This window comes from Streptomyces sp. NPDC047000 (genome assembly GCF_040644295.1).
Classification (GTDB): Bacteria; Actinomycetota; Actinomycetes; order Streptomycetales; family Streptomycetaceae; genus Streptomyces.
The window spans coordinates 1-57,408 of sequence record NZ_JBEYWE010000038.1; the positions used below are offsets into that span (position 1 = coordinate 1).

Below are 57,408 nucleotides of genomic sequence, written 5' to 3' on the forward strand. Positions count from 1 at the left end.
TCGCTCCGGTAGGGATGAGACACGTCCCCGACCCCGACCAGCCAACAGCCGGTCATCGCGGCCGACCAGCGGCCGATCCAGCGGCAAAACCGCCGAAAGCCTCCACCCGGCACCGCCTGTACCGAGGGAGGCGTAGAGGGAGGCATCGCCCACGCATGCGTCAGCGTCATCCAGCGCGGTGCGCTGGATGATCCAAGGCTGACGCTCCGATGCGTACATGTGGGATCAGGTCCGTTTCATGTTGGCTGATGCCTGTCTACGGCGAACAGTACTCCCACTTGGCGGGAAGACAACACTTCTGACTGTGTTGATTTCCCCTTCCGTATGTGTTGACATCGCGGCCCTGGTCCACGTACAACCCTGGAAAACACCCCGCTTGGGTGAGAAACACAGATGTCCGGACACGCTCCCCGGCCGTGTCCGGACAGGGGGCAGTCTGAGCCGCCTACGGACTGCCCCGCCAAGCACACACAAACGCAGCCCCTGGCACAAGGGGGTTGCCGCACGTCGTCCCCGTCGAAGGACTCGCCATGCCGCACCTCCTGGTCACCGTCGGCTCACGTCAGGGGCTCCACGCCCGCCCCGCCGCGCTGTTCGTGCAGGCGGCGGCCCGTCAGCCGGTCAAGGTCAGCGTCGGCCGGCCCGAACAGGCCCTGGTCGACGCCAGGAGCCTGCTGTCCGTGCTCGCCCTCGGGGCCGGACAGGGCGACACCCTGCAGCTCAGCGCGGACGGCGAGCACGCCCAGGCCGCTCTCGAGGAGCTCGCGCTCCTGCTCTCCCAGGACCACGACGACTGACGACGCCGGTCCGCGACGCCGGTCCGCGACGCCGGTCCGCGACGCCTGGCGGCGTCGGCCGTACCGCATGCCGGAGGCCCCGGCTCCCGCCCTCGTGAGGGCTGGGGGCCGGGGCCTCCGGTTCGGGTCTTCCGCTGTGATGCGGTGGATCCGCGCCCGCGTGGCGAACGCAGGCCGCGCGCGGATCCGGGGTGCCGGTCGGGAGCGGAGGAGAGAGGGCCCGCTCTGGGTCCTTCCGGCGGTCAGATCAGGGAAGCGGTTCAGCCCTGGACGGACGCGACCTTCGAAGCAAGCGCCGACTTCTTGTTGGCGGCCTGGTTCTTGTGGATGACGCCCTTGGAGACGGCCTTGTCGAGCTGACGCGCGGCGGCGCGCTGGTACTCGGTGGCCTTCTCGGTGTCACCCGCGGCAGCGGCCTCGCGGGCCTTGCGGATCGCGGTCTTCAGAGAGGACTTGACGGCCTTGTTGCGCAGCCGGGCCTTCTCGTTGGTCTTGTTCCGCTTGATCTGGGACTTGATGTTCGCCACGAAGGAGCCTTTTCAGGTTCTGGTACGGGGCCGCGCGGGTCCCGTGCCGGTGATTTCTTGGGGTGTGCCTCGCGCTGAGAGGGCATGAGACACGATCCACCAATCTACCAGGGGCCCGTCACCCGCCCAAAACCGCCCGCCGGGGCCGACGGACCTCACGCCCTCCGGGCCCTTCGCCTCGCCCCGGTCACCCCCCGGGTCACCCCCGGCCGCTCCTGGCGCCCCCGTCACCCGTTACACCGCCGTCACCGCCCGAACCGGTACCGGCCCGCCGCCCGTGGGACGATGGAGGCTGCGTACAGACCCGACAGATCCGAACCGAGCCGCCGACCCCTGCGGATACCTCAAGAATCAGGACCCTGCGTGCCCGCGACCCCTAACAATGTGCCCGCGCCGAGCCGTACCGACCCGGCTCTGATCCGCAACTTCTGCATCATCGCGCACATCGACCACGGCAAGTCCACGCTCGCCGACCGGATGCTCCAGCTCACCGGTGTGGTCGAGCAGCGGCAGATGCGTGCTCAGTACCTCGACCGCATGGACATCGAGCGCGAGCGCGGCATCACCATCAAGTCCCAGGCCGTGCGGCTGCCCTGGGCCCCGAGCCAGGATCCGGGCAACACGCACATCCTCAACATGATCGACACCCCGGGGCACGTCGACTTCACGTACGAGGTCTCGCGGTCGCTCGCCGCCTGCGAGGGAACCGTCCTGCTGGTGGACGCGGCCCAGGGCATCGAGGCGCAGACCCTCGCCAACCTCTACCTGGCGATGGAGAACGACCTCACGATCATCCCCGTACTGAACAAGATCGACCTGCCGGCCGCGCAGCCCGAGAAGTTCGCGGAGGAGCTCGCCAACCTCGTCGGCTGCGAGCCCGAGGACGTGCTGCGGGTGTCCGCCAAGACCGGTGTCGGGGTCGACGGGCTTCTCGACAAGGTCGTACGGGAGATCCCCGCGCCCGTCGGGGTCGCCGACGCGCCCGCCCGCGCGATGATCTTCGACTCGGTCTACGACTCGTACCGCGGTGTGGTCACCTACGTCAGGGTGATCGACGGCCAGCTCAACCGGCGTGAGCGCATCCGGATGATGTCGACCGGCGCCACCCACGAGCTGCTGGAGATCGGCACCAACTCGCCCGAGATGCTGCCCGCCGACGGCCTCGGCGTGGGCGAGGTGGGGTATCTGATCACCGGTGTGAAGGACGTCCGCCAGTCCAAGGTCGGCGACACCGTCACCAGCCAGCACAAGGGCGCCACGGACGCGCTCGGCGGGTACAAGGACCCCAAGCCGATGGTGTTCTCCGGCCTGTACCCGCTGGACGGCTCCGACTATCCCGAGCTGCGCGAGGCGCTGGACAAGCTCCAGCTCAACGACGCGGCCCTGGTCTACGAGCCGGAGACCTCCGCGGCCCTCGGCTTCGGCTTCCGCGTCGGCTTCCTCGGCCTGCTGCACCTCGACGTCGTCCGGGAGCGGCTGGAGCGCGAGTTCGGCCTCGACCTGATCGCGACCGCGCCCAACGTGGTCTACCGGGTGATCATGGAGGACGGCGCCGAGCACGTCGTCACCAACCCGAGCGAGTTCCCCGAGGGCAAGCTCGACGAGGTGTTCGAGCCGGTGGTGCGGGCGACGATCCTGGCGCCCACCGAGTTCATCGGCGCGATCATGGAGCTCTGCCAGACCCGGCGCGGCACCCTGCTCGGCATGGACTACCTCTCCGAGGACCGGGTCGAGATCCGCTACACCCTGCCGCTCGCCGAGATCGTCTTCGACTTCTTCGACCAGCTGAAGTCCAAGACGCGCGGATACGCGTCGCTCGACTACGAGCCCACGGGCGAGCAGTCCTCCAGCCTCGTCAAGGTGGACATCCTGCTGCACGGCGACAAGGTGGACGCGTTCTCCGCGATCACCCACAAGGACCAGGCCTACGCGTACGGCGTACGGCTGGTCGCCAAGCTGAAGGAGCTCATCCCGCGGCAGAACTTCGAGGTGCCGGTGCAGGCCGCCGTCGGCTCCCGGGTGATCGCCCGCGAGACCATCCGCGCCATCCGCAAGGACGTCCTCGCCAAGTGCTACGGCGGTGACATCTCCCGCAAGCGGAAGCTGCTGGAGAAGCAGAAGGAGGGCAAGAAGCGGATGAAGATGGTGGGTGCGGTGGAGGTTCCGCAGGAGGCGTTCATCGCCGTCCTGTCCAGCGACGACAGCGCGGGGTCGGCCAAGGGCAAGAAGTGATCATCCGTTACCCGGAGTAAGCGGATGCCGCCCCGGCGGAACGGGCGCAACGGGGGCCCGCCGTGCGAAAGCGCAGCGGGCCCCCGGGTGTGTGAGCCGTCGCCCTGTGTGGGAAGTGACAGGCCACAGCCTCTTACGCAAGGGCCGGTCGCCCCTTACCCTGTCCCTGCTCGATAGTTACTCGCGAGTTAAACAACGGTCCGGGTCCGGCCCCGGCCCGCGACCCGCGGGTGAAAACCAGCCGCACGAGCCAGCCGCAACGCCGCGGGCCCCGGAGGATGTCGTGAGCGACACACAGACCCTGATCGAGAACCGTCCGCCCTCCGTGGCGGGCCTCTTCCTGGAACGGGTGACGGCCACGCCGGACGCCGAGGCGTACCGCTACCCGGTGCCCGCCGCCTCCGGTGAGGGCCCCGAGGAATGGGCGTCGCTGAGCTGGGCGCAGGCCGCCGAACGGGTGTACGCCATCGCGGCCGGGCTCATCGAGCTGGGCGTGGAGCCGGAGCAGCGTGTTGCGCTCGCCTCCTCGACCCGGGTCGAGTGGATCCTCGCGGACCTCGGCATCCTGTGCGCCGGAGCGGCCACCACCACGATCTACCCGCAGACCAACGCCGACGAGTCGGCGTTCATCCTGTCCGACTCCGGCAGCCGGGTGCTCGTCGCGGAGAACGCCGCGCAGCTGGCCAAGGCCGAGGAGCGGCGGGCCGAGCTGCCCGACCTCACCCATGTCGTGGTCGTGGACGCGGCCGGGGTCGAGTCCTCCGACCGGGTGCTGACGCTCGCCGAGCTGGAGCGGCGCGGGGCGGCGTACCTTCAGACGCATCCCGAGCTGATCAAGGAGCGGGTCGGCGCGATCACCGCCGACCAGCTCGCCACGCTGATCTACACCTCCGGCACCACCGGCCGCCCCAAGGGTGTGCGCCTGCCGCACGACAACTGGTCGTACATGGCCAAGGCGATCTCCGCGACCGGGCTGCTCGGCGCCGACGACGTGCAGTACCTGTGGCTGCCGCTGGCGCACGTCTTCGGCAAGGTGCTCACCTCGGGGCAGATCGAGGTCGGGCACGTCACCGCCGTCGACGGCCGCGTCGACAAGATCATCGAGAATCTGCCGGTGGTGCGGCCGACGTACATGGCGGCCGTGCCCCGGATCTTCGAGAAGGTCTACAACGGCGTCGCCGCCAGGGCCCGCGCGGGCGGTGCGGCCAAGTACAGGATCTTCCAGTGGGCGGCCGAGACGGCCCGCGAGTACGCCAAGGTCACCCAGGACAACTTCCAGCGCACCGGCAGCCGCAGCGCGCCTTTCGGGCTCGCCGCGCGGCACAAGGCCGCCGACGCGCTCGTCTACGCCAAGATCCGTGAGGCGTTCGGCGGCCGGCTGCGCGCCTGCATCTCCGGCAGCGCCGCCCTGGCCCCGGAGATCGGCTACTTCTTCGCCGGCGCCGGCATCCACGTCCTGGAGGGCTACGGCCTCACCGAGTCCTCCGCCGCGTCCTTCGTGAACCCCGGCGAGGCCTACCGCACCGGCACCGTCGGCAAGCCGCTGCCCGGCACCGAGGTGCGCATCGCGGAGGACGGCGAGATCCTGCTGCGCGGCCCCGGCATCATGCAGGGCTACCACCGGCTGCCCGAGAAGACCGCCGAGGTGCTGGAGACGGACGGCTGGCTCCACACCGGTGACATCGGTGAGCTGTCCGTGGACGGCTATCTGCGCATCACCGACCGCAAGAAGGACCTCATCAAGACCTCCGGCGGCAAGTACATCGCGCCCGCCGAGGTGGAGGGCCAGTTCAAGGCCGTGTGCCCGTACGTCTCCAACATCCTGGTGCACGGCGCCGACCGGAACTACTGCACCGCGCTCATCGCCCTCGACGAGATCGCCGTCCTGGAGTGGGCGAAGGACAACGGTCTCGAGGGCAGACCGTACGCCGAGGTGGTCGCCGCCCCGGCCACGGTCGAGATGGTCGACGGCTACGTCAAGGAGCTCAACCAGGGTCTGCAGCGCTGGCAGACCATCAAGAAGTTCCGCCTCCTGCCGCGTGACCTCGACGTCGAGCACGGCGAGATCACCCCGAGCCTGAAGCTGAAGCGGCCGGTGGTGGAGCGGGAGTACAAGCACCTCATCGACGACATGTACGCGGGCACGCGGGAGGCCTGACCCCGCCGCCCCGACGGCGTGACCGCTCGCCGGACCGTGCGCCGAGGCACACGGTCCGGCGGCCGTTGCGGCACCGCGTCCAGGAACGACATGTTCCGGACGATTCCGCGCCTCTTCGAACACCGGCATAGCACAGTCATCACCCATCACGGTCTACTTCGGTAACCCGGCGCAGCTGGGTGACGCCCTTCTGTCAGCATGCCCCCATCGGCTGTGGCGCATGGCGCCACCTCCTCGGGGAGCTGTCCATGCGGGCCATTCCGACCCAACGGGAGACCTTGTCCCTCGACGCGGGCGCTCCCGCGTACACCGGCGCGGACGGGAGCGCGCAACTGCGGACGACGCTGACCGGCAGTCCGCTCGCGCCGGGCGCGGCGCGCGGGCTGGTGCGGGAGGCACTGGCGGAGTGGAGCGCGCGCGGCCCGGTGGCCGCCGCCCGGCTCGGCGGGCGGGTGACGGACGACGCGATGATCGTCGTCAGTGAACTCGTCACCAACGCCGTCGTCCACGCGGGCACCGACGTGGAGCTGCTGTGCCGGCCGGACGAGGCCGGCGGGCTCGTGGTGGAGGTCGGCGACCACCATCCCTCGCGGGCGCCGCGCGAGACCGGGTCCGAAGTGGCGTACGAGACGCCGGAGTACGGCCGCGGGCTCCGGCTCGTCGCCACGCTCGCCGAGTCCTGGGGCATCACCTACCGCAGGGGCGCCAAGACGGTGTGGGCCCGCCTCACCCCCGAGGGCGCCGGCTGCGACGGGGACGGCTGCGACGGCGACTGCGGCGAGCCGTACCCGGGCGAGGACGCCGTCGACCGCGCCCTGGAACGCGGCCTCGGTGTCGCCGGGATCCTCGCCCCCGAACCGCGCCGCGCCGAACGTGACCGGGACTGGCTCGGCCGCGGCGCCCTGTCCTTCCTCGCCGAGGCCTCCGACCTGCTGGCCGGGCAGCTCGACGAGGACCTCGTCGCCGCGCTCGCCGGCCAGCTGATCGTGCCGAGGCTCGCCGACTGGTGCGCGGTGTGGCTGGAGGACGAGTCGCTGGCGCGCTGGGGCACCCGCACCCCCTACCCCGGTGCCGACGGCGGCGGCACGACGGCCGGGCCGCGGCTGGCCCGGGTCTGGCACAGCAGCGAGAACCGCATCGACGACCTGCGCGGCGCCCTGGCGAAGGAGCCGCCGCACCCGGCCGGCGGACCGCGCCCCGCTCCCGTCCCGTACCCCTGGCCCGGTGAGGTCCTCGGCCCGCACGACGCCCACGGCGCGGCCCTGGCGTACCGGCTGATCGCGGGCGGCCGTCCGCTCGGCACGCTCGTCATCGGCCGGTCCGGGGTGCCGTGCTTCCCCGACGAGATCACCGGGCTCGTCGAGGACCTCAGCCGCCGGGTCGGCCTCGCCATCGGCGCGGCCCGGCAGTACGGCCGCCAGGCCACCATCAGCGCCATCCTCCAGCGCGGGCTGCTGCCGGGCGCCGTCGCGGAGATCCCGGGGGTGAGCAGCGCGCTCGTCTACGAGCCGTGCGACAAGGGCGGCCCGAGCGGCGACTTCTACGACCTCTTCCCCGCCGGGAACGGCCGCTGGTGCTTCGCCGTCGGCGACGTCCAGGGCAAGGGACCCGAGGCGGCGGTGGTCATCGGGCTCGCCCGGCCCTGGCTGCGGCTGCTCGCCCGCGACGGGCATCCCGTCGGCGACGTCCTCGACCGCCTCAACCAGCTCCTCCTCGACGACGCCACCGAGGCCGCCGACGCGGCCGCCCGCGCCCTGGTCGCCGCCGGGGGCCGTGCCGTCGCCCCCGGGGACGGTCCGCAGACCCGCTTCCTGTCCCTCCTGTACGGCGAGCTCTCCCCGCTGCCCGGCGGCGGTGTCCGCTGCACCCTCGCCGCGGCCGGGCACCCGCTGCCGCTGCTGCTGGGCCCGGACGGCACGGTGTGCGCCGTCGCGCAGCCGCAGACCATCCTCGGCGTGGTCGAGGACGCCACGTACACCGCCGACACGTTCGTCCTCCGGCCGGGGGACACGCTGCTCTGCGTCACCGACGGGGTCACCGAACGCCGGGACGGTTCACGGCAGTTCGACGACGAGGACGGGCTGGCCTCGGCCCTGGCGGGCTGTGCCGGCCTGCCCGCGGCGGGGGTCGCCGACCGGATCCGCCGGCTCGTCCACGACTTCGCCCCCCACCCCCCGGACGACGACCTGGCCCTCCTGACCCTCCAGGTGGACCGGCTCCCTCCGGGCGACTGACCGACCGGCCTCCGCGGGCCCCCTGCGGGGCGGGGGCGGGAATCCCGTCCCCTTCGCGTGCCCGTCCCGGGCGCGTACCTGCCCCCGTCACGGAACCCGCGGGGTACGGGACAATGGGGCCATGCCCTCCGCACTTCCCGACGGCGAGCCCGTCCCCGCCGACGGTGCGCTGCCCGCCGCCGCGCTCGCCGGGGCCGCCGCCCGGCCCCTCGGCGTCTATCTGCACGTCCCGTACTGCGCGACCCGCTGCGGTTACTGCGACTTCAACACCTACACCGCCACCGAGCTGCGCGGCACCGGCGGCGTGCTCGCCTCCCGCGACAACTACGCCGACACCCTGATCGACGAGCTCCGCCTGGCCCGCAAGGTGCTCGGCGACGACCCGCGCGAGGTGCGCACGGTCTTCGTCGGCGGCGGCACCCCCACCCTGCTGGCCGCCGCCGACCTGGTGCGGATGCTGGCCGCGATCCGCGACGAGTTCGGGCTCGCGGCGGACGCCGAGGTGACGACGGAGGCGAACCCGGAGTCCGTCGACCCCGCCTACCTGGCCGCGCTGCGCGAGGGAGGCTTCAACCGGATCTCCTTCGGGATGCAGAGCGCCCGGCAGCACGTGCTGCGGGTCCTGGACCGCACCCACACCCCCGGCCGGCCCGAGGCATGCGTCGCCGAGGCCCGCGCGGCCGGCTTCGACCACGTCAACCTGGACCTGATCTACGGCACCCCCGGCGAGTCCGACGACGACTGGCGGGCCTCCCTCGACGCCGCGCTCGGCGCCGGACCCGACCACGTCAGCGCCTACGCCCTCATCGTCGAGGAGGGCACGCGGCTCGCCCGCCGCATCCGCCGCGGCGAGGTCCCGCCGACCGACGACGACGTGCACGCCGACCGGTACCTGATCGCCGAGGAGATGCTGTCGGCGGCGGGCCACGCGTGGTACGAGGTCTCCAACTGGGCCACCTCCGAAGCCGCCCGCTGTCTGCACAACGAGCTGTACTGGCGCGGCGCGGACTGGTGGGGCGCGGGCCCCGGGGCGCATTCGCACGTCGGCGGGGTGCGCTGGTGGAACGTGAAGCACCCCGGGGCGTACGCGGCGGCCCTGGCGGCGGGCCGCTCCCCGGGTGCGGGCCGCGAGATCCTCACCGACGAGGACCGCCGGGTGGAGCGGATCCTGCTGGAGCTGCGGCTGAGCGAGGGCGTACCGCTGTCCCTCCTCCGCGAGGAGGGCCTCGCGGCCTCCCGCCGCGCCCTGGCGGACGGCCTGCTGGAGGCCCGCCCCTACGACGACGGCCGCGCCGTCCTCACCCTGCGAGGCCGCCTGCTGGCGGACGCGGTGGTCAGAGACCTGGTCGACTGACCACCCACCGGCCGTGCCCAACCCGGCGTGCCCAACCCGCCGCGCCGTGCCCGGCGACGGGCTGCCCGTCCGGGAACCGACCGTGCGCCCCAGGGGGCTGATCACGGTGTGGCTTGCCGTGTCTGCCCGCGGTGGGTTGTCGCGCGGGGGGCGGATCGTCCGCCGTGGGGAGCCGGTCGCGGTGGGGGTTTGCCCGGCGCGCCTGTCCGGCGCACTCGTCCGGCGTCGGCCGGCCGGCCGGGGGCGGTCACGGCGAGGCCGGCTCCGTCCCGTCCAGTGTCACCAGGCCGAGCTCCCGCATGCTGTCGACGGTGTCCATGACCGTCGTCCCGACCGGCCGGGGACGCCAGCCCAGTACCTCGCGGGCGCGGTCGTTGCGGATGACCAGCCGCGCCGGTTCGTCGCCCGGCGCCTCCTTCACGGGTACGCGCGCCGCGAGCGGGCCGAGCAGCTCGCGCAGCAGGTCGGCCAGCTCCAGGAAACTGAGCGTGCCGCCGTCCCCGACCGCGAGGAAACGCCCGCCCGCCGCCTCCGGCACGGCCATCGCCCGCAGATGCGCGTCGGCCACGTCACGGACGTCGACCAGGCCGAAGCGCTGCCGCGGCACCGCCTCCATCGTGCCCTCCAGCATCATCCTGAGGAGCGTCACCGAGGAGCGCAGTTCGCTCGTCAGGGTGGGCCCCAGGATGAACGTCGGGTTGACCACGACCAGTTCGGTGTCACCGCCGTCGCGCTCCATGAGGTCCCAGGCGGCCCGCTCGGCGATCGTCTTCGAGCGCGGGTAGGGCGCGAGCCCGGGAGTGTCGGGGTCGGTCCAGTCGTCCTCGGTGAAGCCGGAGCCGGCGTCGGTGTCCGGCTTCGGCGTGTAGCCGATCGCGGCGAACGACGAGGTGAGCACCACCCGCCGGGCCCCCGCGTCACGCGCCGCCCGCAGCACCCGCAGGGTGCCCTCGCGGGCCGGGACGATCAGCTCGTCCGGGTCCGCGGGCTGGGCGACCGGGAACGGCGTGGCGACGTGATGGACCTCCGCGCAGTCGGCCACGGCCGTGGCCCAGCCGTCGTCGGACATCAGGTCCGCGGCGACGACCTCCAGCCCGGCGTCGTCGGCCCCGCCGCGCCGCACAGCGGCACGCAGGAACGCCTCCCGGGCCGTCGAGCGCACCGTGGTCCGCACCCGCCGTCCGTCCCGCAGCAGGGCGGCGATCAGATGCGTGGCCAGATATCCGGACCCGCCGGTCACCAGTACGCCGCTCATGCCGCCACTCCCTCACGTCCGAACGTCAGGCCCCCGACCGCGGCCTCGACCCGCCGTATCGCCGCCGCCTCCGCCTCGGTGTCACCGCGGTCGCGGGCGTCCCACAGCGCCGCCTTCTCCCGCAGATAGCCGAGCCGTGCCCGCTGGGCGGTGATCTCCTCCGCCACGCGCTCGGCGTGCCGCAGCAGCAGATCCCGCTGCTCGGCGGCCGCCGCCCGGCCCTGCGCCCGGTTGGCCAGGTAGGCGCGCATGTCCTCGATGCCCACCCCCACCGCGCGCAGACAGGCCAGTACCCCGGCGGTGTCGAGATCGTCCTGGTCGTACCGGCGGTGCCCGCTGCGCTCGTCCCGGGCGACCGGCCCGAGGAGCCCGACGTCTTCGTAGTAGCGCAGCGTCGGCTCACTGAGCCCGGTACGCCGCGACACGTCCTGGATGGCGAAAGTTTCCATACGACGAGCGGACCATACTTCAAGCGCTTGAGGTCAAGCGCACGCGAACTGATGACCCCTGCGAGTGAATGAGGACCAAACGCCGGTCCGGTCCCTACCCTGATTCGTAGGCTGCCGCCGACAGGACGCGGCGGATGTGGAGGCCACGGAGATGACCGCTGTGGACGAGCGCAGGATCACCCAGTTCTTCGAGGAGTTCGAACCTCCCGAGGGCTTCACCGTCGAGCTTCTCCGGGGGGATATCGTGATGATGGCCGGCCCTGATCTGGTCCACAACCTCATCGTCGCCGAGGTACAGGATCAGATTCCCCGCAGGCGGTGGACCCGGCTCCAGACCCAGGACCTCGACATCGTCAACGAAGCCAGCGAACCCGTTCCCGACCTCGTGGTGGCGGCACCTGGGGCGCTTCCCGCCTCAGGGCGTCTGCTGCCGTCCCGACTGGTCACGATGGTCGTCGAGGTCGTCTCCAAGACCAGCGTCGACCGCGACTACGGCGTCAAGCGGTCCATCTACGCCGCGGGCGGGGTGCCCGTCTATCTCATCGTCGACCCGATCATGGCCCAGTGCGTCCTGCTGACGAACCCCGTCGGCGAGGGCGAGCGGGCCGACTACAAGGGGCAGGAGAAGACGAAGTTCGGCGACCCGCTGCCCCTGGACGCTCTCGGTGTCGTCCTCGACACCAGCGGCTTCGGGACGTTGCCCGATGTCAAGCCGCACCGCTGGCCGTTGCCGTGACGAAGTCGATCAGTTCCTCCACCCGGCCCAGGAGTTCCGGTTCCAGGTCCTTGTAGGAGCGCACCCGGGACAGGATGTGCTGCCAGGCGGCGCCGGTGTTCTCCGGCCAGCCGAGGGCGCGGCACACGCCGGTCTTCCAGTCCTGGCCGTGCGGGATCCGGGGCCAGGCGGCGATGCCCACGGCGGACGGCTTCACGGCCTCCCACACGTCGATGTACGGGTGGCCCACCACCAGCGCGTGCTCGCCCGTCACCGACTCGGCGACACGCCACTCCTTGGTGCCCGGCACCAGGTGGTCCACCAGGACGCCGAGACGGGCGTCGGGGCCCGGCGCGAACCCGGCCACGACGGCGGGCAGGTCGTCCACACCCTCCAGGTACTCCACGACCACCCCCTCGACGCGCAGGTCGTCGCCCCACACCCGCTCGACCAGCTCCGCGTCGTGCCGCCCCTCGACGTAGATGCGTCCGGCGCGGGCCACCCGGGCGCGGGCGCCGGGGACGGCCACCGAACCGGAGGCGGTACGGGCGGGGCGCGCGGGAGCCCCCCGCGGAGGCCGTACGAGGGTCACCGGCTTCCCCTCCAGGAGGAAACCGCCCGGCCGCAGCGGGAACACCCGGTGCTTGCCGAAGCGGTCCTCCAGCGTCACCGTGCCCGCCTCGCAGCCGGTCACCGCGCCGCAGAAGCCGGTGCCGGGCTCCTCCACGACCAGTCCGGGCTCCGCCGGAACCTCCGGCACGGGCCGCTGCTTCTTCCACGGCGGGGTCAGGTCCGGTGAGTACGGGCGCATTCGGATGACGATAGGAGAAGTCGCGGGGCAGGTCTCACGACACGCCGAAACGGGCCGCCAGGGCGTCCCGCTGCGCCCGGACGAACGCCGCGTCCACCGCCGCGCCGTGCCCCGGCACGTAACGGGCGTCCGGGCCGCCGAGGGCGAGCAGCCGGTCCAGGGCGTCCGGCCAGCGGGACGGTACGGCGTCCGGGCCCGCCTGCGGTTCGCCGGACTCCTCGACGAGGTCGCCGCAGAACACCACCTCCGGATCGCCGGGCGACCGGCCGGGCACCAGGACGGCGAGATCGTGGGCGGTGTGACCGGGGCCCACGTTCGCCAGCAGCACCTGACGGCCGCCGCCCAGGTCCAGGGTCCACTCGCCGGAGACATGGTGGCGGGGCACGGTCAGCACGTCGGCCGCCTCGTCCGCCCCGGCGGGGTCCAGCCCGTTGCGCACGGCGTCCGCGCGCAGTTCCTCCCGCGCCCGCCGGGGCGTGAGCGCCGCGTCGATGCCGACCGCCCCGAACACCTCCGCCCCGGCGAACGCCGCCGCCCCGAAGACATGGTCGAAGTGGGGGTGGGTGAGAGCGAGATGGGTCACACGGCACCCCGCGAGCGCCTCCGCCCCCGTCCGCAGCCGCGCGCCCTCCCCGAGGTCCGCCCCCGCGTCGATCACCAGGGCCGCGTCACGGCCGACGACGAGGCCCGCGGTGCAGTCCCACCGGGGCAGACGGCACCGCCCCACCCCGGACGCCAGCCGCTGCCACCCGAGCTCTTCCCAAGTCACGGTCATGCGGGGACGCTAACTGTGACAGTGCTCTCGTGGGGCGTCCGGCGGCCCGTGCCTTGCCGGGGTGGTACCCCACCGCCGTACACTGGCCGGGGAGCGCTGGCACTCGCGCGCGCAGAGTGCCAGGCCGGATACCGGGGTACCACCCGGGCACCGTTGTGACGAGAGGCCGGAGGAGGGCGCGATGCTGAGTGAACGCAGGCTCCAGGTACTGCGCGCCATCGTCCAGGACTACGTCGGCACCGAGGAACCGGTCGGTTCCAAGGCGCTCACCGAGCGGCACAACCTCGGTGTCTCCCCGGCCACCGTCCGCAACGACATGGCCGCTCTCGAGGACGAGGGGTACATCGCCCAGCCGCACACCAGTGCCGGGCGCATCCCCACCGACAAGGGCTACCGGCTGTTCGTCGACAAACTCGCCGGCGTCAAGCCGATGACGCCCCCGGAGCGGCGCGCGATCCAGAACTTCCTCGACGGCGCCGTCGACCTCGACGACGTGGTGGCCCGCACGGTACGGCTGCTCGCGCAGCTGACCCGGCAGGTCGCCGTCGTGCAGTACCCGTCCCTGGTCCGCTCCACCGTGCGGCACGTCGAACTGCTGGCGCTCGCGCCCGCGCGCGTGATGCTGGTGCTGATCACGGACACCGGCCGGGTCGAGCAGCGGATGGTCGACTGCCCGGCGCCGTTCGGCGAGACCTCGCTGGCGGATCTGCGCGCCCGGCTCAACAGCCGGGTCGCCGGACGGCGCTTCACCGACGTGCCGCTGCTCGTCGAGGACCTGCCGGACGCGTTCGACGCCGAGGATCGCGGTACCGTTTCGACGGTGCTCTCCACTCTCCTGGAGACACTCGTCGAGGAGAACGAGGAGCGGCTCATGATCGGCGGCACCGCCAATCTGATGACCCGCTTCGGACATGACTTCCCCCTCACCATCCGGCCCGTCCTGGAGGCCCTGGAGGAACAGGTCGTCCTCCTCAAACTCCTGGGCGAGACGGGGGATTCGGGCATGACCGTACGCATCGGTCATGAGAACGCCTACGAGGGACTCAACTCCACGTCCGTGGTCTCGGTCGGCTACGGTTCGGGCGGCGAGGCAGTCGCCAAGCTCGGCGTGGTCGGACCGACCCGCATGGATTACCCGGGAACGATGGGAGCGGTACGCGCAGTGGCACGGTACGTCGGACAGATCCTGGCGGAGTCGTAAGTGGCCACGGACTACTACGCCGTACTCGGCGTACGCCGCGACGCGTCTCAGGACGAGATCAAGAAGGCCTTCAGGCGGCTCGCACGCGAGCTGCACCCGGACGTCAATCCGGACCCGAAGACCCAGGAGCGGTTCAAGGAGATCAACGCCGCCTACGAGGTGCTCTCCGACCCACAGAAGAAGCAGGTCTACGACCTCGGCGGCGACCCGCTCTCGCAGTCGGGCGGCGCCGGCGCGGCCGGCGGCTTCGGCGCGGGCGGCTTCGGCAACTTCTCCGACATCATGGACGCGTTCTTCGGCACGGCGTCGCAGCGCGGCCCGCGCTCGCGCACCCGGCGCGGCCAGGACGCGATGATCCGGCTCGAGGTCGAGCTGGACGAGGCCGCCTTCGGCACCACCAAGGACATCCAGGTCGACACGGCCGTCGTCTGCGGGACCTGCAACGGCGAGGGCGCCGCGCCCGGCACCGCCGCGCAGACCTGCGACATGTGCCGCGGCCGCGGCGAGGTGTCCCAGGTGACCCGGTCCTTCCTCGGCCAGGTCATGACCTCCCGCCCCTGCCCCCAGTGCCAGGGCTTCGGCACCGTCGTCCCGACGCCGTGCCCGGAGTGCGCGGGCGACGGCAGGGTCCGCTCCCGGCGCACCCTGACCGTCAAGATCCCGGCCGGTGTCGACAACGGCACCCGCATCCAGCTGGCCGGTGAGGGCGAGGTCGGTCCCGGCGGCGGCCCCGCGGGCGACCTGTACGTGGAGATCCACGAACTCCCGCACCCCACCTTCCAGCGGCGCGGCGACGACCTGCACTGCACGGTGACCATCCCGATGACCGCCGCGTCCCTCGGCACCAAGGTCCCGCTGGAGACCCTGGACGGCCTCGAAGAGGTGGACATCCGTCCGGGCACCCAGTCCGGCCAGTCCATCCCGCTGCACGGCCGGGGCATCACGCATCTGCGCGGCGGCGGCCGGGGCGACCTGATCGTGCACGTCGAGGTCCAGACCCCGACCAAGCTCGACCCCGAGCAGGAACACCTCCTGAGGGAACTGGCCAAGCTGCGCGGCGAGGAACGCCCGATAGGACAGTTCCAGCCGGGGCAGCAGGGACTGTTCTCCCGGCTGAAGGACGCCTTCAACGGCCGGTGACGGTCACGGTCGACGGCCGGTGGCGGTCACGGTCGACGGCCGGTCACGGTCGACCGAGCCGAGGGGCCTGGTGCGGCGCCGTTCGGGTGCCCGCCGGAGCCCTTTGCCGGTGGCCTATGACAACGTACGGGCCGATTCGGACTTGTTCGGTGGACGTGACAACATGCCGTCATGCCCACCGCGCTGACCGATCTCTGCCCGCTTCCGATCGTGCAGGCCCCCATGGCGGGCGGCGTCTCCGTGCCGCAGCTCGCGGCGGCGGTGTCCGAGGCGGGCGGGCTCGGGTTCCTGGCGGCCGGGTACAAGACGGCCGACGGCATGTACCAGGACATCAAGCAGATACGGGGGCTCACCGCGCAGCCCTTCGGCGTCAACGTCTTCCTGCCGCACCGGGCCTACGGGGAGTCCGGCGCCGTGGAGATCTACGCCAACCAGCTGGCCGGTGAGGCCGCCTGGTACGACACGGAACTGGGCGACCCCGACAGCGGCCGCGACGACGGCTACGACGCCAAACTCGCCGTGCTGCTCGACAACCCGGTGCCGGTCGTGTCGTTCCACTTCGGCGTGCCGCACCCGGACGTCCTGGAGTCGCTGCGCCGTGCCCGGACCTTCACGCTGGTCACCGCCACCACCCCCGAGGAGGCCCGCGCGGTGGAGCAGGCCGGGGCCGACGCGGTGATCGCGCAGGGCATGGAGGCCGGCGGCCACCAGGGCACCCACCGGGACAACCCGGAGACCGACTGCGCGGGCATCGCGCTGCTGCCGCTCGTCGCACAGATCCGCGAGATCGTGGACATCCCGGTCGTCGCCGCCGGAGGCATCATGCGCGGCAGCCAGATAGCCGCCGTCCTCGCGGCGGGCGCGAGCGCGGCCCAGCTGGGCACCGCGTTCCTCGCCACCCCCGAGTCCGGCGCGCACGCCCTGCACAAGCAGGCGCTGACCAACCCCCTCTACACCCGTACCGAGCTGACCCGCGCGTTCTCCGGACGCCCGGCGCGCGGCCTGGTCAACCGCTTCGTCCGCGAGCACGGCCGCTACGCCCCCGCCGCCTACCCGGACGTCCACCATCTGACCGCCCCGCTGCGCAAGGCCGCCGCCAAGGCCGGTGACCCGCAGGGCATGGCGCTGTGGGCGGGCCAGGGCCACCGCATGGCGCGCGAGATGCCGGCGGGCCGCCTGGTGGAGGTGCTGGCGACCGAACTCGCCGACGCCCTCACCGCGTTGACGGGTCCGCCGCAGTCCCGAGGAGAATTCTGATGACAGCACCGGTCTTCGTGGTCGAGCACCTCGCCACGGGCGGCGCCGACGCCCCGGGCGGGACGGACGGTCCCGGCGGCACCGGCCGTTACGTCCTCGACGGCCCCGAGGGGCGGCACGCCGTCTCCGTGAAGCGGCTCCAGCCCGGCGAGGAGGTCGTCCTCACCGACGGCGCCGGACGCTACGCGGTGTGCGAGGTCACCGGCACCGAGGGCAAGGACCGGCTGATCCTCCGGATGACCTCCGTCGAGGAGGAACCGGCGCAGGCGCCGCGCATCACGGTCGTCCAGGCCCTCCCCAAGGGCGACCGGGGCGAGCTGGCGGTGGAGACGATGACCGAGGTCGGCGTCGACGCGATCGTGCCGTGGCAGGCGGCCCGCTGCATCACCCAGTGGCGCGGGGAGCGCGGTCTGAAGGCGCTCGGCAAGTGGCGGGCCACCGCCAGGGAGGCCGGCAAGCAGTCCCGCCGGGTCCGCTTCCCGGAGGTCGCGGACGCGGCGACGACCAAGCAGGTCGCGGCACTTCTCGCCGGGGCGGACTTCGCCGCCGTGCTCCACGAGAGCGGCGAGATCCCGCTCGCCACCGCCGAACTCCCCGCCGAGGGCGAGATCGTGCTGGTCGTGGGGCCCGAAGGAGGCGTGTCACCCGAGGAGTTGGCGGCGTTCACCGAAGCGGGCGCGAAGCCGTACGTCCTCGGGCGCACCGTGCTGCGCACCTCGACGGCCGGTACGGCGGCCGCCGCGCTGCTGCTGGGCCGCACCGGCCGCTGGTCCTGACCGAACACCTGACCCTGCGTCAACTCACCACAAGGCGTGGGTCACCCGAGTGGCCGCATGTGCTCTACCGCGGGCGCCGGGACGGTGGCACGCTGTCCTCCATGGGTGCATTCAGCCGTATTTGGCCAGGGCGACGCGGACGGCGCGCCGCCGCCGTCGCCGGGCTCGCCGTGATCGCCGTGGGCGGAGTCGCCGCCTGCCAGCCGGGCGGCGTGAGTTCGGCGACCGTGGCGTACACGACCGACCGGACCGCGACGGCGGAACTCACCCGCCGGCACGTGAACGTCCGGTGGCTCACCTGCACGGCGGACTACGGCGACAGGTCGTCGAGGACCACGTCCCCTTCGGCGGCGGCACAGACGATCGCGTCGGTCGACTGCCGGGGGCAGACCGCCGACAACCGGGCCGTCACCGTCACCGGCAAGGTCACCGGGGGTGTCGACGGAGCCTGTGTGCGGGGCGACCTGACGGCCGAGGTCGGCGGCAGGCAGTGGTTCCACGTGAACGGACTGGGCAACTGCGACGCGACCACGGGACCCGCGTACACCCCGCCGGTGACGTACGCGCCGACCCGAGGCGGCCGACAGCCGGGCCCCACGGTGACGGTGACCCGCACCATCTGGTGCAAGGGCGACCCCACCTGCTGGCCGGTCCAGGGCAAGTGACCGCGGACGGCGGCCTGTCCGGAAGCGCAGCTGATCCGCCCCCTGCCGCCGGAAGCCCGGCCTGCATAGGGTGACGGGGTGACTCACCCCGTATCGCCCGCCCAGGCGGCGTATCCAAGGTTTCCGCACCTGCACGCCGGCCACGTCACCTTCACCGCCGAGGACGATGTCTGGCTCGCCCCGCTCGACGGCGGCCGGGCCTGGCGCGTCAGCGCCGACAACGTACCGGTGAACCACCCCCGCATCTCGCCCGACGGCACCACCGTCGCCTGGACCTCCACCCGGGACGGCGCCCCCGAGGTGCATGTCGCCCCCGTCGACGGCGGACCGTCGAAACGCCTGACGTACTGGGGGAGCCTGCGCACCCAGGTGCGCGGCTGGACCCCCTCCGGCGAGGTCCTCGCCCTCAGCACCCAGGGCCAGGCGAGCCTGCGCCGCAGCTGGGCCCGCGCCGTCCCGCTGGACGGCGGACCGGCGGCCGTCCTGCCGTACGGCCCGGTCGGCGACGTGGCGTACGGCCCGCGCACCGTGCTGCTGTCCGCGCCCATGGGCCGTGAGGCCGCCTGGTGGAAGCGCTACCGGGGCGGCACGGCCGGCAAACTGTGGATCGCCGAGGAGCGCGAGGGAACCGGAGACACCGGGCAGGCCGGACAGGCCGGTGGGGCAACGGAGTTCACCCGCCTCCACCAGGACCTCGACGGCAACATCGAGTACCCGTTCTGGGTGGGGGACCGGATCGCCTTCCTCTGTGACCACGAAGGCACCGGCGCCCTCTACTCCTCCCTCGCCGACGGCTCCGACCTGCGCCGCCACACCCCGCTCGACGGGTTCTACGCCCGCCACGCCGCCACCGACGGCACCCGCGTCGTCTGGTCCGCCGCGGGCGAACTCTGGCTGCTCGACGACCTCGACGGCGCCGAACCCCGCCGCCTGGACCTCCGTCTCGGCGGCTCCCGCACCGACCAGCAGCCCGCCCCGGTGGACGCCGCCCACTGGTTCGGCTCCGCGTCCCCCGACCACACCGCCCGCGGCAGCGCCGTGGCCGTACGCGGCGGGATCCACTGGGTCACCCACCGCTCCGGCCCCGCCCGCGCCCTCGCCGCCGCCCCCGGCGTACGCGCCCGCCTGCCCCGCGCGTTCCGCGCCGACGGCGAGGAATGGGTGGTGTGGGTGACCGACGCCGAGGGCGACGACGCCCTGGAGTTCGCCCCCGCCACCGGCCTCACCCCCGGCGCCACCCCGCGCCGCCTCGCCGCGGGCCGCCTCGGCCGGGTACTGGACCTCGCCATGGCCCCCGACGGCAGCCGCGCCGCCGTCGCCGCGCACGACGGACGGCTGCTCCTCGTCGAACGGGAGACCGGCGAGGTCCGCGAGGTCGACCGCAGCGAGGACGGCGACGTCTCCGGCCTCGTCTTCTCACCCGACTCCGCATGGCTCGCCTGGTCGCACCCCGGCCCCCGCCCGCTGTGCCAGATCAGGCTCGCCAGCACCACCGACCTGTCGGTCACCGAGGCCACCCCGCTGCGCTTCCAGGACTACGCGCCCGCCTTCACCCTCGACGGCAAGCACCTCGCCTTCCTCTCCACCCGCTCCTTCGACCCCGTCTACGACGAGCACGTCTTCGACCTGTCCTTCGTCGTCGCCGACCGCCCCCACCTCATCACCCTCGCCGCGACCACGCCCTCCCCGTTCGGCCCGCAGCGCCACGGCCGGCCCTTCGAGACGCCGGACAAGGACGAGACCCCCGACAGCGAGGGCACCCCCGCCACCCGCATCGACCTGGACGGCCTCGCCGACCGCATCGTGCCGTTCCCCGTCGAGGCCGCCCGCTACTCCGGGCTGCGCGCCGCGAAGGACGGCGTGCTGTGGCTGTGCCACCCGGTGCAGGGCGTCCTCGGCACCTCCCGCGCCACCCCCGACGACCCCGGCCCCAAGACCCTGCTGGAACGCTACGACCTCGCCCAGCAGCGCCTCGAACACCTCGCGGGCGACGCCGACCACTTCCAGGTCAGCGGCGACGGCAAACGCGTCCTGCTGTGGTCCGACGGCAAGCTGCGCGTCGTCCCCAGCGACCGCCGCGCCCCGTCCGACGACGACGGCGACGCCGCCGTCACCGTCGACCTCGGCCGCATCCGCCAGACCGTCGACCCGGCGGCCGAGTGGCGGCAGATGTACGAGGAGAACGGCCGCATCATGCGGGACAACTTCTGGCGCGCCGACATGAGCGGCGTCGACTGGGACGGCGTCCTGGACCGCTACCGCCCCGTCCTCGACCGGATCGCCACCCATGACGACCTGGTCGACCTGCTGTGGGAGGTGCACGGCGAACTCGGCACCTCGCACGCCTACGTCACCGCGCGCGACACCTTCGGCCACGGCCCCCGGCAGGGCCTGCTCGGCGCCGACCTCTCCCGGCACGACGACGGGCAGTGGCGCGTCGACCGTGTCCTGCCCTCCGAGACCTCCGACCCCGACGCCCGCTCCCCGCTCGCCGCGCCCGGCGTCGCGGTGCGCGCCGGCGACGCGATCGTCGCGGTCGCCGGGCAGAGCGTCGACCCGGTGACCGGCCCCGGCCCGCTGCTCGTCGGCACGGCGGGCAAGGCCGTCGAGCTGACCGTCTCCCCGGCCGGCGGCGGCGACCTGCGGCACGCCGTCGTCGTCCCCCTCGACGACGAGGAGCCGCTGCGCTACCACGCCTGGGTCGCCGACCGGCGCGCCCACGTCCACGAACGTTCCGGCGGCCGGCTCGGCTACCTCCACGTGCCGGACATGATGGGCGCCGGCTGGGCCCAGATCCACCGCGACCTGCGTGTCGAGGTGGCCCGCGAGGGCCTGGTCGTCGACGTCCGGGAGAACCGCGGCGGCCACACCTCCCAGCTCGTCGTGGAGAAACTGGCCCGCCGGATCGTCGGCTGGAACCGGCCGCGCGGGATGCGCCCCTACAGCTACCCGCAGGACGCGCCCCGCGGCCCCGTGGTCGTCGTCGCCAACGAGTTCTCCGGCTCCGACGGCGACATCGTCAACGCGGCGATCAAGGCGCTCGGCATAGGGCCGGTGGTCGGCACCCGCACCTGGGGCGGCGTCATCGGCATCGACAGCCGCTACCGCCTGGTCGACGGCACCCTCGTCACCCAGCCCAAGTACGCCTTCTGGCTGGAGGGCCAGGACTGGGGCGTGGAGAACCACGGTGTCGACCCGGACGTGGAGGTGGTCCGGACCCCCCAGGACTGGGCGGCGGGCAGAGACCCGCAGCTCGACGAGGCGATCCGCCTGGCCCTGGAATCCCTGGAGACCACCCCGGCGAAGACCCCACCCGCAGAGCCCGCCTGAGGCACCGGCGGGCCGGGGCGCGGGGCCGCGGCCACCGGCCCGGCCCCGGCCGCCACGGCCGGGGCCGGCATGCGGCTTTGCCGCGTGGGCACGGCCGGCCCCCGCCGGTCCGCACCCGCCCACGGCGATACGATGCCCCCACCCGCATCTCGTCGACCCCCGGAGGGAACATGGCAGGGGAACCGCAGGACGACTGTCTCTTCTGCAAGATCGTCGGCGGCCACCTCCCGGCGACGATCGTCCGCGAGACGGAGACGACCGTGGCGTTCCGGGACATAAACCCCCAGGCCCCCACCCACGTCCTGGTGATCCCCAAGGCGCACTACCCGGACGCGGCCACGCTCGCCGCCCGGGCACCGCAGCTCGCGGCCGACGTGCTGCGCGAGAGCCAGGCCATCGCCGACGAGGACAAGCTGGACAGCTACCGCATCGTCTTCAACACCGGCAGCGGCGCGGGCCAGACCGTCTTCCACGCCCACGCCCACGTCCTCGGCGGGCGCGGCCTCGAGTGGCCCCCCGGATAGGCCCGTCACCCGATGTCCGTACGTGAACTCGTCGTCCTCGGCACCGCGAGCCAGGTACCCACCCGGCACCGCAACCACAACGGCTACCTGCTGCGCTGGGACGGCGAGGGCATCCTCTTCGACCCCGGTGAGGGCACCCAGCGGCAGATGCTGCGCGCCGGGGTCGCCGCGCACGACATCGACCGCATCTGCGTCACCCACTTCCACGGCGACCACTCCCTCGGGCTCGCCGGGGTGATCCAGCGCATCAACCTCGACCGGGTCCCGCACCCGGTCACCGCGCACTTCCCGCGCTCCGGGCAGCGCTTCTTCGACCGGCTGCGGTACGCGACCGCCTACCGTGAGACCGTCGGCCTGACCGAGGCCCCGGTGGACGCCGACGGCGTCCTCGCGCACACCGCGTCGTACACCCTCGAGGCCCGCCGCCTCTCCCACCCCGTCGAGTCCTACGGCTACCGGCTCACCGAACCCGACGGCCGCCGTATCCTGCCCGACCGGCTCGCCGCGTACGGCATCCAGGGCCCCGACGTGGGCCGTATCCAGCGCGAGGGCGCGCTCGGCGGCGTCACCCTCGGCGACGTCAGCGAGCCGCGCCCCGGGCAGCGGTTCGCGTTCGTCATGGACACCCGTCTGTGCGACGGAGTCCCCGCGCTCGCCGAGGGCTGCGACCTGCTCGTCATCGAGTCCACCTTCCTCGACGAGGACGCCGGACTCGCCGAGGAGCACGGACATCTGACCGCCGGTCAGGCCGCCCGCGTCGCGCGGGACGCGGGCGTACGGCATCTCGTGCTCACCCACTTCAGCCAGCGCTACTCCGGGCCGGAGGAGTTCGAGCGGCAGGCGCGGGCCGCGGGCTACGCCGGCGAGCTGACCGTCGCCCACGATCTGCTGCGTGTCCCGGTTCCGAAGCGCAGCCAAAACACCCGTACGATGCTCTGATGCCCCTGCCCAAAGCTGAACTGCACCTCCATATCGAAGGCACACTCGAACCCGAGCTGGCCTTCGCACTCGCCGCGCGGGGCGGTGTGACGCTGCCCTACGCCGACACCGGCGCCCTGCGCGAGGCCTACCGGTTCGAGGACCTCCAGTCGTTCCTCGACCTGTACTACGAACTGATGGCCGTGCTGCGGACCGAGCGGGACTTCGCCGATCTCGCCGACGCCTACCTCACCCGCGCCGCCGCCCAGGGCGTACGGCACGCGGAGATCTTCTTCGACCCGCAGGCCCATCTGGCGCGCGGTGTCGCCATGGAGACCGTCGTCGAGGGGCTGTGGCGGGTCCTGGGCGACAGCGAGCGCACCCACGGCGTCTCCACCCGGCTCATCATGTGCTTCCTGCGCGACGAGTCCGCCGAGTCGGCCCTGCGGACCCTGGACGCCGCCAAGCCCTTCCTCGACCGGATCACCGGTGTCGGCCTCGACTCCGCCGAGGTCGGGCATCCGCCCGTGAAGTTCCGCGAGGTCTACGAGGCCGCCGCCGCGCTCGGGCTGCGCCGCGTCGCCCATGCCGGGGAGGAGGGGCCGCCGGAGTACATCACCGAGGCCCTCGACGTGCTCGGGGTGGAGCGCGTCGACCACGGGCTGCGGTGCCTGGAGGACCCGGCGCTGGTGGCGCGGCTGGTGCGGGAGCGCGTGCCGCTGACCCTGTGCCCGCTCTCCAACGTACGGCTGCGGGCCGTCGACACCATCGAGCGGCATCCGCTGCGGACGATGCTCGAGGCGGGGCTGCTGTGCACCGTCAACTCGGACGACCCCGCCTACTTCGGGGGGTACGCCGGGGACAACTTCGACGCGGTGCGCTCGGCGCTCGGCCTCGGCGAGGAGCGCCTGCGGGAACTGGCCCGGAACTCGTTCCTGGCGGCCTTCCTGGACGACGACGAGGCGCTGCGCGAGCGGTACCTGGCCGAGGTGGCGGCGTACTCGTTCGGCTGAGTCCAGCTGAGTCGGTCCAGCCGAGTTCGGCCGAGTTCGGCCGAGGAGCACGCGCCCGGCCGTGTGGCTTGTCCGTCCGGTGCGCCGTTGACGGCGACTGTTCGCGTATCTAGCCTCTGTTCCTGTATGTGGATGCTGGATGCCGTAGGGATTCCGTCAGCGCGCCCTGGAAGACGACCGCCGAGACCCTGGAGCCGCCCCGTGACCGCCGACCTCACGATTGCCGAGGCCCGGCTGACGCCGATCCTGGTCGCCGACCCGCCCCTGCTGAACACCCAGGGCGTCCACCAGCCGTACACGCCCCGGCTGATCGTGGAGATCGTCACCGCGGACGGCGTGACGGGTGTGGGGGAGACCTACGGCGACACCAAGTACCTCGAGCTGGCACGGCCGTTCGCCCGGTCACTGACAGGGCGGCGGGTCAGCGACCTGAACGGCCTCCACCAGCTTGCCGACCAGGTGGCCGTCGACCGGTCACGGGTGTCGGAGCGGGTCGACGTGGGCGGGCTGCGCGGCGTGCAGACCGCCGACAAGCTGCGGCTGTCCGTCCTCTCCGCCTTCGAGGTCGCCTGCCTCGACGCCCTCGGCAAGACGCTCGGCCTGCCCGTGCACACCCTGCTCGGCGGCAAGCTCCGCGACAGCGTCGAGTACAGCGCCTACCTCTTCTACCGCTGGGGCGCCCACCCCGCGGGCGTCACCGCCGAGAGCGACGACTGGGGACCCGCCCTCGACCCCGACGGGATCGTGGCGCAGGCGCGGCGGTTCACCGAGCGGTACGGGTTCACCTCCTTCAAGCTCAAGGGCGGTGTCTTCCCGCCCGACGAGGAGACCGCCGCCGTCCGCGCCCTCGCCGGGGCGTTCCCGGGGCGGCCGCTGCGGCTCGACCCCAACGGGGCCTGGTCCGTGGACACGTCCGTGAAGGTCGCGGACGCGCTGCGGGACGTCCTCGAGTACCTGGAGGACCCGGCGCTCGGCACCCCGGCGATGGCCGAGGTCGCGCTGCGCACCGACGTGCCGCTCGCGACCAACATGTGCGTGACGACGTTCCCGGAGATCGAGGAGGCCTTCGCGCGCCGTGCCGTCCAGGTGGTGCTCTCCGACCACCACTACTGGGGCGGACTGCGCAACACGCAGCAACTCGCCGCCGTCTGCCGCACGTTCGGGGTCGAGGTGTCCATGCACTCCAACACCCACCTCGGGATATCCCTCGCCGCGATGACCCATGTCGCCTCGACCGTGCCCGGCCTCAGGCACGCCTGCGACACCCACTACCCCTGGCAGCAGGAGGACGTCCTCACCGAGCGCGTCACCTTCGACGGCGGCCGCGTCACCGTCCCGGACGCACCCGGCCTCGGCGTCGAACTCGACCGCGACCGGCTGGAGTTCCTGCACCGCCGGTGGGCCGCCGACGACGGCTCGCTGCGCGACCGCGACGACGCGGCGGCCATGCGGGCCGCCGACCCGGAATGGGCCGCACCGTCCGTGCCCCGCTGGTAACCTCCTGTTCTCCCCGGGGCAGGCCCAGCTCCCCGGGACAGGTCCCGGTGCACTCCCTGCCGCTCCCGGCGACCGTCCGGCGCGGTCCGGGCGGCCCCGGCACGACCGCCGTACCCCCGCGGGCGGCGTGGTGCACACTGGCCTGAACCGCACCATCTGTCAGGAGTGCACGTGTCCGCGCCACAGGAAACCCACGGCTCCCGTACGCCCTCCCGGGTCTTCGGACCCGGTCCGGACGCCCTGCCGGTCGACCCCCTCGCGGACCTGCGCACCTCCGACGACCCGCCCTGCGACGTCTACCTCACCGGCACCGTCTTCCTCGACATCGTCTTCACCGGCCTCGACTCCGCCCCGGTGCGCGGCACCGAGTCCTGGGCGCGCGGCATGGGCTCCAGCCCCGGCGGCGTGGCCAACATGGCCACCGCGCTGGCCCGGCTCGGCCTGAGGACGTCCCTCGCGGCGGCCTTCGGCGACGACCACTACGGCGACTACTGCTGGGACGCCCTGGAACAGGGCGAGGGCATCGACCTCGTCCCGTCCCGCCGCGTGCCCGGCTGGCACAGCCCCGTCACCGTGTCCATGGCGTACGAGGGCGAACGCACGATGGTGTCGCACGGCCACGAGCCGCCGCCCGGCCCGGCCGCCCCGGTCTGCCCGCCGCGCGCCCGCGCCGCCGTCGCCTCGCTCACCCCGGGCCGGCGGGACCCCTGGGTCGCGCAGGCCGCCGCACGCGGCACCCGGATCTTCGGCGACGTCGGCTGGGACGACACCGGCGCCTGGGACCTGGCCGGGCTGCCCGATCTGGCGCACTGCGAGGCGTTCCTGCCCAACGCCGAGGAGGCCATGCGCTACACCGGCGCCGCCACCCCGCGCGCCGCCGCCCACGCGCTGACCGAACACGTCCCGCTCGCCGTGGTCACCCTGGGCGCGGAAGGCGCCTACGCCGTGGACCGCAGGACCGGCGAGAGCGCCGAGGTACCCGCGATCGAGGTCGAGGCCCTCGACCCGACCGGCGCCGGCGACGTGTTCGTGGCCGGTTTCGTCACCGGCACCCTGGCCGGCTGGCCGCTCGCCGACCGGCTCGCCTTCGCCGGGCTCACCGCCGCGCTGTCCGTGCAGGAGTTCGGCGGCTCCCTCTCCGCGCCGGGCTGGGCCGAGATCGGCGCCTGGTGGCGCAAGGTCCGCTCCCTCGCCGGCCAGGACCCGGCCGCGCTGGAGCGCTACGCCTTCCTCGCCGGGCTGGTCGCCAGCGAACCGGTCCGCCCGTGGCCGCTGCGGCGCGCGGTGCCGACGATCGGCTTCCGCACGCCGGTGTAGACCTACGGGGAACAGGAGCGGCGGACGGCGGGCCCGTCGGGAATCAGGAGCGGCTCAGAAGCCCAGGCGGCGCAGCTGCTTGGGGTCGCGCTGCCAGTCCTTCGCGACCTTCACATGCAGGTCGAGGAAGACCGGCGTGCCCAGCAGCGCCTCGATGTGCTTGCGGGACTTCATGCCGACCTCCTTCAGACGGCTGCCCTTGGGGCCGATGATGATCCCCTTCTGGCTGGACCGCTCGATGTAGAGGTTGGCGTGGATGTCGAGGAGGGGCTTGTCCGCGGGGCGGTCCTCGCGGGGCAGCATCTCCTCCACGACCACCGCGATGGAGTGCGGCAGCTCGTCCCGCACGCCCTCCAGCGCGGCCTCACGGATCAGCTCGGCCACCATGACCTGCTCGGGCTCGTCGGTCAGGTCGCCCTCGGGGTAGAGCATCGGCCCCTCCGGAAGGAGCGGGACCAGCAGGTCGGCCAGCAGATCCACCTGCTTGCCGCCGACCGCCGACACGGGGACGATCTCCGTCCACTCGAAACCCAGCTCCTTGCCGAGCAGGTCGATCGCGATCAGCTGCTCGGCGAGCGTCTTGGAGTCCACCAGATCGGTCTTGGTGACGACGGCGATCTTCGGGGTCTTCCGGATCCCGGCCAGCTCCTTGGCGATGAAGCGGTCACCGGGGCCGAGCTTCTCGTTCGCGGGCAGGCAGAAGCCGATCACGTCGACCTCGGCCCACGTGGTGCGCACCACGTCGTTCAGCCGCTCGCCCAGCAGGGTGCGCGGCTTGTGCAGGCCGGGGGTGTCGACCAGGATCAGCTGCGCGTCCGGCCGGTGCACGATGCCCCGTACCGTGTGCCGCGTGGTCTGGGGGCGGTTGGAGGTGATCGCCACCTTCTGCCCGACCAGAGCGTTCGTCAGGGTGGACTTGCCCGCGTTGGGCCGGCCCACGAAACAGGCGAAACCCGCCCGGTGGACCGCCTCGGCCGGCTGCTCGGAAGTCTGGCTGCGCACGCTCATGCCGCCCATTGTCCCTGATGTCACGGGCTCCCCCGGACAAGAGCCCACCGGCCCCTTGCGCACCGGCGGCGCGAGGGCCCGCCGACCTCGTGCGCACCCGTCGGCCGGGAGCCCGCCGGCCCGCCGCGCGGCGGGCCCCGGCAGGCCCGGGTGGTGAGCTTCCGCACACCGCGCGGTGAGATCCCGGAAACCCGTCCGCAATGAAACGCGGCGGAAACATCCCCGTACGCGACAGGAAACGCGCGCCGGTGACCCTCGGACGAGCCCCCTCCCGGTTGGAGTGACCGTGACCCTCGCCGCCGCGCACCTGGACACCGGCGACACCGCCTGGCTGCTCGCCGCCACCGCCCTGGTCCTGCTGATGACCCCGGGCCTCGCCCTCTTCTACGGCGGCATGGTCCGCACGAAGAGCGTCCTCAACATGCTGATGATGAGCTTCGTGTCCATCGCCCTGGTCACGGTGGTGTGGCTGGCGGCCGGCTACTCGCTCGCCTTCGGCGCCGACGCCGGCGACGGCCTGATCGGCACCCTGGCGCACGCCGGGATGAGCGGCATCGGCCCGCACAGCGTGACGGGCACCGTCCCCACCCTGCTGTTCGCCTCCTTCCAGCTCACCTTCGCGATCGTCACCGCCGCCCTGATCAGCGGCGCGGTCGCCGACCGGGCGAAGTTCACGGGGTGGCTGGTCTTCGTGCCCGTGTGGACACTCCTCGTATACGTTCCGGTCGCCCACTGGGTCTGGGGCCCCGGCGGCTGGATCCTGCACGACCTCGGCGCCGTCGACTTCGCCGGCGGACTGCCCGTCGAGATCACCTCCGGCGCCTCCGGGCTCGCGCTCTGCCTGGTCCTCGGACCGCGGCTCGGGTTCAAGAAGGACGCCATGCGTCCGCACAACCTGCCGATGGTGGTGCTCGGCGCGGGACTGCTGTGGTTCGGCTGGTTCGGCTTCAACGCGGGCTCCGCCCTGCACGCCGACGGCCTCGCCGCCGCCTCCTTCCTCAACACCCTCGCCGCGGGCTGCACCGGGCTGCTGGGCTGGCTCTTCGTCGAGCAGAAACGTGACGGCCACCCCACCACCCTGGGTGCCGCGTCCGGCGCGGTCGCGGGTCTCGTCGCCATCACCCCGGCCTGCGGCGTGGTCTCCCTGCTCGGCGCGCTCGTCGTCGGGCTCGCCGCCGGGGTCGTCTGCTCGTACGCGGTGAGCTGGAAGTTCAGGCTGAACTACGACGACTCCCTCGACGTCGTCGGCGTCCACCTGGTCGGCGGCGTCGTCGGCACCCTCCTCATCGGCCTGTTCGCCACCGCCGCCATGACCGGCCACGCCGACGGCCTCCTCTACGGCGGCGGGCTCGCCCCGCTCGGGCGGCAGCTGGTGGCGGTGCTCGCCGTGGCGGCGTACGCGTTCGCGATGACGTACGGCATCGGGCGGGTGCTCGACCGGGTGGTGGGCCTGCGGGCGGACGAGGAGCACGAGTACACCGGTCTGGACCTTACGGTGCACGCCGAGACGGCCTACGATCACGGGGTCCTGGGGCACGGTGCCCCGGTCGGCGCCTCCGCCGCCCACGCGGTCCCGTCCCTCACCCAGAAGGTCACGCCCCCGGCATGAAACTCATCACCGCGATCGTCAAGCCGCACCGCCTCGACGCGGTCAAGACCGCCCTCCAGGAGCTCGGCGTGCACGGCCTGACCGTCTCCGAGGCCAGCGGCTACGGCCGTCAGCGCGGCCACACCGAGGTCTACCGCGGCGCCGAGTACCGCGTCGACCTCGTGCCCAAGGTCCGGATCGAGGTCGTCGTCTCCGACGCGGACGGCGAGGACGTCATCGACGCGATCGTCAGGGCCGCGCAGACGGGGAAGATCGGGGACGGGAAGGTGTGGGCGCTGCCCGTCGAGACGGTCGTACGGGTACGGACCGGCGAACGCGGCCCCGACGCCCTCTGAACGGCCGCGCCACCAGGCGCCGGAACGCCGTCAGGGGCCGCCCGCCGCTCCGGCGGGCCCGCACCAGCAGCGCCCCGGCGGCCACCCCCGCGGCGAACACCACCGCCACCACCAGCCACGGCAGCGCCAGGAACGACGCGCCGCCCGATTCCCGGGTGCCCTTCGCGCGCGCCGTCAGTGTGACGTCGGCCCGGTCCAGCTGGGGCGCCCCGTGCCACGGCTCGCTGAGCCGGACCCGCTGGCCCGGCAGCAGTTCGGCGGGGACGCGGGTCAGGTGCCGGGCCAGCAGCGTCCGGCCGAACAGGCCCCGTGCCCTGAGCTCCACCACCGGACCGAGGGTGACGTTGCCGGTGTTGTGCAGGGTGTAGGAGATCGTCGCGGTGCTGGCACCGAGGCCGGGCACCAGGGGCTGGTGGTGGCTGACGCGCACGTTCTCCACAGCGATCGCGGGCACCGCGGGCCCGCCGACCTTGAGGTAGACCCGGGCGCCGACGGCCCGCTGCACGCCGAGCGCCAGGGAGCCGCCGCCCTTGCCGACCCGCTCGTCGAGCGCGACGATCGCCCCCGGATGGTCGCCCGGTTCGGCGCCCTCGGGCACCTTCAGCGTGAAGGGCACGGTGACCGACCCGTGCCCGGGGACCGTCACCCGGGACTTCGCGGGCCGCGCCCACGCGCCCACGCCCCGCATCCGCTCCTTCGCCGTACGCACCGCGAACCCGCCGTCGCGGGCGGTGTTGTAGGCGTCGGCGGCGTAGAGCCGGAAGGTCAGGGGCCGGGCCGTCCTGTTGGCGACGACCACCTTGTCCTCGAGGGTCTGGCCGGGATCGGCGGAGAGGTAGAAGTACGGCCGCGCGGCGACGGCGGAGGCGGCGGGGTAGACCGACCAGCTCCCGTTGTCCGCGGCGCGGGCGGGAACGGCGGCCACCACCGGCAGGAGCAGCAGCGACAGAAGCGGCACGGACCGGAGCAGGAACTGGAGCGGTGCGGGGAGGACGTACGGCTTGCGCATGGGTGCGGACCCCTGTGGACGTCGCGACGGGTGCGGCGGTGCCGGGGCGGACGGGCGGGTGCGGGCCGGTGGGCCGGCCGCCCGGCCGCCCGGCACGACGGCGTTGCGGACGGTGCGTCGTGCACGGTGCGGACGGTGCGGTGCGGACGGTGCGGTGCGGACGGTGCGGTGCCGTCAGGTGAGCGTGAGCGTCAGCACGCCGGAGTACGACCCCGGAGGTGTGAACGCCGGTACGTCCAGCGAGAGCCGGGCGTCCGCCGTGAACTCACCGCCGGTGAGCGCGCCGTTGGGCGTCGAGGCGAGGGTCGCCCCCGAACTGCCCACCGGGCCCGCGGAACCGGCCTGACAGGTGCTCGGGCTGCCCGCCTTCGTACCGCAGGCAGGCGTCCAGCTGAGCTTCCCGGCATCGATCGTGGCGCCGGGACCGCTGAAGTCGGTGACCTTGCCGGTCAGGGACCAGCCCGCGGGCCCACCGCGGAAGTCCTTGACCGTCACCGTCTGCAGACTCCCGGTGGAGGCCCCGCCCTGGCCGAAGTCGACCGCCGAGAGGGAGACGGCGTCCCCGGCCTGGGACATGGACAGCGTCCCCGCCTTCACGGTGGTGGTCAGCCGCTGGCTCCCGGCGGGCACCGGGGTGTCGTCGACGACGGTGTACGCGGCGGGTCCCGCGCCCTTGGCGTCGCTCCACGCGGCGCCCTCGTACGCCACGATCCCCGTCGTGCTCCTGTCGTTGACGGTGAGCGCACCGCTGAAGGTGCCCGTGGACGTGGCGGTCACCGTCGCCGTGTCCGCGGTCTGGGTCGCCCCGGACCGCCCGGCGAGGGTGACGGTGGCACCCGGCGTGAAGTCGCTGCCGGTGACGGTCACACTGTCACCGGGCTTGCCGGAGGCCGAACCGAGACTGATGGCACGGGTGTTGGGCTGCGTCGCGTCGGTCGCCGTGATGCTCTCGGAGACCGGTGCGGGCGGGTTCGTCACCGTGCACGGGGTGTCCAGCTCCAGGATGTAGCTGGTGTGGATGTTGTAGTCACCGGGCGAGAGCGTGATCGTGCCCGCGTGGGTGACGGTGAACGTCCCGGTCATCGAGAAGGAGGGGAAGACCCCCTTGCCCGGCACCGGGTCGTTCTTCTTGGGCCCGGTGACCGTGACGTCGCCGCTCTGCGCGCCGCCGAGGGCCACCGTGCCGGTGGGCGTCATGATGTCGGCCGGCAGGGCCAGATCGGTGGGATTGTTGGCGGCGGGCTTGACCACCGTGTAGGTCACGGTGACCGTGTCGCCCACCTTGGCGTTCTCCTTGTCCACCGAGATGTTCGCGGTGGTGGTGCCGTCGATCGGCGGCAGACCCGCGATCGCCGGCGGGATGCAGTGCGTCGCGTAGTCCACGTCGGTGCCCGTCGCGCCGGCCGGACAGGCCAGCGCGCCGTTCGCCGTGACCGCGAGGACGGCCGCGCCGAGCAGCGGTATCAGACGCCGTCTTCGGGATCCCCTGGACCTCCAGGGGGTCCGACCCTTCGAACCCATCCTTGCCCCCTCCTGAAGGGATGCGTGCGCAGCGGCTCTTCTGCGCCCAGGCAGGGGGCCATTGATGTGGAGCCGGGGTGAGAAGTCAAGGGAGATGCGGCAGGAGAACTGACGGATCATCAGATCGATGGCCGTCTCACGTTCTCCTGCCGCATCGGGGAGGCGCGGTGCGGTGGGGCCGGGGATCAGAACACGAACGGACCCGGCGACTGGGCGGCGTTCGCCGTACAGGTGACGGTGATGCCGAAGATCACCATCTTCAGCGAGCCGCCGTGCATGTCCAGGCTGTCGCCGGCGGCCACGGTGCCGGGGAGCGGGCCGACGGTGACCGCGGAACCGGCGGCCATGGCCGGGTTCACGGTCCCGCTGAAGACGGACGTGCCGCCGCTCGCCTTGGCCATGGTGAGCGTGGACGCGATCGAGTTGGCCGACAGCGCGAGCGGAGTGGTGATCGCCGTCGAGGAGAGGGTGAGGGTGGCCGAGGTGCCGCTCTGGGTGGCCGTGAGGGTGGCGCTGCCGCCGCCGAAGAGACCGCAGCTCGCCGTGACGGTGGCGGACGTCGGGCTGACGGCTGCCGCCGTGGGGGCGAACGCGAGGCCGGTGACCGCGAGGGCCCCCGCCGCAAGTGCCGCACCTGTTGCGATTCGCTTGCTTTTCATAGGGGTTGGAGCTCCCTTCCCGTGTCGGGACTGCCATGTGGGGGGTGGCGGGAGTGGCGTACCGGCGGGACGTCCGCGGCAGGTGGGTGCGGTCACGCTGCGCGCGGGTGCGGGTTTCTGACGGCCCGTCGGATCCGCCGGTCCCCATTGATGCGCGGGGGACCGGCTACGGCAAGGACGAAATCAGGCCGACCTGTGCGAGGGCGCCACGGGCGGTTCAGCCGGGTTCCGGATGCCGGTGCACCGGGGTTCCGGTGCCGGGTCAATCGGCGCTGACGGTCTTCCGTACCACGCCGTCCGGGCCGGCCAGCAGCACCGGTGTCCCGGCCCCGCCGAGGTCCCGTACGACCGCCAGGTCCGCCTCGGCGGCGCCGTCGGCCTCCGTCACCACGGCCGCGGCCTCCAGCGAGGTGGCACCGGACGCCACCGCCATCGCCACCGCGGTCTGCAGGGCGCTCAGCCGCAGCGAGGGGAGGGCGACGCTGCCGGCGACATAGGTGCGCCCCGTCTCGTCGCGGACGGCCGCGCCCTCCGGCACGTGGTTGCGTGCGCGGGCCGAGCGGGCGAGGGTGACGATCTTGCGGTCCTCGGGGTCGAGTGCGTTGCTGTCGGTCATGAGCCGAGGATACGGGGGCCTCCGGCCGCGGGGCGGGTGCGGGTGCGCCGTGGTCGGCCGCACCCGCGCGGCGGAGCCGCAGGCCGGCTCGGTTCTGCACCCCCCGGCGGCCTGCGTGCCGCACCCCGCGCCGGTCACGGGCGGTCGAGGCGCAGGCGTTCCGCCCTCGGCAGGCCCGCGACGACGAGGTCGTAGGAGTCCTCGATCAGTTCGCGGAGCAGCCGGTCGGGGAGGGCGCCGTCCGCCGTGACCGTGTTCCAGTGGCGTTTGTTCATGTGGTACCCCGGCACGATCAGGCCCTGGTGCTCGTCGCGCAGCCGTACCGCGTCCTCCGGGTCGCACTTGAGGTTGACCGTGAGGGGCCGCGCCGACAGGCCCGTCAGGGCGAACATCTTGCCCAGCACCTTGAACACGGACGTCTCGGGGTTGAAGGGGAAGTCCTCCTGCGCCGCGTTGAAGGACAGACAGAACGCCCGCAGCTCCTGGGGTGTCACGGTGCCTCCCGTTCCCTCTCCCGCTCCCGTGCCCGTTCCCGGCCCGGGTCGCCGTCCGCCGTGTCCGGCTCCGCGGGGACGACCGGCTCCACCAGCACGGTCACGATCTTGTTCCGGCGTCCCGCCGCGGCCTCCGCCGTCAGCCGCAGCTCCCGCCCGTCGGGCAGTTCCACGACGGCCGACGCCCCCGCGATGGGCACCCGGCCCAGCGCCTTGGCCAGCAGCCCGCCGACGGTCTCCACGTCCTCGTCGTCGTACTCCTCGAACCCGTACAGCTCGCCGAGGTCGGTGATGTCGAGACGGGCGGTGACCCGGTGCCGGTCCTCGCCCAGCTCCACCACGGGCGGCAGCTCGCGGTCGTACTCGTCGGTGATCTCGCCGACGATCTCCTCGAGGATGTCCTCGATGGTCACGATGCCGGCCGTGCCGCCGTACTCGTCGATGACGACGGCGACGTGGTTGCGCTCCTTCTGCATCTCGCGCAGCAGGTCACCGGCGTTCTTGGTGTCCGGTACGAAGAACGCGGGCCGCATCGCCGTGGACACCAGGTCCGACTCGGCCTCGCGGCTGATGTGCGTCCGGCGGACGAGGTCCTTCAGATAGACGATCCCGACGATGTCGTCCTCGCTCTCGCCGGTGACCGGGATCCGCGAGAAACCCGAGCGCAGGGCGAGGGTGAGGGCCTGGCGGATCGTCTTGTAGCGCTCGATCACCACCAGGTCGGTGCGCGGCACCATGACCTCCCGCACCAGGGTGTCGCCGAGCTCGAAGACCGAGTGCACCATACGGCGCTCGTCGTCCTCGATCAGCGACTCCTTCTCCGCGAGGTCCACCATCGCGCGCAGCTCCGCCTCCGAGGCGAACGGGCCGCGCCGGAAGCCCTTGCCGGGGGTGAGCGCGTTGCCTAGGAGGATCAGCAGCGAGGGGATCGGGCCCATCACCCGGGCCAGCGGCAGCAGCACGTACGCCGCTGCGGTCGCCGTGTTCAGCGGGTGCTGGCGGCCGATGGTGCGCGGGGAGACGCCGACGGCGACGTACGACACCAGGACCATCACACCGAGCGCGGCGAGCAGCGCCTGCCAGGTGCTGTGGATCTCCTTCAGACAGGCGTACGTGACCAGTGCCGCCGCCGCCATCTCGCACATGACGCGGACCAGCAGCGCCACGTTGAGGTAGCGCGTCGGGTCGGCGGCGACCTGGGCCAGCTTCGCGGCGCCGCGGCGGCCGGATCTGACCGCCTCCTCGGCCCGGAAGCTGGAGACCCGGGCCAGGCCCGCCTCCGCGCAGGCGGCGAGCCAGGCGACGACGATCAGCAGGACCGCGCCGGTGATCAGCTGGGGGCTCATGACACGGTCGGCGCCGGGGAGGGGCCCGTGACGCCCCGCTCCTCGCGCCAGCCGTCCACGATGGCCGCCTGAAGGCCGAACATCTCGGCCTTCTCGTCGGGCTCCTCGTGGTCGTAGCCCAGCAGGTGCAGCACTCCGTGGACGGTGAGCAGCTGGAGCTCCTCGTCCATGGAGTGCCGCGTCGGGGCGTCCGCGCCCTGCTGCGTGGCGACCTCCGGGCACAGCACGATGTCGCCGAGCAGGCCCTGCGGCGGCTCGTCGTCGTCCTTCGACGGCGGACGCAGTTCGTCCATCGGGAAGGACAGCACATCGGTGGGGCCGGGCAGGTCCATCCACTGGATGTGCAGCTGCTCCATGGCGTCGGCGTCCACCACGATCACCGAGAGCTCGGAGAGCGGGTGGATGCGCATCCTGGCGAGGGCGTAGCGGGCGATGTCGAGGATCGCCTGCTCGTCGACCTCGGTTCCGGACTCGTTGTTGACGTCGATCGACATGAGGCTGCGCTTGTCTACTTCCCCTTGTGCCCGGCCCTGCCCCGGCCGCCCTGGTGCTGCGTGCCGTTCTGCGTGCCGTGCTGGCTGTCGTACTGCTCGTACGCGTCGACGATACGGCCCACCAGCTTGTGCCGTACGACGTCGTGGGACGTCAGCCGGGAGAAGTGGACGTCGTCGAGCCCCTCCAGGATGTCCTGGACCTGCCGCAGCCCGGACTTCGTCCCCGAGGGCAGGTCGACCTGGGTCACGTCACCGGTGACGACGATCTTCGAGTCGAACCCGAGCCGGGTGAGGAACATCTTCATCTGCTCGGCGCTGGTGTTCTGCGCCTCGTCCAGGATGATGAAGGCGTCGTTCAGGGTCCGGCCGCGCATGTACGCCAGCGGGGCCACCTCGATCGTCCCCGCCGCCATCAGCCGCGGGATCGAGTCCGGGTCCAGCATGTCGTGCAGCGCGTCGTACAGGGGCCGCAGATAGGGGTCGATCTTCTCGTAGAGGGTGCCCGGCAGGAAGCCCAGCCGCTCCCCGGCCTCCACGGCCGGCCGGGTCAGGATGATCCGGTTGACCTGCTTGGACTGGAGGGCCTGGACCGCCTTGGCCATGGCCAGATACGTCTTGCCGGTACCGGCGGGGCCGATGCCGAACACGATCGTGTGCTTGTCGATCGCGTCGACGTAGCGCTTCTGGTTGAGCGTCTTGGGGCGGATGGTGCGGCCGCGGGAGGACAGGATGTTCTGCGTCAGTACCTCGGCCGGGGTCTCCTGGCCGTCGTTCGTCCCGTTCCCGCTCGCCCTGAGCATGGCGATCGAGCGTTCCACCGCGTCCTCCGTCATCGGCTGCCCGGTGCGCAGCACCAGCATCATCTCGTCGAACAGCCGCTGGACGAGCGTGACCTCCGCCGCGTCGCCGACCGCGCTGATCTCATTGCCCCGGACGTGGATGTCGGCCGCCGGGAAGGCCTTCTCGATGACGCGCAGCAGGGAGTCGCCTGATCCCAGCACGGTGACCATCGGATGCTGGGCTGGAACCGTGAACTGCGCTCTCGCCTGCCCCTGAGCAGGGGTGCGGGCTGTGGGTGTCTGAGTCATGGGCCGGCGCTGAAGGCCTGCGGTTCCTCCTCGTCACGGCCGCACCTCCGAGGAACGGCCTCGCGTTTCCCAGAGTACGACGGGGGAGGGACATCGCCGTAGGACTTTTCCCCGTCCGGGTGCGGGCCCTCGCGCGGCGGCTCAGCGCTGGGTGCGCAGGAAGTCCCGGTACCACCCGTACGACGCCTTCGGGGTGCGGGCCAGCGTGCCGAAGTCGACATGGACCAGGCCGAAGCGGCGGGTGTAGCCCTCGGCCCATTCGAAGTTGTCCAGGAGGGACCAGACGAAGTAGCCGCGCACGTCCACGCCCGCCTCCAGGGCGCGGTGCAGGGCGCGGAGGTGGCCGTCGAGGTAGGCGATCCGGTCCTGGTCGTCCAGGCCGTCGCCGGAGCAGCCGTTCTCGGTGATGACGACCGGCGGGAGGCGGTCGCCGTAGCGGTCCCGGAAGCCGGTCAGCAGCTCGGTGAGACCCTCCGGGACCACCGGCCAGCCGAAGTCGGTGACCGGGACGCCCTCGATGTCCAGGACGGTGAAGGGGAGTTCGGCGGGCAGGGTGAGGCCGCCGAACTCGATCTCCGTGCCCTGCGGGGCGCCGACCCGGGTGGGGGCGTAGTAGTTCACGCCGTAGAAGTCGAGGGGTTCGGAGATCACCTCCAGGTCCGCCGTCACGTCGCCCGGCATCAGGTCGCCCAGGCCCGCCGGGTACGCGCCGAGGAGGAGCGGGTCCGCGAACAGGCGGTTCAGCAGGGTGTCGTAGAAGTCGGCGGCCTCGATGTCCGCGCGGTCGCCGGACGCCGGCCAGGTCGGACCGTGGCTGTTGGCGATGCCGATGTCCGCGGCGCCGGACGCGCGCAGGGCCCGTACCGCCAGGCCGTGGGCGAGGAGCTGGTGGTGGGCGGCGGGGAGGGCGTCGAAGAGGAGCCGCCCGCCGGGGGCGTGGGCGCCGAGGGCGTGGCCGAGGAGGGTGTGCTCGGCGGGTTCGTTGAGGGTGATCCACCGGGTGATCCGGTCGCCGAGGCGGGCGGCGACGCGGGAGACGTGGTCGGCGAAGCGGGACGCCGTGTCGCGGTCCAGCCAGTCCAGTCCGGCCGGGAGGTCCCAGTGGTAGAGGGTGGGGACCGGGCGGACGCCGGCCGCGCAGAGCTCGTCGGTCAGGCGGTCGTAGAAGTCCAGGCCGCCGGGGGAGGCGGCCCTCGGCCAGGAGACCGAGAAGCGGTACGCGTTCACCCCGAGGTCCGCCAGCAGGGCGACGTCCTCCCGGTAGCGGTGGTAGTGGTCGCAGGCCACCGCCGCCGTGCTGCCGTCCTTCACCCGGCCCGGCGCGGCGGTGAAGGTGTCCCACACGGACGGTTCACGCAGGTCGGCGGCGCCCTCGATCTGGTGGGCCGAGGTCGACACGCCCCACAGGAAGCCGTCCGGGAAGCGGGGCGGGGCGGTCCGGGACGCGTACGGGTCAGTCGGCATGGGCGGATCATCCGTACCCCCGGTGACGGAAGTCAACGCCCCTGCGTCACCTACGCGTTACGTGCCCCGGACGCCCCCTCACGCACCCTCCCGCAGCACTCTGGAGATCAGCTCCCGCTGTGCCTCGGTGAGGTGCGGGTCGGCCGCGTAGAACGTCCGGCCGTCGACCGTGACGCGGTAGCCGAAGCCGTCCGGGACCCCGGCCGGCGGGGTGGGCGAACCGGCCGCCAGCGCCCGCCCGGCCAGTTCCTGCCAGGCGCGGGCGTCGGGGCGCCCCGAGGTGTCCACCTCGGCGCGCCGCTCGATACCCGCGAACCCGCCCGTACGCCGCACTTCGATACGCATGGATACCTGTCTAGTACGGGACGGTGCACCGTGCCACGGCGCCTGCCCGCGGCGCTCCGGCACGGTGCGCGCTCCCACGGTGGGCCGCTGCTACTTGGTGTGGACCTTGACCTGCTCCCAGGCCTTCAGCACGGCCTGCGACTCCGTGCCCTCCCCGTAACGGGCCTTGGCGGCCGCCGCGGTGAGCTTGGCGAAGTCGGCGAAGGAGGCGTCCTTCCTCAGCTTGCCGCCGGTCAGCACGTCGTACCAGATCTGGCCCGCCCGCTCCCAGGCGTGGCCGCCGAGTTCGGCCGCGACCAGGTAGAACGCGTGGTTGGGGATGCCGGAGTTGAGGTGGACGCCGCCGTTGTCCCGGCCGGTCCGCACATAGCCGTCCATGGTGGCGGGCTGCGGGTCCTTGCCGAGGACGTCGTCGTCGTAGGCGGTGCCCGGCGCCTTCATGGAGCGCAGGGCGACCCCGGTGACGCGCGGGGCGAGCAGCCCGGCGCCGATCAGCCAGTCGGCCTCGGCGGCTGTCTGGCCGAGCGCGTACTGCTTGATCAGCGAGCCGAAGACGTCGGACAGCGACTCGTTGAGCGCGCCGGGCTGCCCGAAGTAGGTGAGGTTGGCGGTGTACTGCGTGACGCCGTGGGTGAGCTCGTGGCCGATCACGTCGACGGGGATGGTGAAGTCGAGGAAGATCTCGTTGTCGCCGTCGCCGAACACCATCTGCTCGCCGTTCCAGAAGGCGTTGTCGTAGTTCTCGCCGAAGTGGACGCTGGCGTCGAGCGGCAGGCCCTGGCCGTCGATGGAGTCCCGGCCGTAGACCTTCCGGTAGAGCTCGAAGGTGGCGCCGAGCCCGTTGTAGGCGCGGTTGACGGTGGCGTCCTGGCCGGGCTCGGAGCCCTCGGCGCGGACCTCGCTGCCGGGCAGGTTCTGCGTGTGCCCGGCGTCGTAGATCGTGCGCCGCGGGCGGCCCCCGTCGCCGGCGCCCGGTGCCGCGAGGGCGGTCGCGCCGATCACCGTGGTCAGGCGGCGGTGGGTGCGCTGGTAGGCGTCGTGCTCCAGGGACGCGCGGGCGGGGCCGGACACGGCCGGGTCGTCCTGCTGGGCGAGCTGGTCGAGGACGTGGGGCGGGACGATCGTGCAGAAGACGGGCTCGAAGCCCCCGTTGGTCGTCATGCACCGCACCTTGGCACTGGGCTATCCCGCTGTCACTACCGGCCATCATGATTGATGAAAAAACCGGACATTTGACATGCGTCTGTGATGGAGAGTGGTATGGCGCACGTTTTGTCCTGTTGGTCCGCGCGGTCCCGCATACTGATACGGAACCGCGCACCGGGCGCGGCTCGGCTAGGCTGCGGAGCATCATGCGTTTCGGGCTGCTTCTCCTTAGCTGCCGCGGCGAGGGCCTGTAGTCGTAGGCCGACCCCCTCCCCGCGGAGCTCGGTGTTGCCTCGTCGGCCGTTCCCGTCGGACACCGTCCCCATCGGACGGCCGGTCCCACCGGTCACGCCGGACACCCCGAGGAGCCCACGCAATCATGGCGAACCGCCAGCAGCCCAGTTCCATGCCGATCCACAAGTACGGCCGGTACGAGCAGGTAGACATCCCGGACCGCACCTGGCCGGCCAACCGGATCACCGTCGCCCCCCGCTGGCTCTCCACCGACCTGCGCGACGGCAACCAGGCCCTGATCGACCCGATGTCGCCCGAGCGCAAGCGCCGGATGTTCGACCAGCTGGTCGCGATGGGCTACAAGGAGATCGAGGTCGGCTTCCCGGCCTCCGGCCAGACCGACTTCGACTTCGTGCGCTCCATCGTCGAGGAAGAGGGCGCGATCCCGGACGACGTCACGATCTCCGTGCTGACCCAGGCCCGTGAGGACCTGATCGAGCGGACCGTCGAGTCCCTGAAGGGCGCCCGGCGCGCCGTCGTCCACCTCTACAACGCCACCGCGCCGGTCTTCCGCCGGGTGGTCTTCCGCGGCTCCAAGGACGACATCAAGCAGATCGCCGTCGACGGCACCCGCCTGGTGATGGAGTACGCCGAGAAACTGCTGGGCCCCGAGACCGAGTTCGGCTACCAGTACAGCCCCGAGATCTTCACCGACACCGAGCTGGACTTCGCCCTGGAGGTCTGCGAGGCGGTCATGGACGTCTGGCAGCCCGGTCCGGGCCGCGAGATCATCCTCAACCTGCCCGCCACGGTGGAGCGTTCGACGCCGTCCACGCACGCCGACCGCTTCGAGTGGATGGGCCGCAACCTGTCCCGCCGTGAGCACGTCTGCCTGTCGATCCACCCGCACAACGACCGCGGCACCGCCGTCGCCGCCGCCGAACTGGCCCTGATGGCCGGCGCCGACCGCGTCGAGGGCTGCCTGTTCGGGCAGGGCGAGCGCACCGGCAACGTCGACCTGGTCACCCTGGGCATGAACCTGTTCTCGCAGGGCGTCGACCCGCAGATCGACTTCTCCGACATCGACGAGATCCGCCGTACGTGGGAGTACTGCAACCAGATGGAGGTCCACCCGCGCCACCCGTACGTGGGCGACCTGGTCTACACGTCCTTCTCCGGCTCCCACCAGGACGCCATCAAGAAGGGCTTCGACGCCATGGAGGCCGACGCGAGGGCCAAGGGGGTCACCGTCGACGACCTGGAGTGGGCGGTGCCCTACCTGCCCATCGACCCGAAGGACGTCGGCCGCTCCTACGAGGCCGTCATCCGCGTCAACTCCCAGTCCGGCAAGGGCGGCATCGCGTACGTCCTGAAGAACGACCACAAGCTGGACCTGCCGCGCCGGATGCAGATCGAGTTCTCGAAGATCATCCAGGCCAAGACCGACGCCGAGGGCGGCGAGGTCGCGCCGAAGGACATCTGGGCGGCCTTCGAGGACGAGTACCTGCCGAACCCGGACAACGCGTGGGGCCGGATCCAGGTCCGCACCGGCCAGTCCACCACCGACACCGACGGCGTCGACACCCTGACCGTCCAGGCCACCGTGGACGGCGAGGACACGGTGCTGACCGGCTCCGGCAACGGCCCGATCTCCGCCTTCTTCGACGCGCTGGGCTCCATCGGCGTCGACGTACGGCTGCTGGACTACCAGGAGCACACGATGAGCGAGGGCGCCCACGCCCAGGCCGCCTCCTACATCGAATGCGCCATCGACGACAAGGTGCTGTGGGGCATCGGCATCGACGCGAACACGACGCGTGCCTCGCTGAAGGCGGTCGTGTCGGCGGTCAACCGCGCCTCCCGCTGATCTCGTAGTCACCCGTTCCGACCTGGTGCTTCAGGGCCCCGGCCGCCTCGCACGGCGGCCGGGGCCCGGTCGTCCACCGGCCGCCTCGGGCGGGCAGGTCACGGAAAGGTCTCCCCGGGGTAATGACTCCACGCCGTCCCTGTGGCTAACATCACGCAAGCGCGGCGATGTTGCCGCGGGGTTACGGAGGTGCGACGTGCTGCCAGTCCGGGGACGAAACGGCCGTGCCGCCAGGCGCGCCCGCATCCTGGGGACCCGCACCGCGTGGACGCCGGTCGGCGACGGTGAGTTCTTCTGCCCCGGCTGCGGAGGCGACCGCAACTACCAGCGCCTCACCGGCCGCCGCCGCTTCACCCTGCTGGGCGTGCCCCTGGTGCCGCGCGGGGTGACGGGACCGGTCGTCGAGTGCGCCGCCTGCGCCCACCACTACGGCGCCGACGTCCTCGACCACCCCACCACCGGCCGCTTCTCCGCGATGCTGCGCGACGCCGTGCACACCGTCGCCCTCGCCGTGCTGGCCGCGGGCGGCGCCTGCGCCCGTACGTCACTGGAGGCGGCGGTGATCACGGTCCGCGCCGCCGGCTTCCCCGACTGCACGGAGGAACAGCTCGGCGCCCTGGTCCAGGCGCTCGCCGCGGACGACGGCCGCATCTTCGACCACCCGTCCGGAGCAAGCCTCGCCATCGAACTGCACGAGGCCCTCGACCCGCTCGCCCCGCACCTCGCCCCCGCGGGCCGCGAGGCGGTCCTCCTCCAGGGCGCCCGCATCGCCCTCGCCGACGGGCCCTACACCCCCGCCGAGCGCGACGTCCTCGCGACCGTGGGCGCCGCCCTCACCCTCTGCTCCACCGACGTCACCCGCCTGCTGGCCGCCGCCCGCACCCCCTCGTGACCCGGCCCCGTGTCCTGGCGGACGCGGGGCCGGCGGGCACGCCCGGCACCGGTCCTGCCGGTGCCGGCGTCTCCGGAACGGCGGATGCCGGTGCGGTCGGTCTTGTCGGATCGGAGCGGGCGGTGGCCGGTGTCGGTGGCCGGGGCGGTGCCGATCCCCGCTGGTGAGGCCCCGGCCGGTGCCGCGGCTTTCCGCGGGGTGGCGGCCCTCCTGCCCCGGTCCGTGCCGGCGTAGCCGGAGTGGCGGGGGCGGTGGGCGGGGAGCATCCGACGGTGATCCGCCTCAGCCGTACCTCCCTGCGCCGCGCCCTCCTCGGCGCCGCCGTGCTCGCCGCCCCGCTCGGCACCACGGCCACCGCCGCCCACGCCGACGGCGGCTGCACGTCCTCGGTGCCGTACACCGCGGGCAGCGGCGGCTACGACACCTACCGCATCCCCGCCGCCGTCACCACGGCCCGCGGCACCGTGCTCGCCTTCGCCGAGGGCCGCCACGACAGCGCCGGGGACACCGGCGACATCGACGTCGTGCTGCGCCGCTCCACCGACGGCGGCTGCACCTGGGGCCCTCAGCAGGTCGTCGCCGCCGGGAACGGCGACACCCGGGGCAACCCGGCGCCGGTGGTCGATCCGCGCACCGGCGCCATCGTGCTGCTGACCAGCTACAACAGCGGCGCGGTCACCGAGGCGCAGATCATGCGCGGCGAGGTCACCCCGGAGCAGAGCCGCCGGGTGTTCGTCCAGCGCAGCACCGACGACGGCCGGCACTTCACCCCGCCCCGCGACATCACCGCCGAGGCCAAGCCCGCCGGCTGGCGCTGGTACGCCACCGGTCCCGGGCACGCCGTCGCCCTCACCCGGGGCCCGCACGCGGGGCGCCTGGTGGTGCCCTGCGACCACTCCGCCGCCCCGCCGCCCGGCTCGCCCGACACCGGCCAGGAGGCCCGCTGGTACGGCGCCCACGCCCTCTACAGCGACGACGGCGGCCGCACCTGGCGGCTGGGCCTCACCGACACCACCTACGACGGCCTCGACAACGCCAACGAGTCCTCCGCCGCCGAACTCCCCGACGGCAGGATCTACTTCAGCGCCCGCGACCAGAACGGCGGCAACCCCGGCAACCGCCTCGACAGCTACTCCGCCGACGGGGGCCGGACCCTGGAGCGCCCCTTCAGGGCGCAGCCCACGCCGGCGGACGTCCCGGTCGTCCAGGGCAGCGTCCTCCAGCTCCCGCACGGCCCGCTGCTGTTCTCCGCCCCCTCGGTGCCCACGGCCCGCCGCGCCATGGCGATCTGGACCAGCACCGACTCCGGCGCCACCTTCACCAAGGCCCTGACCCTCTCCGACCGGCGCGCCGCCTACTCCGACCTCGTCCCCGTCGACCACCGCACCACCGGCATCCTCTACGAGACCGGCACGACGGGAACGTACGAGACGATCGAGTTCCGCCGCCTGCGACCGGCCGACCTCACGAGCGGCACCGCGTAGGCAACGGGGCAGGGGGGCAGTGGGGCAGCGGGGCGACGGGGGTCCGGGGGCGCAGCCCCCGGGGACGGGAACGGGAAGGGGCGGCTGGGGCGAGAACCGTCGCGCCCCAGCCGGACCGGACCTAGAGCAGCCCCGCCGCCGCCAGGTACTTGCCCACCCGTTCCACCTCCTCCGGAGACAGCGGCACCTGAGGCTCCGCAGTCGCCGGACAGGCGATGACGCCCCGCAGCCGCAGCGCCGCCTTGAACGCGCCCAGCGCCGACGAACTGCCGCCCATCCGGGCCGGATCACCGACACCGGTCAGCCCGAACAGCGCGCACAGCCGCTCCTGTTCGGCCCGCGCGCCCGCCAGGTCGCCCTCGGCGCACAGCCGCAGGAGACGGACGTAGCCGTCGGGGTCGACGTTGGCCAGGCCCGGCACGGCGCCGTGCGCGCCCAGCGCCATCGCGACGTCGACGACGACCTCGGAGCCGGTCAGCACCGTGAAGCCGGACAGGCCGGCGCGGTCACGGGCGCCCGTGACCAGCTCCCGGAAGGCCGCGACGTCACCGCTGGAGTCCTTCACGCCGGCCAGCACGCCCTCCTCGGCGAGGTCCAGCACCAGGCCGACGGGCAGTTTGCCGCCGACGGCGACCGGGATGTCGTAGGCCACCACCGGGACGGGTGAGGCCGCCGCGACGAGCCGGTAGTGGCGGGCGATCTCCGCCGGGTGGGTGCGGGTGTAGAAGGGCGCGGTCACCACGACCGCGTCGGCGCCCGCCGCCGAGACCGCCGCGACATGGTCCAGCACCCGTGGCGTGGTCATGTCGATGGCACCGGCCAGCACCGGCACCCGGCCCGCCACATGAGCGGTCACCGACTCCACCACCAGCCCGCGCTGCCGGTCGGTGAGGTACGCGGCCTCGGACGACGAGCCCAGCACGAACAGCCCGCTCACCCCGGCCGTGACCAGGTGGTCGACCAGCCGGAGCAGGGAGGGGACGTCCACCTCGCGGTCCGGGGTCAGGGGTGTGCAGACGGGCGGGACGACGCCGGTGAGCGGGGCGGGCAGCGACATCATGGCTCCTTCGGGTCACGGGTCCGTCCGATGCACCGGGCCGTGTCCAACCCGGTCCTCCTCCACAGGATGGTGACACCGGTAGCGGTGCCCGCCCGGTGACGCGTATCGCCAGCCCGCCGGGGGCACGTCGCGCACGGTTCCTCCGGCGGCGAGTGTCTGGCGGACGGGTGGGGGGGAGCGCGGATGAACGCTGGGGCGGAGGTGCGGGCGGAGGCGGTGGGGAGCGCCGGGGAGGAGGTCCGACGTCCTGCGTCCGACCCGGTCAGCGTGACCATAGGAGCGGCCCCGGGGGCGGTCAAGAGATCGCACGCGAATGGCGTAGCCGTCAGAGGTCCGCCCAACGGCATTGCCGTGCAAGGGATGTGACGCCTCAGAGAGCTGGGGGTCCGGGGTACCGCCGTAGGGGGGCCTGGGACGTCCGGTACCTCAACGTGGCCCGGCACGGGGAACGGACGAGCCTAGACGCGGAGCGTGTTCACCGTCCACCGAAGAGTGAAACCGGACGCCGATGGGGAGCCACAGAGCGGGAGGGACGGCACCGCTGGAGCCCCAGGGGACCGTGACGGGGGACGGCACTTGAAGGACGGCCTGAGGAGCGCCATGCAACCGCAGCTCGGTACCTGCGTCGTCGACACCCGCACCGGGAGAGTGGGCTTCGTGATGGGGCACGAGGGACCCTACGTCCAGCTCAGACCGCAGGGCGGCGGCCTCGAATGGGACGCCGAGCCCGCCGCCCTGCGGGACGCCACGGAGGCGGAGCGGCCCGCCGCGGTGAGCGGACCGGAGCCGGAGGACGCCGGGGGTGCCGGGAGCGCCGGCGGCGTGGGCGAGAATGGACCGCATGAGTCTGTTCCGCGACGACGGCATCGTGCTGCGCACCCAGAAGCTGGGTGAGGCGGACCGGATCATCACGCTGCTCACCCGCGGTCACGGCCGGGTACGGGCGGTGGCGCGCGGGGTGCGCAGGACCAAGTCGAAGTTCGGCGCCCGCCTGGAGCCGTTCTCCCATGTGGACGTGCAGTTCTTCGCACGGGGCGGCGAACTGGTCGGCCGGGGCCTGCCGCTGTGCACGCAGAGCGAGACGATCGCGCCGTACGGCGGCGGGATCGTGGCCGACTACGCGCGCTACACCGCCGGTACGGCGATGCTGGAGACCGCCGAGCGGTTCACCGACCACGAGGGGGAGCCCGCGGTCCAGCAGTACCTGCTGCTGGTGGGCGCGCTGCGCACCCTCGCCCGCGGCGAGCACGCGCCGCACCTGGTCCTCGACGCGTTCCTGCTGCGCTCGCTCGCCGTCAACGGGTACGCCCCGAGCTTCGGCGACTGCGCGAAGTGCGGCATGCCGGGACCGAACCGCTTCTTCTCGGTGGGCTCCGGAGGCGCCCTGTGCCCGGACTGCCGGGTGCCGGGCAGCGTGGTGCCCTCGCCGGCGGCCCTCCAGCTCCTGGGCGCGCTGCTCACCGGCGACTGGGAGACGGCGGACGCGTGCGAGGCGCGGTACGTCCGGGAGGGCAGCGGGCTGGTGTCGGCGTATCTGCACTGGCATCTGGAACGCGGCCTGCGCTCGCTGCGATACGTGGAAAAGTAGGCCGGACGCACCACCGGAAAAGCGGAAGACCGCCAAGAACTGAGGGAGACGAGAAGGACATGGTCGTTAGCGGGTTCCTGGGACGGCGGCGCCGTGAGTACAAGGCGCCGGAGCCGCACCCGTCCGGCGCCCGCCCGCCGAAGCTCCCCGGCGAGCTGATCCCGAAGCACGTGGCGATCGTCATGGACGGGAACGGCCGCTGGGCCAAGGAGCGCGGGCTGCCCCGTACGGAAGGCCACAAGGTCGGCGCCGAACGCGTCCTCGACGTGTTGCAGGGCGGTATCGAGATGGGCGTGGGCGCGATCTCCCTGTACGCCTTCTCCACCGAGAACTGGAAGCGGTCGCCCGAGGAGGTCCGCTTCCTGATGAACTTCAACCGGGACTTCATCCGCAAGACCCGCGACACCCTTGACGGGCTCGGTGTCCGGGTGCGCTGGGTGGGCCGGATGCCCCGGCTGTGGAAGTCGGTCGCCAGGGAACTCCAGATCGCCCAGGAGCAGACCAAGGACAACGACCGCCTGACCCTCTACTTCTGCATGAACTACGGTGGCCGCGCCGAGATCGCCGACGCCATGAAGGGCATCGCCGCCGACGTCGCCGCGGGGAAGCTCGACCCGGACAAGGTCAGCGAGAAGACGATCCAGAAGTACCTGTACTACCCGGACATGCCCGACGTGGACGTCTTCCTGCGCCCCAGCGGCGAGCAGCGCACGTCCAACTTCCTCCTCTGGCAGAGCGCCTACGCGGAGCTGGTCTTCCAGGACGTCCTGTGGCCCGACTTCGACCGCAGGGACCTGTGGCGGGCCTGCCTGGAGTTCGCCTCCCGCGACCGCCGCTTCGGCGGCGCGATCCCCAACGAGGAACTCCTCGCCATGGAGGGCAAGCAGGAGGAAGCGTAACGGCACCCTGGAGACGCGGGCCGGCTCCACTCAGCCCGTCCTGGGGGTACCCCCTCTGGGGGAGTTCGAGGACGAGGCCCGTCCAGGGCCGACAGCGGGGGTCTGGGGGCGGCAGCCCCCAGCCTCCAGCCCCACCGGCCCCTGCTGCAAGCAGAAGCAGACCCGGGTTACCCCGCCGACCCCGCCGAACCCGCGGAGCACTCCGCACAGGTACCGAAGATCTCCACCGTGTGCGCCACGTTGACGTACCCGTGCTCCGCGGCCACCGCCTCCGCCCACTTCTCCACGGCGGGACCCTCCACCTCGACCGCCTTGCCGCACACCCGGCACACCAGATGGTGATGGTGCTCCCCGGACGCGCACCGCCGGTACACGGACTCGCCGTCCGACGTGCGCAGCACATCGACCTCCCCGGCGTCCGCCAGCGACTGCAACGTGCGGTACACGGTGGTGAGCCCGACCGCGTCGCCCTTGTGCTTGAGCATGTCGTGGAGCTCCTGTGCGCTGCGGAACTCGTCGACCTCGTCGAGGGCCGAAGCGACTGCCGCCCGCTGCCGGGTGGCACGGCCCTTCACGGGCGGTCCAGCGGTGGTCACCGGTTGCCTCCTCCACGTCTGCGCGCGCCGGTCTGCGCCTGGCGGACCATTGTGCCAGCCGCCCCTGTGGCAGGTCAGGCTCCCGCCTCCTCGGCGGTGACCCGGGCGGCCGGAATCGCACACTCCACGGGGTTCCCGGCGGACTGCGCCGCGGCCCTGGCACGGGCGCGCTGCCGGGCGAGCGGCGTGGCGAGGGCGGTCAGGACGACGAAGAGGGCGATGGTCAGCAGGACGATCGTCGCACCGGGCGGCACGTCCTGGTAGAACGACGTGACCGTGCCGGAGAGGGTGACGGTCACCCCGATGGCGACGGCGATCACGAAGGTGGCCGCGAAACTCCGGGTGAGCTGCTGGGCGGCCGCGACGGGCACGACCATCAGCGCGGACACCAGGATGAGTCCGACGACCCGCATGGCGACGGTGACGGTCACGGCCGCGGTGACGGCCGTGAGGAGATTGAGGGCGCGCACCGGCAGCCCGGTGACCCGGGCGAACTCCTCGTCCTGGCTGACGGCGAACAGCTGGCGGCGCAGCCCGACGGTGACCACGACGACGAAGGCGGCGAGGACCGAGATCGCCGTGACGTCGGACGAGGACACCGTGGAGAGGGACCCGAACAGGTACGAGCTGAGGTTGGCGGTGGAGCCGCCCGGGGTGACGCTGACGAGCATCACGCCGCCGGCCATGCCGCCGTAGAAGAGCATGGCGAGGGCGATGTCGCCGCGGGTCCTGCCGTACCAGCGGATCAGCTCCATGAGGACGGCGCCCAGCACGGAGACGGCGGTGGCCGTCCACACGGGGGAGGAGTTCAGCAGGAAGCCGAGGCCGACGCCGGTCATGGCGACGTGCCCGATGCCGTCGCCCATCAGGGGCTGGCGGCGCTGTACGAGGTAGATGCCGATGGCGGGGGCGGTGATGCCGACCAGCACGGCGGCGAGCAGCGCGCGCCGCATGAAGTCGAAGTCGAGGATGTTCATCAGCTCAGCAGTCCGGTGCGGATCGGTTCGGTGCCCGCGGGCGCGTGCGGGTGGACGTGGTCGTGGCCGGGCTGGGGGTACCCCCTGCTCGAACGAAGTTGAGAGCTTGGGGGAGTGCTGGCCACGGCGCGCGGCGGTGGTCCGTCGTGCAGCACGCACCCGTCGCGCAGGACGACCGCGCGGTCGATCAGCGGCTCCAGCGGCCCGAGTTCGTGCAGCACCAGCAGGACGGTGGTCCCGGCGGCGACCTGCTCGCGCAGGGTGGCGGCGAGGATCCCCTGGCTGGCGAGGTCGACGCCGGCCATCGGCTCGTCCATGATCAGCAGTTCGGGTTCGGAGACCAGGGCGCGGGCGATGAGGACGCGCTGGTGCTGGCCGCCGGAGAGGGCGGTCACGGAGTCCCTGGCGCGGTCCGCCATGCCGACCAGGTCCAGGGCGCGCCGTACGGCGGCCCGGTCGGGGCCGCGGAAGGGGCGGAAGCGGCTGCGGGCGAGGCGGCCGGAGGCGACGATCTCGGTGACCGTGGCGGGCACGCCGCCCTCGGTGGTGGTGCGCTGCGGTACGTAGCCGACGCGGGACCAGTCGCGGAAGCGGTGGCGCGGGGTGCCGAACAGCTCGATCCGCCCGGCGCCGGGCTGCACCTGGCCGATGACCGTACGGATCGCGGTCGACTTGCCGGAGCCGTTGGCGCCGAGCAGGGCGACGACCTCGCCGCGCCCGACGGTGAGGTCGACGCCGCGCAGCACGGGCCGTGAGCCGAGTTCGGCGGTGACGCCGCGCAGCGCCACGACGGCCTCGCGCACGGGGGTCTGCGGATCACCCATGTCGTTCTCCCTCGTTCCGGGGCTCACTTGTCGCTGTCGCTGCCGAGCGCGGTCTTCAGTGCCGCGAGGTTGGTGTCCATGACCGCGATGTAGTCCGTGCCGCGGGAGGTGCCGGTGATGCCCTCGACCGGATCGAGGACGTCGGTCCTCAGGCCGGAGTCACCGGCGACGGTCTTCGCGGTCTTGTCGCTGACGAGGGTCTCGTAGAAGACGGTGGAGACGCCGTCGGCCTTCGCGAGTTTCTCGAGTTCCTTGATGCGGGCCGCGCTGGGCTCGGACTCGGGGTCGAGGCCGCTGATGGCCTCCTCGGTGAGGCCGTAGCGCTCGGCGAGGTACCCGAAGGCGGCGTGGGTGGTGATGAAGACCTTGGTTTTCGTGGCGCTGAGCCCGTTCCGGTAGCGGGTGTCGAGCGCGTCGAGCCGGGCGACGAGATCCGCGGTGTTCTTCCGGTAGTCGGCGGCGTGGCCGGGGTCGGCCTTCTCGAAGGCGGCGCCGACGCCCTCGGCGACCTGGGCGTAGCGCACCGGGTCGAGCCAGATGTGCGGGTCCTTGCCGGTCTCCTCGCCGCCCTGCTTCTCGTCGTGTGCGGCGGCGTGCCCGCCGACCTCGCTGCCGTGTGTCTCCAGGGTGGTGAGGGCGGCGGCGTCGACCTTCGTGCGCACTCCGGACTGGGCGACGGCGTCGTCCACGGAGGGCTGGAGGCCCGTGAGGTAGACCACCGCGTCGGAGACCTGGAGCTGCGCGGTCTGCCGGGCGCTGATCTCCAGGTCGTGCGGCTCCTGGCCGGGCTTGGTGAGAGTGGTGACGTGGACGTGCTTCCCGCCGATCTGCTCGGCGAGGTAGGCCATCGGGTAGAAGGACGCGACGACGTCGAACCTGTCCGTGTTGCCGGCCGCCATGCTGTCGGCCGAGCACGCGGAGAGGGCGCCGAGGCCGAGTGCGGTGACGGCCGCGACGGCGACCCCGGATATGTGCTGTCGTCGTACGTTCATGACAGTCATTTTCAACAAATATGGAAACCGTTGTCAACAAGCCCTCCGGTGAGGGTCCGTACCCCCATCCGATTTGGTCGAGGGCCAGCCCCCGCCGGTACGCTGAGGCATTCGCTGTGAAGCGTCTCGCTTCGTCGCCCGTCGTCGTAATGAAGAGAGCACCGTGGCCGCCGACAAGATCGACACCATCGTCAGCCTGAGCAAGCGCCGTGGCTTCGTATTCCCGTGCAGTGAGATCTACGGCGGCCAGCGCGCCGCCTGGGACTACGGGCCGCTGGGTGTCGAGCTCAAGGAGAACATCAAGCGCCAGTGGTGGCGCTACATGGTGACGTCGCGCGAGGACGTGGTCGGTCTCGACTCGTCCGTGATCCTGGCCCCCGAGGTCTGGGTCGCCTCCGGCCACGTCGCCACCTTCACCGACCCGCTCACCGAGTGCACCTCCTGCCACAAGCGGTTCCGCGCGGACCACCTGGAGGAGGCGTACGAGGAGAAGAAGGGCCACGCCCCCGCGAACGGCCTCGCCGACCTCAACTGCCCCAACTGCGGCAACAAGGGCACCTTCACCGAGCCCAAGCAGTTCTCGGGTCTCCTCTCCACCCACCTCGGCCCGACCCAGGACTCCGGCTCGGTCGCCTACCTGCGCCCCGAGACCGCCCAGGGCATCTTCACCAACTTCGCCCAGGTGCAGACCACTTCGCGCCGCAAGCCGCCGTTCGGCATCGCGCAGATGGGCAAGTCCTTCCGCAACGAGATCACGCCGGGCAACTTCATCTTCCGCACCCGCGAGTTCGAGCAGATGGAGATGGAGTTCTTCGTCAAGCCGGGCGAGGACGAGACGTGGCAGGAGTACTGGATGGAGCAGCGCTGGGGCTGGTACACCGGCCTGGGCCTGCGCGAGGAGAACATGCGGTGGTACGAGCACCCGAAGGAGAAGCTCTCCCACTACTCCAAGCGCACCGCGGACATCGAGTACCGCTTCCAGTTCGGCGGCAGCGAGTGGGGGGAGCTGGAGGGCGTCGCCAACCGCACCGACTACGACCTCGGCGCGCACTCCCAGGCCTCCGGCACCGACCTCTCCTACTTCGACCAGGAGGCCGGTGAGCGCTGGACGCCGTACGTCATCGAGCCCGCCGCCGGTGTCGGCCGCACCATGCTCGCCTTCCTGCTCGACGCCTACGTCGAGGACGAGGCGCCCAACGCCAAGGGCAAGATGGAGAAGCGCACCGTGCTGCGCCTCGACCACCGCCTCGCCCCGGTGAAGGTCGCCGTCCTGCCGCTGTCCCGCAACCCCGAGCTGTCCCCGAAGGCCAAGGGGCTCGCCCAGGCGCTGCGCCAGCACTGGAACATCGAGTTCGACGACGCCGGCGCCATCGGCCGCCGCTACCGCCGCCAGGACGAGATCGGCACGCCGTACTGCGTGACGGTCGACTTCGACACCCTCGAGGACAACGCGGTGACCGTCCGCGAGCGCGACACCATGAAGCAGGAGCGCGTGTCGCTGGACCAGATCGAGGGCTACCTGGCGTCCCGCCTGATCGGCGCGTGACCCCTGGCCGGGGGTAGCCTCCTCCGACCCGGAACGCCGGGTGGGCCGACAGCATCGGCCCACCCGGCGTTTTCGTCGCTGCCGCCCGGGGTGCTTCGGGCGCGGGCCGGCAGTGGCCGGTCGCGCAGTTCCCCGCGCCCCTGAGGCGGTTCTGTTCGTCCGTCGGCTGCGGGCCGTAGCTGGTCGGTCGCGCAGTTTTCGCGCTTCTGGGGTGTCCGTGGCTTGCTGTGCCTCTTGACGAGCGGGATGGTCAACGCCCTGAAGGGGCGCGGGGAACTGCGCGCTCAGCCACGACGCACCCGCACCCGCGCCGGCGCACGCCCCCCGCGGGGCACCTGCCGACCCCGGCGAGGCGGAACACCTCAGGGGCGCGGGGAACTGCGCGACCGACCACGACGCACCCGCACCCGCGCCGGCGCACGCCCCCCGCGGGGCACCTGCCGACCCCGGCGAGGCGGAACACCCCAGGGGCGCGGGGAACTGCGCGAGAAACCACGACGCACCCGCACCCACAGGGGACCGCCCCCGCAGGGAACCCCTAGCCGACGGCCCGGGGCAACCGCAGGCTCAGCAGGCCCGTCAGGGCGATCCCCGCCAGCTGGACCAGCAGCGTCGTCACGAGGGCGTCCCGCATGCCCATCCCCGGAACCAGCGAGAGGAACAGCGTCCCCAGCGAGGCCACGCCCAGTGCCAGCGCCGACTGCTGCGTCGTGATCATCACCCCGCCGCCCACGCCCGCGCGAGCCCCCGGCACCTCCGACAGGATGATCCGGAACAGGATCGGCAACTGCAGCGCCTGGCCCGCGCCGGCGACCGCCGCCCCCGGCAGCAGCTGCACGAGACCCAGGTCCGGCCACGACCGCCACGCCGTCAGGGCCATCACACCGACCCCCACGGCCTGCACCAGCGCGCCCACGCTCACCACCCGCGTACCCCACCGCGTCACCAGCCGAGGCCCGGCCAGCGAGACGACGAAGAAGGCGATCGCCATCGGGGCGAGGGCCAGTCCCGCCGGGACCGGGTCGAGCCCGGCGCCCCGCTGAAGCGCCACCGCGATGACGAACATGAACCCGCTGAAGCCGATCGAGAACGGCACCAGCATCACCAGTCCCCGCCGCAGCGAGGTCAGCGCCAGCAGACTCGGCGGCACCAGCGGCGTACGGCCCCGCCGGTCGGCCCGCCGTTCCACCGTGTAGAACGCCGCCGCCAGCAGCGGGAACGCCACCAGCGACAGCCACGTCCACAGCGGCCAGCCCGCCGCCCGGCCCTCGGTGAGCGGGGCGAGCAGCGCCAGCAGCGACGCGCCGAGCAGCACCGTGCCGGGGACGTCCACCGGCTCGGGGTGCTGGGAGCGGGTCTCGGGGACGCTGCGGACGGCCAGCACCAGGCCGGCGATCACGACGGGCACGTTCACCAGGAACACCGAACGCCAGCCCGTGCCCGCGATGTCCGCCGACACCAGGATCCCGCCGAGGATCTGCCCGGCGATCATGGAGAGTCCCGCCGTCGCGCCGTACAGGCCCATCGCCCGGGCGCGCCGCGGCCCGTGCGTGGCCGACTGGATGGTGGCCAGCACCTGCGGAAGCATCGCCGCGGCCGCCGCGCCCTGCGCGACCCGCGCCGCCACCAGTGACCAGGCGCCGGGGGCGAGCCCGCAGGCCAGCGAGGTCAGCCCGAAGGCGGCCATACCGCCGAGGAACAGCCGGCGGCGTCCGAACAGGTCGCCGAGCCTGCCGCCGAGGACGAGCAGCACGGCGTAGGCGACGCCGTACCCGGCCACCACGAGTTCCAGGACGGCCTCGCTCGCGTGCAGGTCCTGGCCCATGGTCGGCAGGGCGACGTTGACGATGAAGAAATCGACGAGGGGCAGCGCCGCGGCGAGCAGCACGGTGAACAGCCCGAGCCCGCTGAGGACGGGACCCGCGGCAGCGGATCCGGCGGGCCCGGGAGCGGGCCCGGCCGTGGATCGGACGGTGGGTGAAGTGGTCGTCGTTTCGGTCACGGGTACGAGCCTGCTCCCGGTGGGAGGCTGGTACCAGAGTGTTCTTATCCTGGTACAAGCACTACCCGGCAACAGGGTCCGCGGCAGGGCGGGCACGACGGCAGGCTGGAGGCATGACGACCATGGCACAGGACACCGCACCTCCGCGAGAGGTTCTCACCGGTACTCACCCGGAGGCCCCGCCCGTCGCCCTGGCCGCCGCCCCGCCCCGCGGCCGTGCCGCCGAGATCCGCCGCCATGAACTCGCCGCCTTCCTGCGCCACCGCCGTGAGCACATCGCACCCGAGCAGGTCGGCCTGCCGCGCGGCAGCCGGCGCCGTACGCCCGGTCTGCGGCGCGAGGAGGTCGCCCAGCTCTCCGCGGTCGGTGTCACCTGGTACACCTGGCTCGAGCAGGCCAGGGACATCCAGGTCTCCGTCCAGGTGCTCGACGCCCTCGCCCGCACCCTGCTGCTCGACCGCAGCGAGCGCGCCCACCTCTTCCAGCTGGCCGGTGCCGTCGACCCCGCCCCGCCCAGCGAGTGTCCGCAGGTCACGCCGGCCCTGCGGTCGCTGCTGCGGCAGATCGAGCCCTTCCCGGCCTGTGTGCAGAACAGCAAGTACGACCTGCTCGCCTACAACCGCACCTACGGTCTCCTGCTGTGCGATCTCGACGAGGTGCCGGTCCAGGACCGAAACTGTCTGATCCTCTCCTACACGCACCCGGTGTGGCAGTCGTCGATCGTGCATCTGGAGACGGCGCAGCGGCTGATGGCCGCCCGCTTCCGGGCCGCGATGGCCGGTCATCTCGCCGAGCCGGGCTGGAAGACGCTGCTCAAGCGGCTGCGCACGGAGTCCCCGGAGTTCTGCGAGGTCTGGGACCGTCACGAGGTGGCCGATCCGGCCACCCGGCGCAAGGAGTTCCGCAACCGGCACGTCGGCCGCATCACCGTCGACCACAGCGACCTCTGGCTCACCCCGGGCACCGGCCCCCGCCTGCTGACCTACGTCCCGGCGGACGAGGAGTCCAGGGAACGCCTGGAGAGGCTCCACGCGATCGCCCTGGAGGAGCGGCCGGCCGCTTGACCGGCTCCGCGGGTTCCAGGCGTTCCGCGAGTTCCGCGGGCCGATCGCCGCCGTCGGCGTCAGGCGGGTATGCCCGCCGCCTCCCTGACCTCCGCCGAGTTCAGCCGCTGCGCCGTCCGCTCCGCCGTGCGCCGGGCCCAGCGGCCGCTGGTCAGCGCGCCCAGCACCAGCACCGCCACACCGCAGCCCACGAGGATCCACCAGCCGGGCCGGGCCGCGGAAACGAACGTCTCCCGGTACGGCGACGAGCCCACCCCGGAGGCCAGCACCGCACCCACCACGGCCACGCCCAGCGTCTGCCCGAGCTGCCTGCTGGTGGAGGAGACGGCCGCCGCGACCCCGGCCTGGGCGCGCGGCATCCCGGACACGGCCGTGTTGGTGATCGGCGCGTTGACGAAGCCGAAGCCGATGCCGAACAGGAGATAGCCGAGGAACAGCGTGACGTCCGAGGTCTCCGCCTCGAAGGCCGCGAAGAGCAGGGCGCTCGCGGTCATCGAGGTGCCGGCTATGAGGAGCGGCAGCCGCGGCCCCCGGCTGCCGACCAGCCGGCCGGACAGCGGGGCGCAGAGGAAGATCGGCAGTGCCATCGGCAGCATCCACAGGCCCGCGTGGAGGGCGTTCAGACCGCGCACGTTCTGCAGGTACAGCGTGGACAGGAAGAGGAAACCGCCCAGGGCCGAGAAAGCGCTCAGCGCGATGAGAGTGGCCCCGCTGAACGGTGCCGAGCGGAAGAACCGCAGGTCGATCAGGGGCTCGTCGCGTCGGGGCTCGTACCACAGGAGGGCCAGGAGCGCGGCCAGCGCGACGGCGGCGAAGGGCAGGACGGTGGTCAGGCCGCTGCCCGGGGCCTCGATGATGGCGTAGGTCAGCGAGCCGAACAGGGCGATCACCGCGAGCTGGCCGACCGGGTCCGGGCGGCGGCCCTTGGGCGCGCGGGACTCGGGGACGAAGCGCAGGGTGAGCAGCAGGGCGGCCAGGCCCACCGGCAGGTTGATCCAGAAGATCGACCGCCAGCCCACGGACTGCACCAGCAGTCCACCGATCAGCGGTCCGCCGGCCATCGATATGCCGACGACGGCGCCCCACACCCCGATCGAGCGGGCGCGTTCGCGGGGGTCGGTGAAGGTGTTGGTGATGATCGACAGGGCGACCGGGTTCAGCATCGAGCCGCCCACCGCCTGGATCATGCGGAAGACGACGAGCGCGGTCAGGCTGGGCGCGACGGAGCACAGCACCGAACCGGCCGTGAAGACGGCGAGCCCGGTCATGAAGACGCGCTTGCGTCCGATGCGGTCGGCCGTGGA

At 72.6% G+C, this 57,408-nt stretch carries 50 protein-coding genes (1 of these 50 only partly in view); 26 read left to right on the forward strand and 24 right to left on the reverse strand.

The annotated features are described in order from the left end of the window. The first annotated feature begins 530 nt into the window (after positions 1-530). On the forward strand, positions 531-797 hold the full coding sequence (locus tag ABZ862_RS35040; protein WP_360967482.1) for an HPr family phosphocarrier protein: 267 nt from the start codon (positions 531-533) through the stop codon (positions 795-797). Positions 798-1,057: 260 nt separating this feature from the next. Here the strand turns inward: ABZ862_RS35040 and rpsT are convergent, their stop codons facing one another. Further along, positions 1,058-1,324 (reverse strand): 30S ribosomal protein S20, encoded by a 267-nt coding sequence (gene rpsT, locus ABZ862_RS35045; protein WP_360967485.1) that lies wholly within the window; start codon positions 1,322-1,324, stop codon positions 1,058-1,060. A gap of 363 nt (positions 1,325-1,687) precedes the next feature. Here rpsT and lepA point away from each other — a divergent pair, with 363 nt between their 5' ends. The 4 genes from lepA to hemW all read left to right on the forward strand — a co-directional run bounded on the left by lepA (position 1,688) and on the right by hemW (position 9,302). Beyond that, entirely contained in the window at positions 1,688-3,556 is a 1,869-nt protein-coding gene (lepA, locus tag ABZ862_RS35050) for a translation elongation factor 4 (RefSeq protein WP_360967489.1), read from the forward strand. Between the two features lie 283 nt (positions 3,557-3,839). After that, positions 3,840-5,714, forward strand: coding sequence for an AMP-dependent synthetase/ligase (locus tag ABZ862_RS35055; RefSeq protein WP_360967492.1), 1,875 nt, complete (start codon positions 3,840-3,842; stop codon positions 5,712-5,714). A 248-nt stretch (positions 5,715-5,962) separates the two neighbouring features. Next, positions 5,963-7,948, forward strand: coding sequence for an ATP-binding SpoIIE family protein phosphatase (locus ABZ862_RS35060; protein WP_360967495.1), 1,986 nt, complete (start codon positions 5,963-5,965; stop codon positions 7,946-7,948). 121 nt (positions 7,949-8,069) lie between these two features. Further along, a complete protein-coding gene (hemW, locus tag ABZ862_RS35065) occupies positions 8,070-9,302 on the forward strand; it encodes a radical SAM family heme chaperone HemW (protein WP_360967498.1) in 1,233 nt (410 codons plus the stop codon). A gap of 247 nt (positions 9,303-9,549) precedes the next feature. On the opposite strand, the gene ABZ862_RS35070 is transcribed toward hemW, so the two are convergent. Further along, complete coding sequence (locus tag ABZ862_RS35070; RefSeq protein WP_360967501.1) at positions 9,550-10,557, reverse strand: NAD-dependent epimerase/dehydratase family protein; 1,008 nt, start codon at positions 10,555-10,557, stop codon at positions 9,550-9,552. After that, positions 10,554-11,006: a MerR family transcriptional regulator gene (locus ABZ862_RS35075; RefSeq protein WP_360967504.1), complete on the reverse strand. Its 453-nt coding sequence runs from the start codon at positions 11,004-11,006 to the stop codon at positions 10,554-10,556. The genes ABZ862_RS35070 and ABZ862_RS35075 overlap by 4 nt, the downstream gene beginning before the upstream one ends. A 151-nt stretch (positions 11,007-11,157) precedes the next feature. Here ABZ862_RS35075 and ABZ862_RS35080 point away from each other — a divergent pair, with 151 nt between their 5' ends. After that, positions 11,158-11,742 (forward strand): Uma2 family endonuclease, encoded by a 585-nt coding sequence (locus tag ABZ862_RS35080; protein ID WP_360967507.1) that lies wholly within the window; start codon positions 11,158-11,160, stop codon positions 11,740-11,742. On the opposite strand, the gene ABZ862_RS35085 is transcribed toward ABZ862_RS35080, so the two are convergent. Both ABZ862_RS35085 and ABZ862_RS35090 read right to left on the reverse strand, forming a co-directional pair. Then, the gene (locus tag ABZ862_RS35085) at positions 11,714-12,532 is read right to left on the reverse strand and encodes a DUF3097 domain-containing protein (protein WP_360967510.1); all 819 of its coding nucleotides are present in this window, start codon (positions 12,530-12,532) and stop codon (positions 11,714-11,716) included. The genes ABZ862_RS35080 and ABZ862_RS35085 overlap by 29 nt on opposite strands. Before the next feature lie 34 nt (positions 12,533-12,566). Then, positions 12,567-13,307 carry an MBL fold metallo-hydrolase gene (locus ABZ862_RS35090; RefSeq protein WP_360967512.1) on the reverse strand — a complete coding sequence of 247 codons (741 nt, stop codon included), beginning with the start codon at positions 13,305-13,307 and terminating at the stop codon, positions 12,567-12,569. A gap of 181 nt (positions 13,308-13,488) precedes the next feature. Between ABZ862_RS35090 and hrcA the strand changes: the two genes are divergently transcribed. The 11 genes from hrcA to ABZ862_RS35145 all read left to right on the forward strand — a co-directional run bounded on the left by hrcA (position 13,489) and on the right by ABZ862_RS35145 (position 26,945). Continuing rightward, positions 13,489-14,508, forward strand: a complete 1,020-nt coding sequence (gene hrcA / locus ABZ862_RS35095) for a heat-inducible transcriptional repressor HrcA (protein ID WP_360967515.1) — start codon at positions 13,489-13,491, stop codon at positions 14,506-14,508. Continuing rightward, on the forward strand, positions 14,509-15,648 hold the full coding sequence (gene dnaJ, locus ABZ862_RS35100) for a molecular chaperone DnaJ (protein WP_360967517.1): 1,140 nt from the start codon (positions 14,509-14,511) through the stop codon (positions 15,646-15,648). Positions 15,649-15,819: 171 nt separating this feature from the next. Then, positions 15,820-16,905: a nitronate monooxygenase gene (locus ABZ862_RS35105; protein WP_360967520.1), complete on the forward strand. Its 1,086-nt coding sequence runs from the start codon at positions 15,820-15,822 to the stop codon at positions 16,903-16,905. Continuing rightward, complete coding sequence (locus ABZ862_RS35110) at positions 16,905-17,681, forward strand: 16S rRNA (uracil(1498)-N(3))-methyltransferase (RefSeq protein WP_360967523.1); 777 nt, start codon at positions 16,905-16,907, stop codon at positions 17,679-17,681. Before ABZ862_RS35105 ends, ABZ862_RS35110 begins: the two co-directional genes overlap by 1 nt. A 101-nt stretch (positions 17,682-17,782) precedes the next feature. Continuing rightward, positions 17,783-18,346, forward strand: a complete 564-nt coding sequence (locus ABZ862_RS35115; protein WP_360967526.1) for a hypothetical protein — start codon at positions 17,783-17,785, stop codon at positions 18,344-18,346. A gap of 78 nt (positions 18,347-18,424) precedes the next feature. Next, a complete protein-coding gene (locus tag ABZ862_RS35120) occupies positions 18,425-21,676 on the forward strand; it encodes a S41 family peptidase (RefSeq protein WP_360967529.1) in 3,252 nt (1,083 codons plus the stop codon). Positions 21,677-21,846: 170 nt separating this feature from the next. Further along, positions 21,847-22,200 (forward strand): histidine triad nucleotide-binding protein, encoded by a 354-nt coding sequence (locus ABZ862_RS35125; protein ID WP_360967532.1) that lies wholly within the window; start codon positions 21,847-21,849, stop codon positions 22,198-22,200. A gap of 12 nt (positions 22,201-22,212) precedes the next feature. Beyond that, the gene (locus ABZ862_RS35130) at positions 22,213-23,139 is read left to right on the forward strand and encodes a ribonuclease Z (protein ID WP_360967535.1); all 927 of its coding nucleotides are present in this window, start codon (positions 22,213-22,215) and stop codon (positions 23,137-23,139) included. Next, entirely contained in the window at positions 23,139-24,131 is a 993-nt protein-coding gene (locus ABZ862_RS35135; RefSeq protein WP_360967537.1) for an adenosine deaminase, read from the forward strand. The genes ABZ862_RS35130 and ABZ862_RS35135 overlap by 1 nt, the downstream gene beginning before the upstream one ends. Positions 24,132-24,332: 201 nt before the next feature. Then, positions 24,333-25,628 carry a glucarate dehydratase family protein gene (locus ABZ862_RS35140; protein ID WP_360967540.1) on the forward strand — a complete coding sequence of 432 codons (1,296 nt, stop codon included), beginning with the start codon at positions 24,333-24,335 and terminating at the stop codon, positions 25,626-25,628. A 240-nt stretch (positions 25,629-25,868) separates the two neighbouring features. Beyond that, on the forward strand, positions 25,869-26,945 hold the full coding sequence (locus ABZ862_RS35145) for a PfkB family carbohydrate kinase (RefSeq protein ID WP_360967636.1): 1,077 nt from the start codon (positions 25,869-25,871) through the stop codon (positions 26,943-26,945). 54 nt (positions 26,946-26,999) lie between these two features. Here ABZ862_RS35145 and era read toward each other — a convergent pair whose 3' ends face one another. Next, positions 27,000-27,953, reverse strand: coding sequence for a GTPase Era (gene era, locus ABZ862_RS35150; RefSeq protein ID WP_360967543.1), 954 nt, complete (start codon positions 27,951-27,953; stop codon positions 27,000-27,002). Positions 27,954-28,239: 286 nt separating this feature from the next. Between era and ABZ862_RS35155 the strand changes: the two genes are divergently transcribed. Both ABZ862_RS35155 and ABZ862_RS35160 read left to right on the forward strand, forming a co-directional pair. Then, the gene (locus ABZ862_RS35155) at positions 28,240-29,562 is read left to right on the forward strand and encodes an ammonium transporter (RefSeq protein WP_360967546.1); all 1,323 of its coding nucleotides are present in this window, start codon (positions 28,240-28,242) and stop codon (positions 29,560-29,562) included. After that, positions 29,559-29,897, forward strand: coding sequence for a P-II family nitrogen regulator (locus ABZ862_RS35160; RefSeq protein WP_360967549.1), 339 nt, complete (start codon positions 29,559-29,561; stop codon positions 29,895-29,897). Before ABZ862_RS35155 ends, ABZ862_RS35160 begins: the two co-directional genes overlap by 4 nt. Here ABZ862_RS35160 and ABZ862_RS35165 read toward each other — a convergent pair. From ABZ862_RS35165 to ABZ862_RS35215, 11 genes are all read right to left on the reverse strand, one after another. Continuing rightward, positions 29,791-30,906: a DUF916 domain-containing protein gene (locus tag ABZ862_RS35165; protein ID WP_360967551.1), complete on the reverse strand. Its 1,116-nt coding sequence runs from the start codon at positions 30,904-30,906 to the stop codon at positions 29,791-29,793. The genes ABZ862_RS35160 and ABZ862_RS35165 overlap by 107 nt on opposite strands. A 174-nt stretch (positions 30,907-31,080) precedes the next feature. Then, entirely contained in the window at positions 31,081-32,427 is a 1,347-nt protein-coding gene (locus ABZ862_RS35170; protein WP_360967554.1) for a beta-xylosidase, read from the reverse strand. Positions 32,428-32,612: 185 nt separating this feature from the next. Further along, on the reverse strand, positions 32,613-33,086 hold the full coding sequence (locus tag ABZ862_RS35175; RefSeq protein ID WP_360967557.1) for a hypothetical protein: 474 nt from the start codon (positions 33,084-33,086) through the stop codon (positions 32,613-32,615). Positions 33,087-33,348: 262 nt separating this feature from the next. Next, positions 33,349-33,702 carry a cytidine deaminase gene (locus ABZ862_RS35180; protein WP_360967560.1) on the reverse strand — a complete coding sequence of 118 codons (354 nt, stop codon included), beginning with the start codon at positions 33,700-33,702 and terminating at the stop codon, positions 33,349-33,351. 134 nt (positions 33,703-33,836) lie between these two features. Then, positions 33,837-34,196, reverse strand: coding sequence for an MmcQ/YjbR family DNA-binding protein (locus tag ABZ862_RS35185; RefSeq protein ID WP_360967563.1), 360 nt, complete (start codon positions 34,194-34,196; stop codon positions 33,837-33,839). Beyond that, on the reverse strand, positions 34,193-35,542 hold the full coding sequence (locus tag ABZ862_RS35190; RefSeq protein ID WP_360967566.1) for a hemolysin family protein: 1,350 nt from the start codon (positions 35,540-35,542) through the stop codon (positions 34,193-34,195). The genes ABZ862_RS35185 and ABZ862_RS35190 overlap by 4 nt, the downstream gene beginning before the upstream one ends. Further along, the gene (gene ybeY, locus ABZ862_RS35195) at positions 35,539-36,036 is read right to left on the reverse strand and encodes an rRNA maturation RNase YbeY (protein ID WP_360967569.1); all 498 of its coding nucleotides are present in this window, start codon (positions 36,034-36,036) and stop codon (positions 35,539-35,541) included. Before ybeY ends, ABZ862_RS35190 begins: the two co-directional genes overlap by 4 nt. 14 nt (positions 36,037-36,050) lie before the next feature. Then, the gene (locus ABZ862_RS35200; protein ID WP_360967572.1) at positions 36,051-37,124 is read right to left on the reverse strand and encodes a PhoH family protein; all 1,074 of its coding nucleotides are present in this window, start codon (positions 37,122-37,124) and stop codon (positions 36,051-36,053) included. A gap of 141 nt (positions 37,125-37,265) precedes the next feature. Next, complete coding sequence (locus tag ABZ862_RS35205; protein ID WP_360967575.1) at positions 37,266-38,588, reverse strand: GH1 family beta-glucosidase; 1,323 nt, start codon at positions 38,586-38,588, stop codon at positions 37,266-37,268. A gap of 78 nt (positions 38,589-38,666) precedes the next feature. Next, positions 38,667-38,933, reverse strand: coding sequence for a protealysin inhibitor emfourin (locus ABZ862_RS35210; protein ID WP_360967578.1), 267 nt, complete (start codon positions 38,931-38,933; stop codon positions 38,667-38,669). A gap of 90 nt (positions 38,934-39,023) precedes the next feature. Next, positions 39,024-40,094, reverse strand: a complete 1,071-nt coding sequence (locus ABZ862_RS35215) for a M4 family metallopeptidase (RefSeq protein WP_360967581.1) — start codon at positions 40,092-40,094, stop codon at positions 39,024-39,026. Between the two features lie 364 nt (positions 40,095-40,458). On the opposite strand from ABZ862_RS35215, the gene leuA reads away from it, so the two are divergent. The 3 genes from leuA to ABZ862_RS35230 all read left to right on the forward strand — a co-directional run bounded on the left by leuA (position 40,459) and on the right by ABZ862_RS35230 (position 44,556). Further along, positions 40,459-42,180: a 2-isopropylmalate synthase gene (gene leuA / locus ABZ862_RS35220; protein WP_360967584.1), complete on the forward strand. Its 1,722-nt coding sequence runs from the start codon at positions 40,459-40,461 to the stop codon at positions 42,178-42,180. 196 nt (positions 42,181-42,376) lie between these two features. Continuing rightward, positions 42,377-43,072, forward strand: coding sequence for a TerB family tellurite resistance protein (locus ABZ862_RS35225; protein ID WP_360967587.1), 696 nt, complete (start codon positions 42,377-42,379; stop codon positions 43,070-43,072). 323 nt (positions 43,073-43,395) lie between these two features. Beyond that, a complete protein-coding gene (locus ABZ862_RS35230; RefSeq protein ID WP_360967638.1) occupies positions 43,396-44,556 on the forward strand; it encodes a sialidase family protein in 1,161 nt (386 codons plus the stop codon). A 121-nt stretch (positions 44,557-44,677) separates the two neighbouring features. On the opposite strand, the gene ABZ862_RS35235 is transcribed toward ABZ862_RS35230, so the two are convergent. Next, positions 44,678-45,613: a dihydrodipicolinate synthase family protein gene (locus tag ABZ862_RS35235; protein WP_360967641.1), complete on the reverse strand. Its 936-nt coding sequence runs from the start codon at positions 45,611-45,613 to the stop codon at positions 44,678-44,680. Positions 45,614-46,457: 844 nt separating this feature from the next. Between ABZ862_RS35235 and recO the strand changes: the two genes are divergently transcribed. Both recO and ABZ862_RS35245 read left to right on the forward strand, forming a co-directional pair. Next, positions 46,458-47,204 carry a DNA repair protein RecO gene (gene recO, locus ABZ862_RS35240; protein WP_360967590.1) on the forward strand — a complete coding sequence of 249 codons (747 nt, stop codon included), beginning with the start codon at positions 46,458-46,460 and terminating at the stop codon, positions 47,202-47,204. Positions 47,205-47,263: 59 nt separating this feature from the next. Beyond that, complete coding sequence (locus ABZ862_RS35245; RefSeq protein WP_360967593.1) at positions 47,264-48,103, forward strand: isoprenyl transferase; 840 nt, start codon at positions 47,264-47,266, stop codon at positions 48,101-48,103. Between the two features lie 167 nt (positions 48,104-48,270). On the opposite strand, the gene ABZ862_RS35250 is transcribed toward ABZ862_RS35245, so the two are convergent. The 4 genes from ABZ862_RS35250 to ABZ862_RS35265 form a co-directional block, all read right to left on the reverse strand. Beyond that, the gene (locus ABZ862_RS35250; protein ID WP_360967596.1) at positions 48,271-48,699 is read right to left on the reverse strand and encodes a transcriptional repressor; all 429 of its coding nucleotides are present in this window, start codon (positions 48,697-48,699) and stop codon (positions 48,271-48,273) included. A 74-nt stretch (positions 48,700-48,773) separates the two neighbouring features. Continuing rightward, positions 48,774-49,676, reverse strand: coding sequence for a metal ABC transporter permease (locus ABZ862_RS35255; protein ID WP_360967599.1), 903 nt, complete (start codon positions 49,674-49,676; stop codon positions 48,774-48,776). Then, positions 49,676-50,500, reverse strand: a complete 825-nt coding sequence (locus tag ABZ862_RS35260) for a metal ABC transporter ATP-binding protein (protein WP_360967602.1) — start codon at positions 50,498-50,500, stop codon at positions 49,676-49,678. The genes ABZ862_RS35255 and ABZ862_RS35260 overlap by 1 nt, the downstream gene beginning before the upstream one ends. A gap of 23 nt (positions 50,501-50,523) precedes the next feature. Further along, a complete protein-coding gene (locus ABZ862_RS35265; RefSeq protein ID WP_360967605.1) occupies positions 50,524-51,492 on the reverse strand; it encodes a metal ABC transporter substrate-binding protein in 969 nt (322 codons plus the stop codon). A gap of 163 nt (positions 51,493-51,655) precedes the next feature. On the opposite strand from ABZ862_RS35265, the gene ABZ862_RS35270 reads away from it, so the two are divergent. After that, the gene (locus ABZ862_RS35270) at positions 51,656-53,038 is read left to right on the forward strand and encodes a glycine--tRNA ligase (RefSeq protein ID WP_360967608.1); all 1,383 of its coding nucleotides are present in this window, start codon (positions 51,656-51,658) and stop codon (positions 53,036-53,038) included. 538 nt (positions 53,039-53,576) lie between these two features. Here ABZ862_RS35270 and ABZ862_RS35275 read toward each other — a convergent pair. Beyond that, entirely contained in the window at positions 53,577-55,040 is a 1,464-nt protein-coding gene (locus tag ABZ862_RS35275; RefSeq protein WP_360967611.1) for an MFS transporter, read from the reverse strand. A gap of 113 nt (positions 55,041-55,153) precedes the next feature. Between ABZ862_RS35275 and ABZ862_RS35280 the strand changes: the two genes are divergently transcribed. Beyond that, a complete protein-coding gene (locus tag ABZ862_RS35280) occupies positions 55,154-56,104 on the forward strand; it encodes a helix-turn-helix transcriptional regulator (protein ID WP_360967614.1) in 951 nt (316 codons plus the stop codon). A 59-nt stretch (positions 56,105-56,163) separates the two neighbouring features. On the opposite strand, the gene ABZ862_RS35285 is transcribed toward ABZ862_RS35280, so the two are convergent. After that, on the reverse strand, positions 56,164-57,408 hold the 3' portion of the coding sequence (locus ABZ862_RS35285; protein ID WP_360967617.1) for an MFS transporter. Its footprint extends 201 nt past the window's final position; the window shows 1,245 of its 1,446 coding nt (coding positions 202-1,446); its start codon lies beyond the right edge, outside the window — the gene reads right to left on this strand; its stop codon occupies positions 56,164-56,166.

Bases quoted from the DNA above. Each gene is read 5' to 3' on its own strand.
- ABZ862_RS35040 (WP_360967482.1), top strand. From the start codon at position 531: ATGCCGCACCTCCTGGTCACCGTCGGCTCACGTCAGGGGCTCCACGCC.
- ABZ862_RS35060 (WP_360967495.1), top strand. From the start codon at position 5,963: ATGCGGGCCATTCCGACCCAACGGGAGACCTTGTCCCTCGACGCGGGC.
- hemW (WP_360967498.1), top strand. From the start codon at position 8,070: ATGCCCTCCGCACTTCCCGACGGCGAGCCCGTCCCCGCCGACGGTGCG.
- ABZ862_RS35070 (WP_360967501.1), bottom strand. From the start codon at position 10,557: ATGAGCGGCGTACTGGTGACCGGCGGGTCCGGATATCTGGCCACGCAT.
- ABZ862_RS35075 (WP_360967504.1), bottom strand. From the start codon at position 11,006: ATGGAAACTTTCGCCATCCAGGACGTGTCGCGGCGTACCGGGCTCAGT.
- ABZ862_RS35080 (WP_360967507.1), top strand. From the start codon at position 11,158: ATGACCGCTGTGGACGAGCGCAGGATCACCCAGTTCTTCGAGGAGTTC.
- ABZ862_RS35085 (WP_360967510.1), bottom strand. From the start codon at position 12,532: ATGCGCCCGTACTCACCGGACCTGACCCCGCCGTGGAAGAAGCAGCGG.
- ABZ862_RS35090 (WP_360967512.1), bottom strand. From the start codon at position 13,307: ATGACCGTGACTTGGGAAGAGCTCGGGTGGCAGCGGCTGGCGTCCGGG.
- hrcA (WP_360967515.1), top strand. From the start codon at position 13,489: ATGCTGAGTGAACGCAGGCTCCAGGTACTGCGCGCCATCGTCCAGGAC.
- ABZ862_RS35105 (WP_360967520.1), top strand. From the start codon at position 15,820: ATGCCCACCGCGCTGACCGATCTCTGCCCGCTTCCGATCGTGCAGGCC.
- ABZ862_RS35110 (WP_360967523.1), top strand. From the start codon at position 16,905: ATGACAGCACCGGTCTTCGTGGTCGAGCACCTCGCCACGGGCGGCGCC.
- ABZ862_RS35115 (WP_360967526.1), top strand. From the start codon at position 17,783: ATGGGTGCATTCAGCCGTATTTGGCCAGGGCGACGCGGACGGCGCGCC.
- ABZ862_RS35125 (WP_360967532.1), top strand. From the start codon at position 21,847: ATGGCAGGGGAACCGCAGGACGACTGTCTCTTCTGCAAGATCGTCGGC.
- ABZ862_RS35130 (WP_360967535.1), top strand. From the start codon at position 22,213: ATGTCCGTACGTGAACTCGTCGTCCTCGGCACCGCGAGCCAGGTACCC.
- ABZ862_RS35135 (WP_360967537.1), top strand. From the start codon at position 23,139: ATGCCCCTGCCCAAAGCTGAACTGCACCTCCATATCGAAGGCACACTC.
- era (WP_360967543.1), bottom strand. From the start codon at position 27,953: ATGAGCGTGCGCAGCCAGACTTCCGAGCAGCCGGCCGAGGCGGTCCAC.
- ABZ862_RS35160 (WP_360967549.1), top strand. From the start codon at position 29,559: ATGAAACTCATCACCGCGATCGTCAAGCCGCACCGCCTCGACGCGGTC.
- ABZ862_RS35165 (WP_360967551.1), bottom strand. From the start codon at position 30,906: ATGCGCAAGCCGTACGTCCTCCCCGCACCGCTCCAGTTCCTGCTCCGG.
- ABZ862_RS35170 (WP_360967554.1), bottom strand. From the start codon at position 32,427: ATGGGTTCGAAGGGTCGGACCCCCTGGAGGTCCAGGGGATCCCGAAGA.
- ABZ862_RS35175 (WP_360967557.1), bottom strand. From the start codon at position 33,086: ATGAAAAGCAAGCGAATCGCAACAGGTGCGGCACTTGCGGCGGGGGCC.
- ABZ862_RS35180 (WP_360967560.1), bottom strand. From the start codon at position 33,702: ATGACCGACAGCAACGCACTCGACCCCGAGGACCGCAAGATCGTCACC.
- ABZ862_RS35190 (WP_360967566.1), bottom strand. From the start codon at position 35,542: ATGAGCCCCCAGCTGATCACCGGCGCGGTCCTGCTGATCGTCGTCGCC.
- ybeY (WP_360967569.1), bottom strand. From the start codon at position 36,036: ATGTCGATCGACGTCAACAACGAGTCCGGAACCGAGGTCGACGAGCAG.
- ABZ862_RS35200 (WP_360967572.1), bottom strand. From the start codon at position 37,124: ATGACTCAGACACCCACAGCCCGCACCCCTGCTCAGGGGCAGGCGAGA.
- ABZ862_RS35205 (WP_360967575.1), bottom strand. From the start codon at position 38,588: ATGCCGACTGACCCGTACGCGTCCCGGACCGCCCCGCCCCGCTTCCCG.
- ABZ862_RS35210 (WP_360967578.1), bottom strand. From the start codon at position 38,933: ATGCGTATCGAAGTGCGGCGTACGGGCGGGTTCGCGGGTATCGAGCGG.
- ABZ862_RS35215 (WP_360967581.1), bottom strand. From the start codon at position 40,094: ATGACGACCAACGGGGGCTTCGAGCCCGTCTTCTGCACGATCGTCCCG.
- leuA (WP_360967584.1), top strand. From the start codon at position 40,459: ATGGCGAACCGCCAGCAGCCCAGTTCCATGCCGATCCACAAGTACGGC.
- ABZ862_RS35235 (WP_360967641.1), bottom strand. From the start codon at position 45,613: ATGTCGCTGCCCGCCCCGCTCACCGGCGTCGTCCCGCCCGTCTGCACA.
- recO (WP_360967590.1), top strand. From the start codon at position 46,458: ATGAGTCTGTTCCGCGACGACGGCATCGTGCTGCGCACCCAGAAGCTG.
- ABZ862_RS35245 (WP_360967593.1), top strand. From the start codon at position 47,264: ATGGTCGTTAGCGGGTTCCTGGGACGGCGGCGCCGTGAGTACAAGGCG.
- ABZ862_RS35255 (WP_360967599.1), bottom strand. From the start codon at position 49,676: ATGAACATCCTCGACTTCGACTTCATGCGGCGCGCGCTGCTCGCCGCC.
- ABZ862_RS35260 (WP_360967602.1), bottom strand. From the start codon at position 50,500: ATGGGTGATCCGCAGACCCCCGTGCGCGAGGCCGTCGTGGCGCTGCGC.
- ABZ862_RS35265 (WP_360967605.1), bottom strand. From the start codon at position 51,492: ATGAACGTACGACGACAGCACATATCCGGGGTCGCCGTCGCGGCCGTC.
- ABZ862_RS35280 (WP_360967614.1), top strand. From the start codon at position 55,154: ATGACGACCATGGCACAGGACACCGCACCTCCGCGAGAGGTTCTCACC.